Here is a 53,065-nt window from a genome sequence, read left to right as displayed (position 1 = left end):
AGATCCCATAGATCCCATGCCGCTGCCGCTCATAAAGCCCATACTGCCGCCGGGCATCGCGCCACCCATAGCACCCATGCTGCTGCCGCCACCGAAGCCGCCCATCATCGAACTGCCATCCTGGCCTCTACTTTGTGCCATTGCGCTGATGCCGTCAACAGGCAGCGTACTTCCCATAGCACCCATGCTGCTTCCGCCCATGCCACCCATGGAGCCCATAGATCCCATGCCGCTTCCGCCCATACCGCTCATGGAACCCATAGATCCCATGCTGCTGCCGCCCATAAAGCCCATGCTGCCGCCGGGCATCGCGCCACCCATAGCACCCATGCTGCTGCCGCTTCCGAAGCCGCCCATGCTGCCCATTCCCATACCGAGAGATGTACGGCTGCCATCGAATCCGCCCATTTGGCGGGAAGCATCCGGACCTCTGGTCATGCTTTGCGCCATCGCGCTTATACCATCAACAGGCAGCGAACCGCCCATAGTTCCCATGCTTCCGCCTCCGAAGCCGCCCATAGTTCCCATTCCGCCCATGCTGCCACCCATTGCGCCCATGCCGCGGGAGCCCATCGTTCCCATTCCGCCCATCGAACCCATAGAACCAGAACCCATAGAATCCATAGAACCCATAGAACCCATAGAACCCATAGAACCTGAAGCTCCCATACTGCGTGATCCGTCCATACCCATGAAACCCATGCTGCCTGTCGGTTGATTGTACATAGATTGTCCCACCGTTCCTGATGTATTAGTTTGTTGAAGCTGACTGCATAAACTATCGATCTGATTGAGTCGCTGCAATGCGACATCGTGTGCCTGCAAAACGCCTTGGATTGCTTGGGCGGTTTGCTGCTCCCTTTGAGAAAGCTGTTGCAGCTGCATGGCATTTTGCTGTTCGATTTGCTGCAGTTGCACATACAGCTGAGTCGATTGATTCGTTTGAGCGATCAACTGCTGCGCAAGCCGGCTGCACTGCTCAGCCAGGCCTGCAGCATTCTGTTGAAACATGCCATTTCTCCCTTCAGTTCGACATAAGTTTTCCTACCGCATGTTAGTATGATTTTGGTAAATGAAACTTATACATATGCCGTCACAAAAAAACGCCCCTTCCGGCAGGAAGAGACGCGAATGATATTACACGAAATTTCGTTTGAGCGATCAACTGCTGCGCAAGCCGGCTGCACTGCTCAGCCAGGCCTGCAGCATTCTGTTGAAACATGCCATTTCTCCCTTCAGTTCGACATAAGTTTTCCTACCGCATGTTAGTATGATTTTGGTAAATGAAACTTATACATATGCCGTCACAAAAAAACGCCCCTTCCGGCAGGAAGAGACGCGAATGATATTACACGAAATGCGTTTGCTGGGTTAAGACGACGAATGAATGAGCAAAAACAAGCCTAACTTCGCGGCTTTTTCATATAACTCTCTGCATCACGCACAAAACCGAATTTTTCATATAGCGTATGGGCGTCTTGGTTGCAAGAATACCCGTCAGGCCCGGATAATCCCCGATAATGTGCGAAACCAGCGTCTTCCCGATTCCCTGTCCCCGGTAATCCTCATCTATGAAGACATCCGCCAAGTAGAACATTGTAGCGCCGTCAGTGATAACGCGTGCAAACCCGATCTGCCGGTTGTTATGGTCGAACGCTCCGTAGCTGTGCGAGTTCTTCAGTGCTTTGACCGTGACCTCAAGCGGTCTGGTGTCTGCCCAGTAGCTTCTTTGCATAAACCCGTGGATCGTTTCCACATCCAGCAAAGAGTCGTCGTCGCTAATATAAAACCTTTCAAAATCTACTCTCATTTCGATCCCCCATCCCGCTTTTTGCCCTCCTATTTTACCAGAAATCTAGCAATTGTTAATATTTATAAAATGAATCCCCGGCCAAAAGCTGATAGACTTGTAACCATTCAGGCCGAAGTCCAATCGGACGCGGAGGACCCAATTTGTGGGGTGAAGTCGCAGCTTTTGCGGCAGGGACACTCTTTGAACCTAACCCGGCAGCTAACTTCGCAGGCTAACAAAGGGGAGATATAAGTTCATGCAAAAGCAAAGCAACAAAAGTTTCAAGAAACTTCTGATCGCGGGAACGTTGGTATTGGCGCTTTCCGTTCCAGCAGGAGCAGCGTCGGCAGCCGAAACAACGGTAAAGGCGCAACAGACGCAGCAGCTCACTCAAGCTTTGGGTATTGATTTGAATGCCCTTATCCAAAAATATCTGCAAGGCAATCATAATGTTGTTGTGAAACCGATCAACGGTTCATTCGACTTCGGGTGGTATGGCTACGGCTATGAGCAGGCTCCTGTACAGCCAAACAAACCGGCACCGGTTCAGCCCGTAAAACGTGCGCCGGCATACAAGCCTGCGCCGGTACAACCCGCGCCTGTCAAGCACGCACCTGTGAAACAGGCACCAGCACAGCCCGTGAAGCCTGCGCCGTCGTACAAGCCGGCTCAACCGGCAGCTCCCGCCGCAGTTCCCATGTCGCAATTTGCATCGCAAGTTGTGTCCTTGGTCAATAAAGAGCGTGCGAAAGCAGGACTTGCAGCTTTGAACACATCCAACGCCACACTCACAAGAATGGCGCTGGACAAAGCGAAAGACATCTATAACAAAAACTATTTCGATCATAACTCTCCGACGTATGGTTCTCCATTCGATATGATGAAGAAATACGGCATTAAATTCAGCTATGCAGGCGAGAACATCGCCAAAGGACAGCGCACCCCGCAGGAAGTTATGACGGCGTGGATGAACAGCCCCGGGCATCGCGACAATATCCTTAAATCCAATTACACCACCATCGGAGTAGCTTACTACAACGGCGTGTGGGTACAAGAGTTTATCGCACAGTAAGCAGTTATAAAAAAAGGCTTTGCGCGACCCGTGATCGGGTCCGCAAAGCCTTTTTTTCTGCGTATTTCGGCGACGCCCGATGTCCCGCGGAAGATTGCCTGTGAAGTAAGGCGGTTTTTCCGCCTTACATCTCAGCAGCGGCGCGAATTCCACCGTGTAAGACGGTTTTTCCGCCTTACAGCTCAGCAGCGGCGCGAATTACGCTTTCAACACGTCATGATCCACATAACGCTCGCCGTTGATTTCACTGATCACATTAATGGCGACCTTGGCCCCGTCGCCTGCGGTAATAATGGTATGAACACTGACGCCCGCCGCAGTACCGGCAGCCCAGATTCGATCTATATTCGTCTTGCCGTCCGCAGCGGCGTCGATGACCGTTTTGATTCTCGGTTCCGTTCCCGGCTTCATACGGATGCCGCTCGCTTCAGCCAGATCCGCAAAAACGCCGGTTGCCACAATAACATGTGAAGCCTGATAGCTCGCTCCGTCCTCTGTCTCGATCGTGATCCCGTCATCGCCGGCAGTCAACTTGGCTGCTTTTGCGGTCACGAACTCCGCTCCGAATTTCGCCGCCTGTTTTTTGCCTGTCTCTACCAGATCCGGTCCGGAGATCTCGGCAACGCCGTAGTGATTTTCAAGCCAAGCTCGTTTGGTCATGCTTTGATCGCTGTCGATGACCAGCGTCTTCTTACCTGCTTTGGCGGCGAAAATAGCTGCGCTGGCGCCCGCCGGGCCTGCACCGATAATGGCAATATCATTCATGATGAACACTCCTTTGTCTGATATGTATGTCCATTCACTATTGTATCACCTCACAAACTTACTTTCAAAAAGTAAGAAGACGCAGGAATGCCGGCTCTGCGTCTTCGTAAAGTTAATGTACTTCCTTTAAACGATCCACCGGTACGGTTTCCGTATCGGTCGGGTTGTCGCCGACCTTCACTGTGGCAACTCCCTTGCCGGCATCCACTCTTTCGATCCATACCGACTGGCCGTTATCCAATCGAACCGGAATGATATCCGGTGAATTGTAGATTTCCTGCGCTCTCTGCGCATCCATGATGTGTCCGCCTCCGTATCGATTGATCGTTAACCTTTTCCAATATTCCCAACAGGGTTGATTTCCATGCGGTTAGGGCATGCTTGGAATATAAACGTGTAAAGGAGTCATTCATATGCATACGGTCTGGAAAGGCGCGATCAGCTTCGGGTTGGTGCACGTACCCGTAAAGATGTTCACTGCAACCGAGGACAAAGACGTGCACCTGCGGATGATCCATAAAAATTGCGGCACCCCCATCTCGTACACCCGCTCCTGCCCGCACTGCACTACAGAGGTAGAGTGGGAGGATATATCGCGTGGTTACGAATATGAAAAAGGGCGTTTCGTGCTGTTCGACGACGAGGAGCTCGACGCCATCAAACCGGAAAATACCCGCACCATACAAATCCTTGATTTCGTAGACCTCACGGAGATCGATCCCGTTTATTTTGCCAAGCCGTACTACTTATCTCCGGACCAGGCCGGATCAGGCGCATATAATCTGTTGTTGGAAGCGATGAGGCAGTCCGGTAAAATCGGAATCGCGCAGATTGCCATCCGCAGCAAGAGTAGCCTTGCCGCGATCCGCGCCCTGAACAACTGTATTTGTATGGAGACGATGCACTTTCCTGACGAGATCCGGTCTCTTGCGCAGGTACCCAACCTGCCCCAGCAAGCGAATATTAATGAGCGCGAGCTGACGATGGCCCGGATGCTGATCGACCAATTGTCGGCGCCTTTCGAGCCGGAGAAATACACCGACGAATATCGCGCGGCGCTGCAGGATGCAATCCAGCGGAAGATCGCCGGTCAAGGTATAGATGTCGTAACGGCGCCGGCCGCCGAAAGAACGAACGTGATCGACTTGATGGCTGCTTTGCAAGCAAGCCTGGAGGCTGTCCAGACAACGCCGACCGACACGGGAGCTGCAGCAGGCCGCGGACGCGGCGCCGGCCGGGCGAACGCCGCAGCCGCGGGCGCGATGCCTGCTCCCGCTCCGGCAGCACGTGCTCCGCGCACACCGAGAGCGGCAGGCGGAGACGGCGCAGCGCCCAAACCTCGCGCCAGCCGGGCTCGAAAATAAGCAGCCGCACCCGTGGGTGCGGCTTTTGCCTTTTATTTGCGGAAAAGCGCAGAACAGCGGGAAACAGGGGTAAATAAAGAGCGAGGAGGATGTATATGGCAGAACGTACGATATTGCGTTTGGGGGAACAGGAATTATCGCTGTCCCACCCCGATAAGCTGATATGGCCTGATATGGGGATTACTAAGTTGGAATACGTGCAGACGCTGGCGCAAATGGCACCGTTCCTGCTGCCCTACACAACCGGCCGGTATTTAACGACCATCCGTTTTCCGGAGGGGATCCACGGCGTTTCCTTTTATCAGAAAAACTGTCCCCAGCCGAAACCGGACTATGTTCGAACCGCGGATGAAGGCGGAGTGCGTTACGTGGTGTTGGACTCCCTGCCGACTCTTCTCTGGATGGGCAGCTTGTACAGTCTGGAATTTCACGTATCGTCCGATGAGATCGACAATCCGATCCCGAATACCTGGATGCTCGATATCGACCCCACATTGGAGGAAGAGCCCCGGCTGATGGAGGCTGTTGCTCTGGTCGGCGGGCTGCTGCATTCTCTCGGACTGACAGCGGTCCCTAAAACCTCGGGGGCTACAGGGGTTCAAATCGTCATGCCTATCGAGCGCGGTCCCACCTTCGACGATCTCCGGCGTTTCGGCAAGTTTATCTCGGACTATCTCGTGGCTCAGAATCCCAGGCTGTTTACTGTGGAACGGATGAAAAAGGATCGCGGAGATTTGATTTATCTCGATTATCTTCAGCATTACGCCGGCAAAACGCTGCCCTCACCCTACTCCCCGCGTGCCCGCGAGGGCGCTCCGGTGTCCACCCCGATCAGTTGGGAGGAAGTGCAGCGCAACGTAAAGCCCGCAGAATTTAATTTGCGTAATATTGTCGACCGGCTTCGTACTCATGGCGATCTGATCGCTGCCGCTCCGCGCCAGAATTTGACCCCAATCCTGAGAAGCCTGCCGAAGAAGTGATGGGCCTACAATAGCGGTGACAGCAGGCGTGCCATCGCTTCCTTCACCTTCTGCTGCCGCGGACGTCTGGAAAAGTTTTTCCAGTCAATCTGCTCGCTGTCTTTCAAATCCTGCAGAAAATCTTTCTCTAACCGCCGGATGGCTTCGGGTCGTACAGATGAGCATTCACCTCGAAGTTGCTGAAAAAGCTCCGCAGATCCATGTTTGCCGAGCCGACAACGCCGATCACAGAGTCTATGATTAATGTTTTCGCATGAATGAAGCCCTTCTTATACTGCCACACCTTCACCCCGGACCTGAGCATCTCTTCCACGTAAGACAGCGTGGCATAATGGACAATCCACGTATCCGGCACATAGGGAACAATGATTCTTACATCCAATCCGCTCATCGCGGCGTCATGCAGCGCCATGGCGACACTGGCGCTGGGAATGAAATATGGCGATGTCAGCCAGATTCGTTCATTGGCGGAAGACATCATGGCGTATACGGCGTCATGAATCGCATCGCCTAGGCGATTCGGGCCGGCCGGAACGATTTGCACAGGCTCCCCACCGGCACATTCATGCGGAGGAAAGTACCCCGGGCTGTCCAACTTTTCGCCTGTCGCAAGCTCCCAATCTTTCAGAAAAACCTCTTGCAGCCGATAGACCGCGTCACCCTGAATCATCATATGAGTGTCACGCCAATAGCCAAGCCTTTGGTTTTTGCCGATATACTCATCTCCGACATTAATGCCTCCGATAAACCCCTTTAACCCATCCACGACAAGAATTTTCCGGTGATTCCGGTAATTCATCCGCTTTTTCAAAAAGGCAGGCCTCAGCGGGAAGAAACAGGCGTGGCACACACCGCCTTCCTGCAAAACCCGGAGAAAATTGTTATTCAATTTAATACTGCCGATTCCATCATACAGAAGCCTGACCTGCACGCCTTCCTTCACCTTCTCGATTAAAGCCTCCTGGAAAATCCGTCCTGTCGCATCATCCCGAAGGATATAAGTCGCCATATGCACATGATGTCTCGCTTCCCGAATCACCTTGAGCATGGAAGAGTAAGTTTCTTCGCCGTTGTTGTAGATCTCTGTGTGGTTCCTGCCGGAAATGGGCAGATGCCCGCCTTTGATCAGCGACCGGAACAGCCGCTCTTGAAGCCGAAATTCCGGAACGGGCATATGTTCGGGACTGTCGATAATACTGCTTTTGGCCAGCAGCTCCTTGTGACGCTTCTGGTCTGCGCTTCCGCGGCGGCGTGTGGTGCGTCTGCGGCGCCATTCTTGCGCCAGAAAATAATAGAGGATGAAGCCTACAACCGGAAACAGAAACAGGATGAAAAGCCACGCCGTCGCATGAGCCGGCCTGCGAAACTCCAGCAGTAAAATAGTTGCGGCTTGAAAGATAAAAGTAAAGAGTAAGATGCTTGTCCATAGCAGGATCATTGATGTACCTCCGACGTTTACCGATGCTTATCCGATAACGAAACCACGCAGTGCCGCGTGACGTGTTGATTATATCATCATTACCCAACGCGATGGTCTAGAATCAGGGTTCCCATTCCATGACAAAAGCGATGCACGCGGGCTTATCCCGCAGCTGCATCGCTTCCGTGAATCATATCTGAGAAAGGTTAAGCCGTTACATCCCGTTTGCGGAAAACCGTCCATGAGATAAGGTTAAACAGGATAAAGTAGCCCGCCAGCACCGCCAGAGAGAAACCCAGCGTTGTCGGATAGCTCGGGATCATGCCCTGTCCTCCATGCATGTAAGAATTGAGATCCAGGTGCATGAAGATGACGTATTTCACCCACGCCTTATCCACCATCGAGAAGACGTTTGTAATAATAGTGCCCGACAATAGAAGGAAGATAGACAAGCCGATAGCCAGACCGTTGCTGCGAAAAACGGAGGACAGCATGAAGCCGAAGGTGACGATGACAATCAAGCTGATAAACTTGAGTAAATAGTACGTTCCCATATCCGCTACAGGCGAAGTTTCGGCGGCCGGAGTCCCGGCAGATCCGAATATGGCCAGGTTCACCAGCAAAGTAACGATAAAAGCGGTCACCGTAAAGAACAAAGCAAATAGCAGCGTGGATAAATATTTGGACAACAAGATCGCCGAGCGGCTCCAAGGCCGGATTAACAGCAGTTTAATGGTACCCCAAGTGAATTCACCGGCAACGGCCTCGGCGGCTATGACAACCGTAAATATAGTGATAAGGATGAATAGCACGACGGATTCCGTCTGCATGGCTTCCCAGGCGGTTATTTCGATTCCCGGGCCGGCGAAATTGATTAACAATGAGATCAGCGGGGGCAGGAAGACGATAAATCCAAACATTACCCACGAACGCAAGCGGCGGTAGATCTTCATATTCTCGTTCTGTATCAGTCTCCAAAAGTCAGCCATTGGTCTCACTCCCCGTCACTTCGAGGAATTGGTCTTCCAGCGATTTGACTTTGACCCGAATTCCATAAACTTGAATTCCCGCCTCGACCAGACGGCGGTTTATAGATGCGATGGCGTGGCGATCTGCGGCGACCGCCAACAAGCCGTCGACGATCTTCGCCGAACCTGCACCCTGCAGGATTGCAATGGCTGCCTCCGGCCGATCGACGTCGAACAACACTTCCTCTGCTGCGGCAATGCCGCCGCTCTGTCCGTGCAAGGAACGAACGTCGATGATTTGGCCGTTTTGCAGAATCGCCACACGATCACACATCAATTCCATCTCGGACAACAAGTGAGAAGACACGAGCACCGCCGTTCCTTCATCCTGCGCCAAACGCCGCAAATAATCCCGCAGCTCGCGAATGCCCGCGGGATCGAGTCCGTTGGTCGGCTCGTCCAGCACAAGCAGCTTAGGACGGTGCATGACCGCTTGAGCGACTCCAAGACGCTGTCTCATGCCGAGAGAGTACTTCTTCACCTTGTCATGAATGCGGCCTTTCAAACCTACAAGTTCCACAACCTCTTCGATACGCTGTTTGCTGATCGTCGGATTCATGCGGGCATAATGAAGCAGATTCTGATAGCCGGTCAGAAACTTGTACATTTCCGGATTTTCCACAATCGCGCCTACATTCAGAATCGCTTTAGGAAATGCAGTACGAACACTGTGACCCGCGATGTGAATATCTCCTGCGGTCATTCCCATCAGACCGACAATCATACGAATGGTTGTTGTTTTCCCGGATCCGTTCGGACCGAGAAAACCATATACTTCGCCCGGGTGCACCTCAAAGGACACACGGTCGATAATCGTTCGCTTGCCGATCACTTTCGTAACGTTCTGCAGGCGAACGACGGGAGCCTCTGACATAAGCTTCCCTCCGTCTATAGATTGAACAACAACCCTATTATACTTAATCGCCTGCCGGAAATCCGAATATTTAGTTAAATTTTATTTAGATAGGTTCGCACAATGCCCGCAGAATCCGAGTGGATAGTTAACCCGGTAGAAGCCCGTGCGAAATAATATTCCTGCGTGTTCAACCGGCTTTAACTGGCTGCATTTAACACAGTAAAACCGGTGCGCGTGCCTTTTGTCCATGATGCCCTCCTATGAGCTGACGTCAAATTGCCGGAAGCCTCCGAAAACATATCGTTCGGATATTCGCCTGTAAAAAGCCAGAATGTCAGGACTGGAGATAAGCATCGTCTGCAAATACTCGTTTAACCTGACCTGATAGGAATACCGTTCTGCGGCGGTCATTTTCCAGCTGGCTTCATATCTGAATAGCCCGTCTTCCTGTATCCCGCTTACAATAATAGCCTTAAGCGCAGTGGTGTAATGTCCCAATTTCGCCTTCAAAACCCACTGCACATCCGTTCGCGCGGGAATCTCAAGATGAGTCCGAAATTGACAGCCGCTGAAGTTAACGTGGGTCATAAGCACACGCTGAGAACCGCTGTCCACCTGTCTATCCTTAACCCGGTACATGGACAGATCGGCAAACAGGGAGATATGAATGTTAAAATCGCTCTGTTCCGCTTGGTTTCCTAGTGAGTCTCTTTTCATAGTCACCGGCTCCAAAGATACACAGGGTATCAGTTTTTTCGTAGGATTAAGAAAATTTGGGCGTTTGGTCTATGTTGGAACGTTGGATAGCATAATATAGAATGTGGATTAGCGACATTTCGTATCAAAGAATGCAATTCTTCTATATCCATATTATGATGAAGACAACAGAAACCTTCGGAGGTAGCCTATGAATATCGGCAGCCGTATTGCATTCCTTCGGGGTCAACGGCATTTGACACAAGAAGAACTCGCCTCTGCTCTTGGAATCTCGCGGGCAGCTTTGTCCCATTATGAAAAGAATCGCAGGGAACCGGATACGGAGACGCTATCCAAAGTGGCTGACCTGTTTCATGTTTCATTAGACTATCTGGTTGGAAGAACCAACGAGACGAGCGTCACTTTAGACTCGGATGTGCGTCAGTTCACGGACGAATTGGAATTGTCGGATACCGAATTGTTGGAACGCTTCTCACTCACGATCGACGGCCGGAAATTAACCGCGGATGAAGCCCGCAGATTTATCGCATTCGTGCGGGCGGAACGCAATATGAACCCGTAATCCTCGAAGAAACAAAAAACCTCGCTGGATGGCGCTCAGCGCCGCAACCTCGGAGGTTTTTTATATATTCTCTGCGCGCTTCATGATAAACATTGAGGCGGTTTCTTGAACTCATCCGGCCACTTCTCCATTTGTATGCCCAGCTGCTCCAATATTTTTCGAATGTCAATTTCCAACGGTTGTTTGATTTCCTTGGTTCCGATCCCTGTATCCCTCTCCATGAGCGCGGTCAGACACTCCTTCTTTTCTTGAATGTTTCATTAAGCTGATTATAGGGTAATGGGCTCGCAGACGTTGTCGAGCAATGGAGCCATGTCTGCATTATTTATTCAGAACATTTGTCGAAATACCCAAATATTTCAAAAAACACCTTTAAAATGGTATTGAACGTGAAGAAACGTAAAAAAATCCCGTGAACACTAGGTTCACGGGATTTTGTGCAACTATGACCGATTAATTGCCGCTAACGCGGGACAAGTCCCGCATATTCGCCTCGAACGCGGCCAGCAGCGCTTGGTCGCCGCTTAAACCTTTGGCTTCCACCTTCGCGATTTGCTCCATCATCCGTTTGTAATCTTTCGCGATGACTTTCACGAATTTCGCCCGGATGCGGTCCCAGTCCTGCAGGACGGAACGTCCGAGATCGCTGTTCGTGTATTGGACGTGTCTCTCGATCATCGCCCGTACGTCCGCGGCTTCAACATCGTCTTCAAGCCGTTCTAATGCGACCATCTCGAAATTGCACCGGTCGACGAACTTGCCGTCCCAATCAATGACATAGGCGACTCCGCCCGACATGCCCGCTGCGAAATTGCGGCCGGTCCGGCCCAAGACGACAACACGTCCGCCTGTCATATATTCGCAGCCATGATCGCCGACGCCCTCGACGACGACTTTCACGCCGCTGTTCCGCACTGCGAATCTTTCCCCTGCAACGCCGGAAATATAAGCTTCGCCGGAAGTCCCGCCGTAGAAGGCAGTGTTCCCGATAATAATATTCTCGTCTGCTTTGAAGGTCGCCTTCGGTGAAGGGTAGATGGCGATTTTACCGCCGGACAGCCCTTTGCCCACGTAGTCGTTGGCTTCACCTTCAAGCTTCAGGGTGATCCCCTTCGGTACGAATGCACCGAAGCTTTGACCGGCCGTTCCTACGAATTGGAAATCGATCGTATCCTCCGGCAAGCCGTCCTTACCGTACCGGCTCGTCACTTCATGACCGAGAATCGTACCGACAACACGATTCGTATTCTTGACCGGGAAGCTTGCTTTGACCTGCTGCCGGCTATCCAAGGCCGGAGCCGCGGCTTGCAGCAGAGACTGCATATCAAGCGAATCTTCCAGACCATGGTTCTGTCCTTTCGCATTGTAGCGGAAAGAACCTTCCGGCAGCTCCGGCATATGAAGCAGAGGAGTCAAATCGATTCCTTGCATTTTGTAATGCTTGATCGCCTTTTTGGTTTCCAGACGGTCTACGCGTCCCACCATCTCTTGTACGGTGCGGAAGCCCATTTGCGCCATAATTTCACGCAGCTCTTGCGCGACGAAATACATAAAGTTTACGACATGAGCCGGGTCGCCCATATATTTCTTGCGGAGCTCGGGGTTTTGCGTCGCAACGCCGACCGGACAAGTGTCCAGATGACATACCCGCATCATGATACAGCCTACGGTAACGAGCGGAGCGGTAGAAAAACCGAACTCTTCGGCGCCGAGCAGGGCGGCGACCGCCAGATCGCGTCCTGTCATCATCTTGCCGTCAGTCTCCACGACAACCCGGTCGCGCAGATTGTTGAGGATCAAGGTCTGATGGGTCTCGGCAAGTCCAAGCTCCCACGGCAATCCGGCATGCCGGATCGAACCGATCGGCGAGGCTCCCGTCCCGCCGTCATATCCGCTTACCAGAATGACATCGGCGCGGCCTTTGGCCACACCGGCAGCGATTGTGCCGACGCCCACTTCCGAAACCAGCTTGACGTTGATCCGCGCGCGCGGATTCGCGTTCTTGAGATCATGGATCAGCTCCGCCAGATCCTCAATGGAATAAATATCGTGGTGCGGAGGCGGCGAAATCAGGCCGACACCCGGAGTCGAACCGCGAACTTCGGCTACCCAAGGGTACACTTTGCGTCCCGGCAGCTGACCGCCTTCCCCTGGTTTCGCGCCTTGCGCCATCTTGATCTGGATCTCATCGGCATTGCTCAGATAGTAGCTCGTCACTCCGAACCGGCCGGATGCGACCTGTTTGATTGCGCTGCGGCGCCAATCGCCGTTCGCATCGGGAATGAAGCGGCGGAAATCTTCCCCGCCTTCGCCCGAGTTCGACTTGCCTCCGATGCGGTTCATCGCGATGGCAAGCGCTTCATGCGCTTCTTTACTGATCGAACCGAAGGACATGGCTCCGGTTTTGAACCTTTTCACGATGGACTCTACGGATTCCACTTCTTCAATCGGAACAGGCGGCTGATCCAACTTGAACTCCAACAGAGAACGAAGATTCCGTACACTCTCGTATTCACCTTGCACAAGAGCGGAGTACTTTTTAAAAGTGTCGTAGTTATTCGTACGTGTAGCCATCTGCAGCGTATGAATGGTCTTCGGATTGAACAGATGGTCTTCCCCGTCTTTACGCCATTGATAGTCGCCGCCGGAATCCAGTTCGAGATCGGCTCCTTCCTGCTTGGAGAAGGCGCGGCGGTGAGCCGCAAGCGATTCGGAGGCGATGACGTCAAGGCCTACGCCGCCGATCCGGGATGGCGTCCAGGTAAAGTATTGATCGATCACGTCGGAATTCAGTCCGATCGCCTCGAATATTTGTGCTCCCCGGTAAGACTGGATTGTGGAAATCCCCATTTTGGACAGAATTTTCACAACGCCTTTGGTGGAGGCTTTAATAAAGTTTTTGACCGCTTTCTCATGTGTGATGTTGCGCAGCATGCCTTCACGAATCAGGTCATCCAATGTTTCGAATGCCAGGTAAGGGTTCACTGCGCTGACACCGTAACCGATAAGCAGAGCGAAATGATGCACCTCACGCGGCTCTCCCGATTCCAGCAGGATGCTGACCTTCGTCCGGCTGCCTTGACGGATCAGATGGTGGTGCAAAGTGGACACCGCAAGCAGCGACGGTATCGCCGCATTATCTTCGTCCGCTCCCCGGTCCGACAGGATCAGAATGTTATGGCCTTTGGAAATGACGCGGTCCGCCGCTTCGCAAAGCTGTGTCAGCGCGTCGCGCAGGCCCCATTCTCCGTTGTCCGCCGGGAAGAAGATCGGCAGCGTGATGGATTTGAAGCCCGGACGGTGAACATGGCGAAGCTTGGCGAAATCCTCATTCGATAGAACCGGAGAGTACAGACGGATCTGGCGGCAGCTCTCCGGTTCCGGATTAAGCAAATTGCGCTCAGGTCCGACAGTCGTATAGGTTGAAGTAACGATCTCTTCCCGGATCGCATCGATCGGCGGGTTCGTTACTTGCGCAAACATTTGCTTGAAATAGTTGAAAAGCCGCTGAGGCTTCTCGGAAAGCACTGCGAGCGGAGAGTCATAGCCCATGGACGCGAGCGGTTCAACGCCGGTCAACGCCATCGGCTCCATCACTTTGCGGATATCCTCGAAAGTGTATCCGAAGGCTTGCTGCCGCTGCTGAACGGTAGCATGGTTCGGCTCAGGCAGCTCCACAGCATCCGGCAGCTCTTCAAGATCCACCAGATGATCGTTCAGCCACTCCCGATAAGGGTGCTCGGTTACAATCGACTTCTTCACTTCTTCGTCGGAAATGATCCGGCCCTCTTTCGTATCGACAAGCAGAATCCGGCCCGGACGAAGCCGCTCCTTGAGAACGATGTCCTCTTGAGGGATTTCGATAACGCCGGCTTCGGAAGCCATCACGATCAAATCGTCTTTCGTGACGCAGTACCGAGCCGGACGCAGTCCGTTGCGGTCAAGTACGGCGCCGATCTGAACACCGTCGGTGAAGCCCATGGCGGCCGGGCCGTCCCACGGCTCCATAAGGCATGCGTGATACTCGTAGAAAGCTCTTTTGTCCTCGTCCATATGCTCGTCGTTCTGCCAGGGTTCCGGCACCATCATCATGGCTGCATGCGCCATCGAGCGGCCGGATAAAACCATAAATTCAAACGTGTTATCGAACATGGCCGTATCGGACCCGTCCGGAGCGATGACCGGCTTGATTTTCTCCAGATCGTCGCCGAACAGCTCGGAGGCGAACAGCGTCTGGCGGGCGTGCATCCAGTTCACGTTGCCGCGCAGAGTGTTGATCTCGCCGTTATGAATCATATAATGAAACGGATGTGCCCGCTCCCAGCTCGGGAATGTGTTGGTGCTGAAGCGGGAATGTACAAGCGCCATCGCCGTATCCAATTCGGGATTGTGCAGCTCGGTATAGAAATGTCCCACCTGCTCGGTGGTCAACATTCCTTTATATACGATCTTCCTGCTGGAAAGGCTGGACAAATAAAAGCTGTCCGCTCCCTCGATGCCGGCGTAACGAATCGCTTGTTCGGCGCGTTTGCGAATGACATACAGCTTACGTTCGTACGCCATATCATCAGCAAGTGCAGCGGAGCGTGAAATAAACACCTGACGAACGAAAGGCTTGACCTTCTTGGAGGTTTCGCCGAGCTTCTCATCGTTGGTCGGAACGGTGCGCCAGCCTAGAACGGATTGACCTTCTTCCGCCACGATCGCTTCAAATATCTCTTCGTGCTTGCGGCGAACGGATTCGTTCTGAGGCAGGAATGTCATCCCAACTGCATATTGACCTTCCGCAGGCAGCGCAAATCCGATCCGGACCGCTTCGCTGCTGAAGAATTTATGTGGAATTTGCAGCATGATCCCCGCGCCGTCACCGGTGTTGGGCTCACTGCCCTGCCCGCCGCGGTGTTCCATGTTAATGAGCAGAGACAGCGCCTGTTCGACGATTTCGTGAGATTTCAGGCCTTTGATATGAGCGACAAACCCCATGCCGCAGGCGTCATGCTCAAATTGCGGGTCATACAGCCCCTGCTTCGGGGGCAAACCTGGAAGCTTCTCTTTCATACAAAAGCACCTTTCTATATGCAGAGTTATTGAACGGAGTTGAAATTGACGCTTCAAATCTCAGCCAAAATCGCCTAGAATAAAGACACGGCTTAAACATCCAGAAAATGGAGGAAAAATACATGATTATGCACTGAAATACAGTGAATATTCATATTTATTCATTTTAGTTATTATATTATTTTAACACCACCGCAAGAGTAATGGCAATTTAATATTTTTATGATTCCGATAAGAGTTCTTTGGTACGACGGGCACTCACGGGCACAAAATGGGGAGGAAATAAGTGGATGCGGCAAAAAGTGAAATTGTTAATTGCAACGGTTACGGCAGCTATCATCGGTCTTTCATGTATGAATGTTTTGGGGACGGTGGAGAAGGCGGCAGCAGCCGACAAGGACGTGTATCGGATCGTGGCGCTTGGAGATTCCTTAACTGTCGGTTATGAGCCGAAAATGACGGAAGCTTCCGTTCCTTACGGCTATGCCGATCGGATGTACGAGCAAGCTTTGTTCCACGGACGCGCCGAGCTTGAAAATTATGGCGTACTGGGATTAACAACTCCCGGCTTGAATAACTTGCTGCAGGGCGCAGCCGGAGGACGGCCGCTTAAAGCGGCGGACTTGCAGGATTTCACCTCATTTGACACACGGGTCATCAAGCAAGCCGACGCGGTAGCTGCTCGCACTCCGGAGATCTCAGCCGAACTTCGCGAAGCGGATCTGGTAGTTGTTACGATCGGCGGGAACGACTTTGCAGATGTTATCAAATCCATGTCAAACCAATCCATTGAGGATGCGCGTAAGACACTTGCGGACAGCTTCGAAACCCGATTGAATAAATATACAGCCGATTTGGATATCATGATCCGCCTGCTGAATCAATTGGCGCCTGACGCACAGATCGTAATGGCGGATCAATATCTTCCATTATGGGACACACACGCGTTATATCCGGAGTTGAAGTCCGCTGTCGACAAGCTTTCCGCTCAACTTGATCGGATGGCTGCGGATTATATCAAAGAGAACATCCGGTTGAAAGTGGCGCATGTGTCCGAGAAATTCGTAAACAAAGAAACCGAGTATACCTATATCACCTTGTTCGACGGCAACGATATTCACCCGAAGCAGGCGGGATACGAAGCGATGGCGGAAGCTTTCGCAGCAGCTGTGTGGCCGGAGTATCGCAAGCCTTCGGCAAAAGCAGCCGGCGTGCCGCTCTCGGTTATTGTGAATGGCAATGAGCTGGCGAGCAAGCCGACTGTCGTGAAAAATACCACGTTCCTCGCACTTCGGGATTTGGCTAATGCGGTGAACGCGGACCTGAAGTGGACCCAGAAAACGAAGACGGCCGTGTTCTCAAAGAACGGAATGCTTGTCACCGTCACGATTGCCGCCAAGACAATGACGGTGAACGGCATCACACTGCCTGTCGAGACACCGGCTTATGCCGGCAAAGACGGTAAAACCTACGTTCCTCTGTCCCTGATTACCAAAGGCTTGGACTATCAAGTGGTCTATCGCGCGAAGCTCCAAACCGCTTTCATCAATCCTTGATGCCTGCACAATTTGGTGGAAAACCTCCTGCTAATTGCTTGGACAATCGCGTTTCCTGTCATTTAGAGGGAAATCATCGAGCTAATTGGACCGGTTTTCAAACGAACACCATATAATCTCAATATTAAGTTGATGATTTCCAGCTAAACTATTTTTTAGAGTGCCGCACGTTAAAACTAACGTGAGGTTTTCCCTTAAATCAAAATGGAGTGCCAAACTGCTGCCAGTTTGACACTCCATTTGCATTTGTCAGACAACCGCAGCTTCGCGGTTCAATCCAGCATAGAGGTGACGCTGCCGGCGATATTTCACGACAAACAGCACCACCGTGAGTATGATAAATATCGCGCGTAAACCGCAAGAACGAGCAGCTCGCTGCCGATCTCCCCCGCCGCCCCGCCTGCAACGACAAGCCTTAACGCTGAGATCGCATGTGTCATCGGCATCCAAGGACCGATAGCCTGCAGCCATGCCGGCAGCAGCTCGGCCGGGTAAGTGCCTGCGCTGGCCGCCAACTGCAGCGTAAGAAGCACTACGCCGATGAAGCGTCCGATCTGATCGGCTAACGTAATGAAAAACTGAAGTATCTTCATAAACGTCAAAGCTATCGCAATGGAAACGCCGTAGAATAGAGGCACATTGGATACTTGCAGCCCAAATCCGTATAGCAGCACCGAATCGACCAGCACGGTCTGCAGCAAGACAACAGGAGCAAACAGCAGCACCTTGGACAAGTACCATTCCATCCGCTCTCGACCCGATCCGCTGCGTCCCTGAGCGGCAATATGACGGTAGACATCAAGATGCCGACGTACAGGCTGAGCGACAGGAAATAGGGAGTCATACCGGTTCCATAGTTGGGAATATCGGCAAGCTTGTGCTCGGAGACACTGACCGGTTCGGCAAACTGATCCGTCTGCTTTTTGCCGGTCGGCATATCTTTGGCATCCTGCGAGGCTTCGCCCAGCTTACCCGAAAGCTCCTTTGAACCGTCGGTCAACTTGTTAATGCCGCTTGCCAAATCCAAAGATCCGTCCGCCAATCTGATCGTTCCGTCATTTACTTTCAGCATTCCTTGCCCGGCGCTCGCGATTCCCTTATGCAGCTCTCCGCCCCGGAAGCTAATGTCTGTGCGCCGTCTGAGAGCTTCACCGAACCGCTTTCGATTTCCCTGAGTTTACCCGCGAAGAAATCCAGCTTTTCATGCAGCTGAACCGTACCCGTCTGCAGCTCAGCTAAGCCTTGCGCGAGCTCCCCCTCGGCCGCAGCCATCCCGCTTGCGCCTTCCGACAAGCCGTGTGCGCCGACCTGTACTTTACCGGCGCCCGCCGCCAGCTGCTGCGCGGACTTCAGCAGCTCTTGAAATGCCGCATCCCCCGAAGCGTCGGCGTGCTCCTCCGCATATTTCTTCAGCCCTTGTGAAAGCTGATCCGCAGCCGAAGCCACACCTTTGCTGCCTGAATCGACTTCGGAGGCACCCGCTGCCAAAGCCGTTCCGCTCTGCTGCAGCTTGGACACTCCAGCCGCCAAGCGAGCGGCTCCTTCATCGGTCCGCGCAGCTCCTGCCGCCATCTGTGTTCCTGCTTCGGAAGCCTGCTTCAAGCTGTCCGCCAACTTCACGCTGCCTGCCGATAGAGTGCCCGAGCCCTCTGCCAACCGGGCTGATCCGGTCTTCATTTTGTTCAGACCCTGCTTCAACTCAAGAGATCCGTCCGCAAGCTTCGCCAAATTGTCATGCAGCGTTTGCGCTCCCGTGTGAGCCTCTTGTGCTCCATCCGCAAGCCTGGCTGCGCCGTCGCTCGCCTCCTTGAGTCCGTCCGCCGCCTTGCCGACCGAGCCTAACACCGCGTCTGCGTAAGCCTTTGTTACCTCATTAGACACTTTCACTTTAAGCTGCTCCGACGCTTCAGCGCCGATACGGGAATTCAAATAGTTCCAGCCGTCATCGACGAAATATTGAATTTCCGCAAGCTGCGGCGTCTCATTCTTCAGCGTCGTCGTCTGCTGTGAAAAATTGCCCGGAATGATGAACGCCATCGCGTAGCGATGCTCTTTTAACCCCTGCATCGCCTCTTGCCCGCTCGTAAAAGCCCATTTGAAGTCCTTTTGCTTATTTAACTCCTCCGTCAGTTCCCTCCCCACTTGCACGGATTTGCCATCCATAACGGCTCCTTTGTCCTCATTGACGACAGCGACCGGCAGCTCGCTTAACTTCGCATACGGATCCCAGAATGCGCCGATCAACATTCCGCTGTACAAAAGCGGGATCACCAGCAGCCCCACGACAGACAGCATCGCCATCCGGCTGCGGGACAAGCGGCGAAACTCCGACGCCAGCATACGGCTCCGTTTCTCAGAATTTTTCACGCCTCATACTCTCCTTCACTCAGCGAACCGCCAACCCTTCCATCCAATAGAAACGAAAATGCTTCAGTACTTCCTCTTTGCCGAGCGGTTGGCGTAAATAAGGGCCATCAACCGTTAGGGCCAAGTATGTCTTCAGCATAAGATAGGCTGTCAAATCAGGATCGCAAGGCTTCACTTCGCCCCGGTCCACATACACCTTCACATGACGCGCAATGAAAGCGACGATGGCGCCTTCCAGTTGATCCAGCCCTTCCTTGGCCACAGCCGTTCCGATATCGCGAACTTCCTGCGACAGCTTGACCGCGAGCTGGTGCCGGTCCCGGTAGTCCAGCAGCCTGCTGAGCACACCCGTTAAAGTCTCCGCAAAAGGAAGCGAAGAATTCAAAGTCTCCTCGGCAATCTCTCGCATATCATGAATCATTCCGGACATGATCTCGTCGAAAAGCTGTTCTTTATTCGAGAAAAAAGTATATATGGTGCCTTTGCCGACTCCGGCGAGCTTGGCCACCTGTTCCATCGTCGTCGCTTTATAGCCGAATGAAGCAAACGAGCGTTTCGCTGCCTCAATCACTTGCTTGCGGCGATCGACCGGTTTTCGTTCAGCGGACAAGATATGTCCCTCCCTGAAACTGACCATAATAACAATTCGGTCAGTTCGTTCTGAACACTACAATAACATAATTGCTCTGCGTTAACAATGCCCATTTACACGCCGTAATCCTTTTGCAGGCCATGCAAATTTTCCAGACAGCGCTCCGCCCAGCGTTTCATCCGGTCGATCCGTTCCATTTCAATGCCTAATGCGGTTTTCAGGCTGTCCGTGTAAGATGGAATCGCGCCTGCGTATGGTTGGGCTGTCTGGACGGGCACCCATACTTTTTCGGTATAGGCGAGCGCTCTGCGCTCATGAAAGATCGGCGGCTCAGGATCGTACGAACTGTGCAGATCACCTTGCGTCGGATGCTGCAGTACAGCGAGCACCTTTACCAATACTCTGCGTTCGTCGCGATCGATCGTTTCTCCCACATAATCTCCTGTTTTGTATGTTATTTTCACCATTTCAGCGGGTCCTTGCTTGTTATCCATCATTCGCAGCCTCCTTCACTCATCTGATTTGATTTTACTCACTTCTGCGGGAAAAGGAAAACATTGGCCGTCTGCACTCTTTTCTAACATAAAAGGGCTGGCGGGCTTGTCCCAAGTCAACGTTCAGCGTAATATGGAAGTAGGAAAAGTGGGGGATCGTTTCTAATGCGCAAAAAAAGAGTTCTGCTGCTTTCCGAAGGCTTCGGCACCGGACATACACAAGCTGCTTATGCGCTCGCAGTAGGTTTGCGCCAGCTTTCTCCGCGCATCCAGACGCGAGTGATCGAGTTGGGTACTTTCCTCAATCCGATCATCGGCCCTCTCATTTTGTCCGCTTACAGGAAGACGGTCAGCAAACAGCCCAAGCTGGTAGGTAAAATATATCGAAGTCACTATCATAAATCCCTGAACCGGATGACGCAATTTGCGCTGCACCGGCTGTTCTATAATCATGTTTCGGATGTCGTCAGACAGCTCAAGCCGGACTCCATCGTCTGTACCCACCCGTTTCCCAACTCGGTTGTCAGCCGTTTGAAACGATTGGGACTGGACGTTCCTTTGTATACGCTGATTACGGATTACGATGCTCACGGTACCTGGACCAATCCGGAGGTTAACAACTATCTGGTAAGCACGCCTGCAGTACGGGATAAGCTTATTGCCCGCGGCGTATCGCCCGCCAGTATCATGGTCACGGGAATTCCGGTGCATCCCAACTTCTGGCATCCCCACGACCGGGCGGAAATTCTGTCCCAGTTCAATCTGCGCGATATGCCGACCGTATTGATCATGGGCGGAGGCTGGGGACTATTGTATGAAGAGCATCTCGTAGAATATATGACGAATTATTCGGATAAGGTTCAGCTCATCATTGTGCTGGGCAACAACGAGAAGGCTCGGGAGAAGCTGCTCTCCGATGAGCGGTTTCAGCATCCGAACATTCATATTCTCGGCTTCTCCAAAGAGGTGAGCAAGCTGATGGACGTATCCGACCTACTCGTGACGAAGCCCGGCGGCATGACCTGCACGGAAGGCATGTCCAAAGGCATACCGATGCTCTTCTACGAACCGATCCCCGGCCAGGAAGAAGAGAATGCCGAGTACTTCGTTACGCACGGCTTCGGCGAATTGATGACGACCAACGATACGATAGACCGGTGGTTCCGGCTCATTCAGGAACCTTATGCCGCCTATCAGCACAGAGATGCGCTGCTCGCGCTGCGCAATGCAGAGTATCACCCCGCCAAATGCTCGGAAGCCGTGCTTGCTTTAATGCAATAAAAGAGAGTTCGTACCCTGCCTGAGCATGGGATACGAACTCTTTTTTTTGCTGTGATTACAAAGCGCTGCCTCCGAATAGGAAGCGATACTCCCAAGCCTTGCCGGCAAAGCTGTCGATTCGAACGCCGCCGGACGTTTTGGAATACGTATGCAGGATCTTTCCGTTCCCCAGATAGATACCGACATGGGTGATTCTTTCGGAGAAAGACTGTTTGTTCGCATAGTCGGACGCTTTCGATCCTTTGTAGCTCATGAAGAACATCAAGTCGCCGCGCTTCAGTTGATGCCAATCGGTCGTCACGGAATTATGGGATCTAACATAAGCGCCTTGTTGACGTGAGTCTGCAGGCAGTGTGATCTGAAGGGCGTCTTTGAAAGCCTGGCGAACAAAATCCGAGCAGTCAAAGGTTGTTGTCGTGCTGCGGCTGGAGCCGAATTCGTAAGGTGTTCCCAGGTATTGGGTTCCCGCTTGAATGACCTTTTCCACACTCGCTGACGGTTGTGCCGGTGCTGGAGTTGGAGTTGTCGGAGCAGGTGCCGGCTGAGTGGGCTGAGTTGGTTGAGCCGGTTCACTCGGCTGCGTCGGCGCAGGCTCCGATTCATTTGCGAGTTTCACATATTTGCTGCTTGAAGATATGTATCCCACAGCACCTCTGCCGTCTTTAACCTTCAACCAGTAACGATTCAGTTTTTCAAGAACGATGACCGACTGTCCGGCTCTCAGAGATGTCATTACTTCAGCCGATGTGCTGGGTCCGTTACGGAAATTGACAGTGGACACGATTTCCCCGGTCAAAGACGCCGCTGCGGCCGAGGAAACCGGAACAGAAACCAACAGTAGAAGAGAAGCCAATAATAGCAAGATTCCTTTTCTCAAATGTCTAGTCCTCCCATGTTTGTCGTTTGTGGACTGCCGTCCCGCCTTGTCCATTATAGGTGTCCACGATAAACGGAGACCATGGAAAACGGTTCCAGACTCTAGTCCGCATGAGAGCAAGAATATAGGTATAAAGAACTAATGTCGTTGTCTCGCAACGCCCCGCCTGATGCCCGGAAGGATCTATTTACCAACAAAAAAAACCGCTTATCGCGGTTTAAAATGAGTAGATGAGCTGCTTTGCGGGCTATGCGGTGACATCGGGTTCTACATGAACATGTACATTGCGAATGCCGTGCTTGCGTATCATTCTCTGTTCAATGATATCGCATATTTCATGGCTCTCCATTAAGGACATGGAAGAATCGACTGCGATGATGACATCCACGAGAACGGTGCTGCCGTGGATTCTGGCGCGTATGTCTTTGATCGCCTTCACTCCGTCTGTCCGTTCTACCGTTGCGCGCAGATTGACCAGCTGTTGAACGTCGAAACCGTCCGTGAGCGTACGAGTCGCATCCGTGAAAATTTCCCAGGCGGTCTTGAGGATGATCAAACCGACGATGATTGCCGCCACCGCATCCAGCCAAGGAACACCGAGATATGAGCCGAAAATGCCGGTTGCGGCGCCGATGCTGACGTAAGCATCAGACCGGTTGTCCTTGGCAGCCGCCATCAATGCCTGGTTCTGAATGCGCCTCGCCAGCCTTACGTTATAGGCGTAGATCCCCAGCATAACCGCGGCCGCGGCCAGCGCCACCCAAGCGGCCTCAAGCCCCGGGGAAACGAATTCGCCCTGCCACAGGTTGCGGACAGCAGCGATCAGCACCTGCAGCCCTACCGATGCCATTATGAAGGAAGCGATCAGCGCTGCGATCGTTTCCGCTCTCAGATGGCCGTACGGATGTTCTTGATCCGGCGGCTTCCGCGAAATGCGAAGGCCGATCAGCACCGCGAGCGAAGCCACGATGTCGGTGACATTGTTAAAGCCGTCTGCGGTCAGCGCTTCGGAAGCGAACATCCAGCCCGCCCCTAGCTTCATAGCCGACAGCAACAAATAGGCGCCGATGCTGATCCAAGCGCCTTTTTCACCTTTTTTAATATCTTCATATACGTCAGTCACCTAATGCCACCTACCCTGCACAACAGGCTGTGTTACCGGAAAATACACATTCGGCTATTTTGTCCAAGTTCCCGTCATCAAGTCCCTGCAGGTCAAACGCAAAAAAGGGCAATAGCGGAATGACGGTTCCACCATTGCCCTTATGATCTATTAAGCCGACAAATAACGAGAGCGAAGCTGCTGCACTTCCGGATGCTCGAGATATTCGTCGAAGGTCATCATCCGGTCGATAATGCCGTTCGGAGTAATCTCGATGATCCGGTTTGCGATCGTTTGAACGAACTGATGGTCATGAGAGGTGAAAATGATCGGTCCGTCAAAATCAATCAAACCGTTATTCAGCGCAGTAATCGATTCTAAGTCCAGATGGTTGGTCGGTTCGTCGAGCAGCAGTACGTTTCCGTTGGTGAGCATCATCCGGGACAGCATACAGCGCACTTTCTCGCCTCCGGACAATACGGAGCCTTTTTTCAGCGCCTCGTCTCCTGAGAAAAGCATCCGGCCAAGGAAACCGCGAATGAACGATTCATCCGGATCCTTGCTGTACTGGCGGAGCCACTCGGCCAGGTTCAAATCCACCCCATCGAAGTAGGATGTATTGTCTTTAGGGAAATAAGCCGCCGTGGCCGTCACACCCCATTGAACGGAGCCGGAATCAGGCTCTCGCTCGCCCATAAGAATCTGGAACAGCGTGGTTTTGGCATTGCCCAGCGGACCCACAAGAGCAATCTTATCGCCTTTGTTGACGACAAAGCTTACCGAATCCAATACCTTCTCGCCGTCAAGAGTCGCGGACACATTGTCAACAGTAACAACCTGCTTACCCACTTCACGTTCCGGCTTAAAGTTAATGAACGGATATTTGCGGTTAGAAGGCCGGATGTCATCGAGCGAAATTTTATCCAACAGCTTCTTACGGCTTGTCGCTTGCTTGGCCTTGGATTTGTTCGCGGAGAACCGTTGGACGAATTCCTGCAGTTCTTTGATCTTGTCTTCCTTCTTCTTGTTCTGATCCCGCATGAGCCTCATAGCCAATTGACTGGACTCATACCAGAAATCGTAGTTACCGACATACATCTGAATCTTGCCGAAATCGATGTCTGCGATGTGCGTACATACTTGATTCAAGAAATGGCGGTCGTGAGACACGACGATAACGGTACCCTCATAACCGGCCAAGAAGTGCTCCAACCAGTTGATAGACTCAAGATCCAAGTGGTTGGTAGGCTCATCGAGCAATAGGATTTGCGGATTACCGAACAAAGCTTGCGCAAGCAGCACACGAACTTTCTCGTTGCCGCCGAGCTCTGCCATCTTCTTGTCATGCAGTTCAGTCGTGATCCCGAGGCCGTTCAGCATAGATGCCGCTTCGCTCTCGGCTTCCCAGCCGTTCATCTCTGCGAATTCCGCTTCCAGCTCGCCGGCACGCATACCGTCTTCATCGGTAAAATCGGCTTTCGCATAGATTGCATCCTTCTCTTTCATTACTTTGTACAACCGCTCGTAACCCATGATGACGGTTTCGAGCACATTGTACTCGTCATATTCGAAATGGTTCTGCTTGAGCACAGCCAGCCGCTCGCCGGGGGTAATGTGGACTTCACCCGAGGAGGCCTCCACTTCTCCGGACAAAATTTTCAGGAACGTCGATTTGCCGGCGCCGTTGGCGCCGATCAAGCCGTAGCAGTTGCCCGGTGTAAATTTAATATTAACGTCTTCGAACAGGGGGCGTTTGCCGAAACGCAGACCAACGCCATTAACAGTAATCATGTGTGTAATCCATCCTTTGCTTCAGTATCGGGAGTATTGGACTGAAAACGCATGGTCTCGCCATGCTTCAGCAAAAATATTTTCTCAGCAGGGATGCCGAGCTGCTGTCTCGCAGCTTCAAGCCTCTGCAGGGCGTCGATCGGCGTATCGTCAGACAGCTTGAACGCGCCATAATGCATCGGTACGAAATATTTCGCCCCGACGTCGATGAAAGCTTGCAGCGCTTCTTCCGGGCTGACGTGCTGTGACGCCATGAACCATTCGGGGTCATAGGCGCCGATGGGCAGGAGGGCGACATCGATCTTGAACTTGCGCCCGATTTCTTGGAAGCCGCGGAAATAGCCGCTGTCACCGGCAAAATATATCGTGGGGCCATGATCGATTTGCAGCACCCAGCCGCCCCAATGGGAAGTATTCATATCCCATGGGTTGCGGCGGGTCCAATGCTGGGCGGGCACAAAGGTGAATTTCACACCCTGAAGCGACGTATCCTCCCACCAGTGCATTTCATCACACTGCAGGAATCCGCGCAGCAGGAGCTTCTTCCGGAGCCCGGCCGGGACAATCATTCTTTTGGGGCCTCTGAGCCTGCGGAGCGAGGATACGTGCAAATGATCATAGTGCGAATGCGAAATCAGAACAACATCTACGGACGGCATGTCCGATAATTCGATGCCGGGCGGCGCAAGCCTTCTCTGGAATGCCATACGCCTTGCCCACACCGGATCGGTGACGATGTTCAGACCCGCCATCTGTATCAAAAATGTAGAGTGGCCGATCCAGGTGATGGACGGCTCACTGCGGTTATTTTGCAAAAAAGGAAGATCCGGGGCCACATTGGGAACACAATTGATGCTGTAGGCTTTGTTGCGTAATTTACGGAAACGGTCCTCGCGCCAGCGGTCGAATTGAGCTTTGGAAGCTTTGCCCGCACGGATCGAGTCCAGGTTGCCGAAGCGTCTTCTAGGCATGAAATCCCTCCGATGAAGTGCTCATGTATACTATAGCAGGAAATTCGCCAATGTACCAAGTCATTAAGGAAATAGGCGGCGGCCCCGTGAGCAATAATGGCGGCGCTGTGACGGTTCGAGCCGGCGCTGCCGAAGGGTTCCTTGTATTAATCATAATACCCAATGAATTCCCCGTTAAATAATGATGAAGCTCAGCGCTTCTTTTTTGGCAAAAATCCAGTGTTGCGGTATTGTATAAGTAATATAGGTAAGTGAAGAAAGCGAGGGGCATTTCATGAAATTGTTATCCATCGAACCGACCCCGAGTCCAAATACGATGAAGCTGAATGTGGATGTTCGCTTGGACCCCGGAATTCGCCTGACGTATGGCAAAGATACGGAGGTTAAGGCACCTCCGCTCATAGCAAAATTATTAGAAATTCCCGGTGTGAAAGGCGTCTTCCATACCTCGGACTTTCTGGCGGTCGATCGCAAAGGCAACGCCGATTGGGCAGCCATTCTCGAGGGTGTCCGCGAGGCTTTCGGCAGTGCTGCAGAAGGCGGTCCCGCTTCCGCCGCTCCGTCAGCCGAGGGCTTCGGCGAAGCTCATGTGCGTGTGCAAATGTTCCGCGGCATTCCGATGCAAATCCGCGTCCGCAGCGGCGGACAAGAGTTCAGGGCGGCGATGCCCGACCGGTTCGCGCAGGCCGTTTCCGAGGCGGCGGGGTCTACCATGATCCGGGAACGCAAGCTGGAGGAGCTGGGAGTACGATACGGCGAACCTCAAGAGGTACTCGACGAGGTTCAGCGGGAATTGGATGCCGCCTATTCGGCTGATCGCCTGCATGACCTGGTGGAACAAGCCAAAGCGGCCGGACCGGAAGCGGCGCCGCCGGCGCCTCCCGCCCCGCTCACGGGGGAACAAGTTAAGCAGGCATTAGGTGCTGAGGACTGGCGGGACCGCTATGCTGCGCTGGAACGGCTGAAGCCGGAGCCGGAGGATTTGCCTGTACTGGCGCTGGCCCTGAAGGACAGCCAAGTTTCGATACGTCGCCTTGCGGTTGTGTATCTCGGAGATTTGCGTACGCCGGAGACAATGCCTTATTTGTTTACCGCGCTTAAGGATTCCTCTGCGGCTGTGCGCCGTACTGCCGGCGATACGTTGTCCGACCTTGGGGATCCGCTGGCGATCGGCCCGATGATGGAAGCGTTGAACGACAAAAACAAGCTTGTCCGCTGGCGGGCAGCTCGTTTTCTCTATGAGGCCGGAGACGAGTCCGCGCTGGAAGCCCTTCGTCCGGTCGCGGCGAGCGAGCCGGAATTTGAAGTGCGGCTGCAGGCCGAAATGGCCGTCGCCCGCATCGAACGCGGCGAAGAGGCTGCGGGCTCCGTATGGCAGCAAATGACCCGCATGCGGGAGCAGGACCGCGAGTAACACCCGGTTACGCCCAATTTGTCCGCATCCACGTGAGTTGGGCTCACGAGTATCGCTGTTGCGGACATTTTGGGCGTATGGGTCGTGCTCGCGTGTGCTCAGCGCACAAAAAACCGGCTGATACGCCCAATTTGTCCGTATCCGCGTGAGTTAGGCTCGCGAGAATCGCTGTTGCGGACATTTGGGGCGTATGGGTTCGTCCTGTATCTGGCAGCGCTTTCTTGTTTGTAACCTAATCGTAATATTGTGTTCATATTTCTAACATGTAAGGGGGTTACTATATAAGCATGACCCCCCTTTTTATTTATATATTTTCCTTCAGGCTTGCGACCCGACGTCGCAGGCCTACTTTTTTATATGAGTTCGAAAAAAGGATAGCACCGCCGGCCAGAAGGCCGGATCCTGCTCGGAGGCGCTGTGCCCTTCGACATCGACGAATAGATGAGGCAAATCCGGTATGCGTGACAGCACATGATTAAGCTCAGACGGCGGGATGAAGCCGTCGCGCACAGAGTGAACAAGCAACACCGGCACCTTGCCGCTTTTCTTATTGTTCTGAAGTATGGCTGCAGGATTCGCCCGCTTCATGAAAGAGCGCGGGATGCCGCTGCGCCACAACATCACCTGCGGAATAATTTGTGCGAGAGGAAATTTGGGCAGCTTGTGCCGCTTCAGCTCCGCTTCGATCATCGTTTCGAAGCGGACCGGCATGGAGTCGGTAACGAGAGCGGCAATCGGCGCTTGGGCATCCAGCGCCAACACCGCGCCGAAACCCCCGAGCGAGTGGCCCAGCACTCCGATCCGCGCCGGGTCCGTTTCCGGACGGGCGTGGAGCCAGCCCAGCGCTGCAAGCAAATCATCGCGGAACTGCAAGCCCGACGGAGTTTTGAAAACATCGCTTTCTCCGTGACTGCGGGCGTCGTACATCAGTATGGAGTACCCTTCTTCATATAAAGGCAGCGCATATCTTAGCACCCGGGAACGGTTAGACCCCCAGCCATGCGCAACGATAATAACCGGTCCCGGCATTGGAGACGCAGCAGAGGCAGAACGAGACATGAACCAGCCTTTCACTTTTTTCCCCTCGCTTGTCCACTCCACCCTTTCAAACGGCACCGACGGCTCGATTTCATTGGGCACCAGACGCGGTCGCTGCGCCTTAACCGTCAATCCATACAATGCCGCAGTGCCTGCCCCCGCCGCTAATCCGAATACAGTACCCAACACCGGTAGTAAGCTCATTGCCCTGCCCCCCAACGACTTTATGCTATGTATGGTTAATAAATCCGTCTATCTCCGTGCAATCTGCCGTGATATTAAGAAAGCACCCCTGGTTGAGCGGGCGCATAGCCTGCATTAACGACATTCGCCTTTTGATCGTCACAAAGGAGGAACTAAGAATGGGGAAATCACGGTTGAAAGGAACCCGGCCGCTGCTTCGCAAATCGTCGGGCACGCTGAAAGCCAGACTATCAGCCCGGCAGTCGCAAGTTAAAGCGGCCTCCGGTAAGGATAAGAAACAGCCGGATCACAGACGCATCGTTCGAATCCACCACAACAAAGGCTAAGCTTACTCCTCGACTTCCTGTTCCAGCTTCCGTCGAAACAGGAATGGAACGGACAAAGCAGCCAGGAATACAAGGCCCGCAATCACAAAGTGCTTCCAGCTTCCCGCTGTCAGACTTGAGCCGAGAAAATTGTAAGCAAAAGTACCCGGCAGGGTACCGATTATCGTTGCGGGCACAAAAGCCCGCAGCGGTACCCGGGCCGCACCGGCCGCATAACTGACCAGATCGAAAGGCACGAACGGAGCGATACGAAGCATCAACACCATAAAGAAGCCCCGTCTGCTCATGGCCCGCTCCAACTTCGCCAGCCTCGGATCATTTTTGCCCCGAAAGAAACCCGCTCCTATCCCCCGTGCCAGAAGAAACGATAGTATCGCACCCGTAACGGCGCCGATCAGGGTATAAAGCATTCCCAGCCATGTACCGAAAGCCAATCCCCCGGCCAGTGATAATATGGATGCCGGAAACAATATAAAAGGACGAGCTATATACATAGCTATATAAATCGCTGGTGATATCCAGCCGAAGGATAACACCCAAGTGCGAATGGATTCCGGAGTGACTTTGAGGTACTTCCAATCGAACCAGAGCAGCGCTCCCACTACGACAATCGCCGCCGCGATCTTCCACCATGTTGAATGCCGCACTCGGACACGCCCCTTCCCGGTTGCATCATATATTCTTTTGTATCATACAGGAACACACAATTATTCACAAAACAGCACTCTGGGAATGCAAGTCGGCTGAACCGCCTTACAATAGGAAATTCGCTTGCTCCTTACTGCTCTAAGGCGGCTGAGCCGCCTTACACTAGGAAATTCGCTCGCTTCTTACCGCTCTAAGGCGGCTCACCCGCCTTACACTACTATGCTCGGCTGCATTGCCCAATAGTTTACATTCATACCACTTCATCCTCTGGGTCACTATAAACAGGAAAAATCGCAAATGGAGGCCGGACGATGACAAGAATGCTGATTATCACCATATCTTTGTTATTCATAATGGCAGGCTGCAATAAACAGGGTGAAGTGAAAACACAATCTTTGCAGGACGCTACAGACAAAATGGCACAGAACGAATCCGTTCAAAAGGCCTTTTCGGACGGACGGATCAATGTGATGAAAGATGATGAGGATACCAAGCACTCCATACTCGATAACACGCTGACCGAACAACAAATGATCATGAACGATCCTGAGCTGGCTGACGGATTGCTTAGGTTAAACATTAGAATGAGCGAGGTCATGTCTTCGGATCCGGATAAGCTGCAAAGGTTAATGAAGGTGCAAACGAAGTCGAGGGATAACGCATTGCAGAACGCCGATCTTAGAAGCATGCTTTTACAGCAAAATGTACAGGAACAGGCTCTCGCGCAACAACATCCCGCAACTTCACAAGCAATCCGGAGACTTTCGTTAAATACGACATCGTCCATCCTGGGCGACGCTGAATTAAAAACCGAATTCCTGAAACAAAATATCGCGGCGTTCCGCAGCATCACATCATCGCCTGCTTTGCGCAGTGAAATGGCTGACGCCATGATCCCCCTTCTGAAGGATCCGAAAATTGCGAAAGAACTGGAGAAAATGATTAAGCTGGCTGTCGCTAAAGAAATGAAGAAGATGCAGGCCGCCATGCTGCAAATGCAGAAGAAGCAGATGCAGATGATGCAGAAACAAAAACTCCGGCAGCAGCAAATGAGCAATACTCCGAGGCGGCCCGTAAATGAAGGAGCCGAACCATCTCCGGATGGGAATGAAGACGGCACTTCAAATTTCAGCGACTAATCAACAGCAGCTGCATTCCGAGCACCAAGTACAGCGCAGTTTGAAACCATCCGGTCCTCCGGCGGGCCTTTTCTCCCTGCAGAAATTGCTGCCCGATGCGGTGCGCAAGGAAGGCAACAACGTTAAAGATGACAAGCGCCTGCAGCAGAAACAGCCCGCCTAACAGAATCATTTGCAACGCCACGCTTCCCTTGTCCTCCGATACGAACTGAGGCAAAAATGCCAGGAAAAACAGCGATACCTTGGGGTTCAGAACATTCATCAGAATCCCTCGTCTATACAGCCTGAACAAAGTGCTTTCGCCGACTCCCGACTCCTGCGACGGACCGGAAACCCGGGAATGAATCGACCTCCATGATTGCCATGCCAAATAGAATAGATATAATGCGCCTAAAATTTTCACCGTTTCAAAAGCAAAGGGAGCCCCGTATACGATTGCGGAAACACCCAATGCGGCTGCCGAGATATGGACAAGCAATCCCGTACATAATCCGAACGCGACGGCCGCGCCCTTTTTACTCGAACCGATAATACTTTGACTGATTACAAAAAGAATGTCCGGACCCGGCATCAGCGTCAACGCGACTGAAGCTGCCAGAAATCCCGCCCCTGTTCCCCAATCCATCTGCGGCTGCTCCTCTCGGTGTCTGTATTAATTGTCTTGTTTCAAACGGGCAAATAATTGTTCAAATGGTTGATCGGCCAGGCTTGCAACAACCAGTTCCGCTTCGCTGAAATTCATATGAGCGGTGACCCTGTTGGGCACCACCAAGCCATACAGCCCCGCCGCTTTCGCCGCGCGCAGTCCATTCACGGAATCCTCAACGGCAACCGTCTCGGATCCTCGCGCATCCAAAGATTTCAGAGCAAGCCGGTACAAAGCCGGATCCGGCTTCACCCGCTCCACATCATCAGAGGTATGAACCGCCTCGAAATAATCCCGTATCCCCTGCTGCCGCAAATGCCGCTCGACCCATTCCCGCTCCGAGCTCGAAGCGAGCCCGATCGACAAGCCGAGACACCGCGCTTCCTCCAATCTTTCTTTGACGCCGGGGCGAAGCGTTACATTTGTCAAATGTTCATGGTGCGCTTCCTCAAATCGCGCCTTTACAGCAGCCAGGTCCAGCTTTTCACCAACGAGCTTCTCCAGCTCCGCATAAGGGTCGTATTGCCCGCCGACCGTTCCGATCCCCACAGCCCACTGCTCCAGAAGCAGCTGCTGTCCGTATTCTTCATATACTCCGCAAAACGCGTCATACGCGCATGACTCCGTATCCATCAATGTCCCGTCAAAGTCAAACACAACAGCTTTTATGGCCATAATCCAACACTCCCGTATGAGTTATCTCTCTCAAGCATTCCTCTATTTTACATGAAAAAGAGCCTGCATACGCAAGCTCCTTTCGGTAGTGCTATCTTACACGCTGTACATCATTTGTCTGGGAGAATCGGGTTTGGATAAAACGGAGCATTCACGAAACGCGAAATGCTTGCAGCCCGCACACTTAGGTTTCTCCACTCTGGCAAGCGCTGCGTTAATAGCCTCCCCTGTATGCTCAAAAAAGTGATCATGTCCGATTTCCGCTGTCAAACCTGTCCGCTCCAGCAATTGCCGAGGCTGCGGCTGAATGCCCGAGATGAGCACACAGCCGCCCCGCTTCTTGTAATCGTGGACGACAGCAGCGAGATTAGCTTCCCCTGTCATATCCAAGAATGGCACCTTACCCATTCGGAGCAGCAAAATGCGGTGCCCATTGTCGGCTGCATTCAGGATCAACTGCTCGAATTGCGCTGCCGCTCCGAAGAATAAAGGCCCTTCAACGGTGAAAATACGGACTTGCGGACAGTCGCGCCCCTCATTCACGATGTGCGCAGCTACCTTCTCATGCTTTGAAGCCGGGTCCGGAAGCACTTTTGCTACAGTTACAATATCGCTCATCCGTTTCACGAACAATACGGCGGCCATTACCAAGCCTACTTCCACCGCAGTCGTAAGATTGGTCAATACGGTTAGCAGAAACGTAATCGTGAGCAGGATAGAGTCCGTCGTCCTTGTTTGGAGCCCGCGCACAAATTCTTTCCTTTCGCTCATGTTCCATGCGACAACCATCAGAACCGGCGCCATGCCGGCTAGCGGAATATGCGAAGCCAGAGGCGCGAACAGAAGCAGTACAATAAGAACGACTATACTGTGAACGATTCCGGAAAGAGGGCTTGCCGCGCCGCTTTTGATATTGGTAGCGGTACGCGCAATCGCCCCGGTTGCCGGTATCCCGCCGAACAAAGGCGTTATGATATTCGCGATCCCTTGCCCGATCAGCTCCTGATTGCTGTCATGGCGTTTGCCGGTCATCCCGTCGGCGACAACCGCAGACAAAAGCGATTCGATCCCGCCGAGCATCGCAATGATAAAAGCGGGATACAGCAGCTGTTGCATCCGTTCCAGTGAAAAATCGGGTATCGCGAACGCCGGGAGCGTGCTGGATATTTCACCGTAAGTAGAGCCAATGGTGGCAACTTGCCCGGGGAAAAAGAACACGGCAGCGATTGTCGCAGCCGTCAAACCGGCCAAAGAGGCGGGTATTTTGGGTGCATATCGCGAGCAAATGGTGATAGCAGCAAGGCATACAAACGCCGTAACTAAGCTGTAAATGTCTGCGGTACCCAGGTGTTCGAATATTTCTTTCATGTTGGACAGAAAGTCCTCATGTTTCGTAAGACCGCTGAGTCCGAGAAAGTTTCCGATCTGCCCTGTGAATATGATTACGGCGATTCCGGCGGTAAAGCCGAGCGTCACGGGCCGCGGAATGTATTTAATCAGCGTCCCCAGCTTGAATAATCCCATCAGCACGAGCATAATCCCTGCCATGAAGCCCGCGATAAGCAGGTTTTCGAAACCGTACTGCATTACGATGAGCAGCAGAACAGGAACAAAAGCGCCTGTCGGTCCCCCGATCTGGAACCTGGATCCGCCGAACAGGGAAATTAGAAATCCTGCAATAATCGTTGTGTATATTCCGTATTGCGGATTCACACCCGAAGCAATAGCAAAAGCCATTCCCAAAGGAATGGCGATAATTCCAACAATCAGACCCGATAGAAGATCCCGTCGAAGAGTGCGGGCGTTGCAGCCCTTGAACCTCTCCATCCACTTGCCCCTCATTGTACCCCTTCTATCTTCATATATTTGATTATTTGAATATATAGAAAATATAATCCCCTTCCTTGCTTGATGTCAACGGGCATATATAACCACAAAAACAAACCTCCGGCAGCTGTTCGCTGACGGAGCCTTGTTTTTTGCATCGTTCTATTCTTTTCTTATATTTTCAAGCATTGAAATGGCGTCCACCAAGTGGTTATCGAAAATTTGCTTCGCTACCTTAAGCAGATCTTTAATGAGAGGATCCCGCAAAGAGTATACGACCGAAGTTCCGTCCTTGGTGCCGCTCACGACATTCTTATTTCTCAGGACGGCCAATTGCTGCGATACCGCGGAGCCTTCCGAGCCGATTATCGCTTGAATCTCATTGACGTTTCGGTCCCCTTCACTGAGCACTTCAAGTATGCGGATCCTCAGAGGATGAGCCAATGCCTTGAAAAACTCGGACTTAAACTCCTGTATATCACGATTCATTGCGATTCCCCTTAATTCGTTCATATGTACTAGTCGAACCATCCCTTGCGTTTAAACCAGAAGTACATCCCAAAGCCTACTGCCAGCATAACGCCCATCACTCCGTAATAACCCCAATGCGTGTGGAGCTCCGGCATATATTCGAAGTTCATGCCATAGATCCCCGCGATAAAAGTTAAAGGCATGAAGATCGTTGTAATCACGGTCAGCGTCTTCATAATCGCGTTCATCCGGTTGGACCGCAGCGAGTCGTAGCTGTCACGCAAATCCGCTGTCATCTCGCGATTGGACTCGATCATCTCCGTCAGCTTCAGGAGGTGGTCGTGAATGTCCGCAAAATAAGCATGCTGCTCCTTCACACCCGGTATTTTGTCTGAACTGAGAATCCGGTACAGCAAATCCCGCGTCGGAATAACGGTGCGCCGCAGACGCAGCAGCTCTGCACGAATATCGTACACCTGCTCGGTCATCGATTGAATGTCGACATTCACTTCGCCTTCGCTTTCCAACTCGTTAAGCTCGTCTTCGATGCGGTACAAAATCGGAAAGTAAGTGTCAACAAGCTTATCCAGAAGCGAGTAAGCCACATAGTTGTGATCCTTCTCCTGATAAATCGCAGCCTCTTGAAATTGCTTCCACACCTCTTCGATCTCCAGCGACGGCGCCAAATGAAATGTAACGATTCCTCGCGGACCTAGAAAAAAGTCGATTTCCTCCGCTTTCAGCGTTTCCGGGTGAAGGGAATGGATCACAAAAAAATGCGTTTCATCATAGTGATCGATTTTGGGCCGCTGCAGCAGATGCATACAGTCTTCAATGGCGAGCGGATGAAAATGAAAATAGCTGTCGAGAAGCTCGACCTCGTCCGGCGACGGACAATCGAAGTCCACCCAAAACCACTTGATATCGGGCCCGGTCAAATTTTGGAGCGAAATATTCTCAAGCAATTTGCCATTTTGCGTTACCGCTAAAGTCCGAAGCAAGCTTATCACCTCTATCGTACATTATGCTGATAATTACAATAGAAGGCAATCGACATGGTTTCGACATTGCCCCTCGGCCTCTTTTAATTTAGAATAAGTCTAAAAAAGGAGAGTGAGCTCATGCAGGGATACGAGCAGACCCAGCTGTTGGAACCTCTTGTCTCGGAAAACCCGGACTATTGTGAAATTACGAATCGCATATTGATCATCAGCCCGCGCCCCGCTTCGCTGCGCTCCTTGGTGGCTGAACTCGCCGCTAAATGTTATGACGTTCTGCTGCTCCATCACGCTGATGATCCTTTGTTGAAAATGGTACAGGGGAGCATTGTTGTTATAGATCGCACGGCTGAGCCTCATTTTTCTTCCGCGGTTTCTGCGGTGCACAGTTCTGCTCCGGTGTTGGCTCTTGTGAAGAATGAATCGTCTGTGCCTTTCCCGAATGAAGACTGGGTCATCTGGCCCTGTTCAACCGGGGAATTGACCGCCAAAATTCAAGAGCTCTCCACGAAGTATCCGACCCCTTCGGAAGAGCCCCACATATTAAGATTCAAAGATATTCAGCTGGATGCGGACCGCATGACCGTGAGTCGCGGAAATTCACGAATCGATCTGACCAAAACGGAATTCGACCTTCTGCGCGCCTTAATGATCGCCGGAGGAAAAGTGCTTTCCCGCGATAACCTCATCAATCAAGTGTGGGGCGAGCAAAATTTCGGAGGCAGCAACGCGGTGGATGTGCATATCCGAAGCTTGCGGCAAAAGCTGGGCGACGACCCGAAAGAGCCTCTTTATATCGCGACCGTACGGGGTTTGGGGTATCGATTGGCCGATCTATAGTTATTGCATTTGAGTCTTCCTGAGTGATTTGCGATAATCGTGCGGCGTCACCCCGTGTACCTTACGGAACAGCCGGGCAAAATAGGAAAAGTTGCAGTACCCCAGGCCATCGGCGATCTCGCTTATACTTTGATCAGTGGAGGCGAGTAAGTCGGCGGCTTTGCTCATTTTTTCGTGGAGAATATAATTGGTCAGTACCATTCCCGTTTCCTTGCGGAACAAACGGGATAAATAAGCCGGATTCAAAAAAACATAAGCCGCCAGCTCTTCCCTGCTCAGCTCTTGATCCAGGTGCTCCGAAATATAATTTTTCAATTTCTGAACGATCGGACTCAAGCTGTTTTGGGTAAACAATAACGAAATGACGGATGAGACCGCATTTGCCGCCCACCGCCTGAAATGTTCCACTGACTTGGTAACCGCCGCCGCATCGGGCCAATCCCGGCCCTGATACAAATGTGAAGCAGTTAGGCCTTTCCGGTGCAGCACGTAATAGATACATTGTAGAAACGCATGGTAGAGAGCGGTTAAGGTTTCTACGGTCAGCTGATCGGCGGAGATCGATCGGAGTCGGGAATCGAGTTCCGCGAGCAGTTCCTCTTGATTTCCGTGTTCGATCCAATCCGACCATTCATGAAGCGAATCCAGCACGATTGAGGTGAGGGATGGGGCCGACGACCGGACATTTCGGCACATAATGACTTCTCCGGTGCGGCTGACATTGCGGTATTCCGCATCCAGCAACACCAAATAAGGATTCATGACATCCGTAATCGGCACGGTCTCTCCGACATAGCAAGATATCTTGCAGTAAAAATAGCGGCGGCAGGCTTCGATGTATTCCGTGCAAACCTGCCGGACCCTCTCCTCCTCCGCCGCTCTTTCGCCGCAATACAATAGAACAATCGAATTCCCGCGGTGATCTTGAATTATATTCCCGGTAAACTCCGCTAAGATGATTTCTTCCGCCGCTTTCCTTATTGCGAATTCCATGATGTCCTCATCCCGTTCGCTAAGCAACTTTTCCCAGTTTTCAACGCTTATGAGCACCAGACGGACTTTTTCCACAGGACCTATCATTATTTCATACGCATTCAACGACGCCTCTATCGAGCTTCGGTCGCAGCGATCCGCCGATCAAGCAAATCCTGCCAAAACCTCTCAATCAGCACGGACCGCTGCCGATTCCACAAACCAACATATTTTTGATATTGTTTGTCCGTTAAGTTTGCTTTCCGCTTTTCTTCTACTTTACGAATCGCTCGAAGGAGAACCTCCTCCAATTCCGTATATACGACCGGCTTGAGCAAATAATCACACCCACCTAGCTGCAACGCTTTCTGGGCATAAGCAAACTCGGAATGGCAAGTGAGTACCACGGTTTCGAGATTCAACCCGTTGTCGCGCACCCACACCATCAAGTCCAAACCGCTGCTTCCCGGCATTTCGATGTCGCAAATCATGATATCTATGGACTGCTCCTGAAGTACTTGCTGAGCCATGCTGGGATGGTAGGCCTCGAATACGGCGTCAACCCCGATCATATCCCAGCGAATACCGGAAAGAAGCCCCTTTACGGCATATATTTCATCATCCACGATAAGAACCCGCATCATATCCCCCACCTTCTGATAGCTTTCTGTCTTGGCAGTCGAATTTGAACCGTTGCGCCTTTAGGCTCCGTATCCGCGAATTGCATCTTCACACCGGTTTTGTAATAGAGACGGCATCGGTTCGCCACGTTCCAGAGCCCGATATGACCGCCTTCTCCAGGCTCTTCGGCATGCACTTGCTCAGTCAATTCGGCGAGTTTCCCTTCCGCGAAACCTCTTCCGTTATCGATCGCTTCAATAAAAAGATCCGAATCCGGTCCGTCCTCTGCCGCAAATACCCGAACCTTGATTTGGAACGGCAGCCCTTGGGACATCGTGAAGCCATGGACCATGGCGTTCTCAACCAGCGGCTGAACAATCAAAGGCGGAATCTCGCACGCTTCTAGCTCTGGATCCACCTCGAATTCGTATTCCAGATTATTCGGGAAGCGATATTTTTGAATGGAAAGATAATGATAGATGTGCTCCATTTCTTCTTTAATGGTGATTGTCGACACTTGAGTTCGGGTCGTATAACGGAAATATCGCACCAGATGGAGCGCAAGCTTCTGAATGATGTCATAGTTTCGGATCTGAGCGAGATGATACACGATGTTAAGCGAATTCATGAAAAAATGCGGATGAATTTGCGCCTGAAGATGCTTCAGTTCCGCCTTTTGCGTCCGAATATGCTCCTCGTAAATGTCGATTTTTAAATGTTCAATTTGCTCAGCCATTCCGTTGAAAGTTTCTTTGATCGAGTTAAACTCCAGGAGACGGTTGTCGTCCATTCGTACGGTCAGATCCCCGGATCGGATTTTCCTCATCCCTTTGATGAGAGCATGAATGGGTGTGACAATAGACCTTTGCAAAAAGATCAAGTAAAGAATAAGCATGATAAAAGCAATCACAGGGACCCAATACGTAAGCATTTGAAAATAGGGGAGCCGTTCCAGCAAAGACCTCTCCGGAACGAGCAGAATCAAATCCATATCCGCAAACCGCGATGGGTTAGCCACGAGCAGAAAAGGCTCCGTTAGTTCGACGATATTGTACGAAGCCATTCCTTCAGCCAAGTAAGATTCAAGGCCTATTTTGTTAAGCTCATTCATTATGGGGGCTTCGAGCTTCGTGAGCGGCGCTCCTTCCTTGGAAACGAGAAAAGCTTTGCCCTTGCCGTCTTCATTCAGAACTTGCAAGGGTTGCATCAACCGGCCCAAATCAATCCAAGCCCCGATGAAGGAACGATAATCGGTACCCACGATCCGGACCAGAGCGAACTCTCCATTCTGCTCAACAATATTCCAACGGGTACTGTATGCAGACTGCCCGGGATCCGCCGTTAGAATCTCACGCAGCTTGTCCTGTATCGACTGCTTCTCTTCGTAAGATACCGACTGCTGCTGAGCGATGAACAAATCATCATGGCGAGCGCTATAGGCAAAAAGCACATCAGCCGCAGTGTAATAAGTGGTATTCAGGAAGAGATCGTTGACAGTCTGCGTCTTGGACAGGTAATATTCCCAACTATCCTTGTTATACTGACCGAGTGAGATGAGGCTCTGATCCTGCTCTGCCGTCTTGTACAAGTAATTCTCGATCTCCTCAAGCACCTGATCTATATCGTTCATATACACGGTGAGCAAGTTCTGGTTAGACTGGGCGACCTGTGAATGGACGACCTTCGTCGCGTACAGATTGTTCCACAGTACCAAGATCACCAGTGGGATGGTGACGATTCCGAAACCAAGGATCAGTCTCGACCGCAGCGTAGCTTGTTTCATCTTCTGTCACCTGCAGCGTGCTCGCGGCTTACGAGCCACTCCTCCAGCTGCCGCTGCTTTTCTTGAATGATTTGGTCGGCGCCTGCAGCCTTTAATCTATCTATATACATAGGCAGGATGACGCTCGGGTCCTGCTCCCCGGTATTAAGGGCAGGAGCAAATTCCTTGCTGACCAACATACAGGCTGCAATCTCCGCCTTCACTGTGTCCGGATTAAATACAAAGCCGAGCGCTTTCGACTTGTCTGCGTTTTCATTAAACTGTCGGTATTCGTCCCACAGGTGCGGATCTTCGTTTGCCCATAAGTAAGAGTTCAGTTGATTGCCGAACATCCAGGATTGATTTAGGTTATAGCCGACGCTTCTCGCGTCGACGCCCGGAGGATAATTGATGACGGTATCGGATTTTTTGACATAATGCGTCCCTTCAATTCCCCAATTCAACAAGTTAAGCAAATATTTGTCCTTGAAAAGCAAATTCAAAAACATCATCGCCTTCTCAGGATGCTTGGCGTTCTTGGTAATGGCGAACATGGCGCTCGTCGTATCAGCTGTCGTCGTATAAGGACGGGTCAGTTCCACCGTCACCATAGGCATACCCGTACCGCGGGAAGCTTGCATGTCAAATCCAGGTTTTAACGATTCCGCATACGCGAACGCCTTGCCGGCTTTCACCACTTCGGATTCGGTATCCTTAGTCGTGGAGGCGTCTGGGTTCAGGTAACCGGCCCTATTCCACTCGTACATCAGTTGAGCATATTGATGGAACGCCTTGGTTTCCTCCATATTAACAACTTTCATCCCATCTCCATCCCGTTCCAATACACCCGGACCGTCGCCAAGCAAATCAAACAACCCGTATTGCATCATGAAAGTCAAAGGACTTCGATCTGCCCGCGCCTGCAGCGGGATAACATCCGGCTCATTTTCCTTAATCTTTTGGAAAACGGGTCCAAAGTCTTCGAGCGTACGGATCGAGGACAAATCGATTCCGTATTTGTCCGCCAAGTCTTTGCGTACGACAATTCCTTTACTGGATGCAAACTCTTTGTTCGTTTCGATTCCGTATACTTTTCCGTTGATCTTCCCGGCTTCCAAGATAGAGGGGTCAAGCGTTTGTACGATATCCTTCCCGTAACGATTGAGCCAATCATCTAGCGGAAGGAATCGGCCCTTGGCGACCTCTTCCGCGAATCTCATCCAACCAGCCGCAAAGAGGAGATCAATCTGTTCGCCCGAAGCGAACATCAATCCGGTCTTCTCTGCCCAAACCCCCCGCTCCACTAGCTTGATTTCAATGCGGGCTCCGATCTTGGTCGATAAATAGCGATTTATCTCCTTTTGTACAAGAGGGAGATCTCTGGGAACGGATCCGGACGGAAACATCATGACAAGCTTGTCGTCGGCCGGATGGCTTGTCTCCTTGCGATCCGACGCGGGAGAAGAAGGATATGGATCGTACCGTCCATCCGAGTAGATCAACCACCCTATGGCGAGTACAAGCAACATTGTCGTGCTGACAAGAACTGCTGTTTTTTGTGGATACCCGCTTCACCTTATGTCCCCTCCCTGCCTCAACCCTCTTCAAACTTCATGATAAACTATTTCAATGAAAATAGACTGCTAATATCGTTACATTTAGTGTAATTTAAGTGACTTTTCAAGCGGAAAAAACCGACATAAAGTCATTGAGACTTCATGCCGGCCCAGCTACCGCTGCCTATTATTTCTTTCAATTACTCCGCTTCTTCCCTAGGACCGATCACCCTGTGTGACGGGGCCTCCATTGTCACCCATGTTCCCGGGATCTGCTCCGCCACTTTCTTCTCGAAGTTCGAAGGCGGGTCCAACAGCGTTAAACAGCTTGCCTACTTTTGTATTGCGCACGATAACTCGATCGAGGTAAACGGCTCCCGTCACGCTGCTGTTGACATGTATGCCCCACGTGCCGGTTCCGTCGATCACGAGATTTTGGATGGTCACGCGATGATCGGAATCTCGATTAATTCCGAACGGACCGTTAATGTAGAGCCCTTGATACGTGCTGTCCGTAACGACATTGTTCTTGATGATGATATTTGCATTAATCGGCTTGTCTCCAGTAAAGAGCCAAATGGCGCCAAAATCCTGGTTCCAACTGGGCTCGCGGCCCCCGGTCCGGATGAGTGTGTTGCGCTCGACGATTGTGGTGCCTGCAAACGGTGCAGGGTTAAACCGCGTTGATATCGCGATGCCCGCTCCGAATCCGACCGTATCGCTTAATACGTTATCTTGGATTTTGTTGTCCTTGCCTCCGAACACGGCGACGTTGTCGGCCAGCCAAGGAAGCTGTACCGTATTGTAACGCACGGTGTTGCCGTCGGTGCGGGCTCCTCATCGGAAACTCTGTCCGGAACCGCTGACCACACAGCAATGCTGTCATCCCCGGAATTGCGGATATGGGTTTGCTCGACCATAGAATTTTTAGTACCTGTCGAGAAGTTGATGCCGTCCGCATAGGTGTCCCGAATTCGTAAACCCCCGACATACAAGCCGTCCGTGACCACGCCTTCGTCGCTCCGGACGCTCCATATCCCTGCTTTGGCATGTTCTACCCAAACCTGCTGGAAGGTGGAACCTGTACCGAACGTCCCGTCAAACGCCGCTTCGCGCAATTCGTCGCGTCGGGCGGTTACGTTGACGTCAATTGCCAGATCGTACACGCCAATCCGATTTCCGATCCCCATGAATCCGGCGCCTTTCAGCGTCGTATGCCACATACCGGCCCCGCGCACGGTGACCTCTTTCACGTCGAGAGGTCCTTGGTTCAAGTCGAACGTTCCGGCCGGAATCCAAAGTTCGAACGCCCCTTTTTGGGCCGCTGCGATGGCTTCCCTGAACGCGTCCGAATCGTCCTTGCCGTCATCGGCAACAGCCCCGTATTTCGTCACCGAGACATAGTCTTCAGGTTTTGGGAACGCGTCGGGAGCTTGCTCCAGCTCCACCAAGTCGACGACATAGAAGGCAGCTTTATCATCTTCATCCTTCTGAAGGCGAATCGTCGCTCCAGCAGGAATTTCTCCGATGAATCTGCGGATCTCGTCATAGAATCGATGGGCGTCACCGTCTGACGGAGAATTGGACCACGGATATTTACCGTATACCCAGCTATGTCGTGAGCTTAGCTCCAGATTGCCTCGATCCACTCCGTTGACATATAAGCTTAGGGTAGCCTCCAGGCCGTTGCCATCCGCACTGTCCGGAATGATATAACGAAGATCAAGGAAATTGGATGCTTCCGCTGTGCGGAATTCGATGAAATCACCGGTTTGGTTGAGCCGAACCGCTTGACGGCCCGACGACTCCGCCGCGAACGTATAGTAACTCCGGTCGGGTCCGATTACCGTGCCGTTTGTCTTCCCGTACTCCGCTTCGTAAGTTGTGAAAGGAAGCGTCACCCCGCGGGGAGCTCTTTTGACCGATGAATGTACGACTAGCTTATCAACAGCTGCTTGCAAGGAAATTCCTCGTTCGGCCTCCAAAGCACGGTGTTCATTCCCGCCCGCAGCGGCAATTGAACCGAGCGTTGTTTCCAGCCGCCGTCTTTTTTCTCCGGCAGCGGGATCGCCTTCTGCTTTAAGCCGTTTACGTACAGAGCAAGCCGCCCGTTGGATGCTCCTTCATTGGCGTAATAGAGAGTTGCCGAGTAGGATCCGGCTGTCTGCGCATTAACCGAGAAGATGAGCCGTGCGTCCGCTTCGTCGAAATGATCGGCATAGCCGTCGCCGGAGAACCCCGGGCGCTCTGCAGCCGTGCGGACCCCGCCGGAAGAGAAGGCGTATTCGGCTTCATACACCGCATCTCCCGGCACTTCCTCAACAAGCCAATGGGAGGCAGCAAAGGTTTCAGAGGCAGGCATGACCCGAACCGCCGATCCGTCCGAAACCAACCTGTGATCGGAAACATGCGCATTCGTAAACGTTCGGTATCCGGAATTTTCTCCGACTTTCCACTGTGCGCCGTCTTCTTGGCCTGCCGTTGTCAGCAAGACACTGCCGTCAGCTGAGGCCGTTAGGTAAAGCTCACTTTGCCTATTCTTCAGCCGTTTGCGGCCGTTCGTTTCTTCCAACAGCCAATGCGAAGATGTATCCTTTACAGATGTGGTTCTGAAGCCGACCTTACCTTCATTTACGACCAGCCACTGGTTCGTTTCCTTGTTCTTAAGGCGAATATAGTTCGTATCTGCAAAGACCGGCATCGATCCCCCTTCCGCTTTGTCTTCTTCCTCTGGAATAATAAAGGTTTCCGGAGCGGCTTCGAAAGCCCATTGAACCCCCGAGCTTTCAACGGATCGAAGGTCATACTGGGGATATCCTTGGCTGTCTTCCGCATGAACGTACTCGTCTTGATGTCCCTCGGCGGCACTTCTGAGAAGGAAGTGCTCTCCGGACGGAGCTTTTTCCACGAGCCAATGCGCTTTTCCGCCGGCAACCTCGGAGTCGGACGATGTTTCCAGGTAGCTTTTCAAATTCTCAATGGACATGTAATTTCCCGTAGCGCGGTTCTTGATCCTCTGAACGCCGCCTTCGGTTTCCAACAGCCAGTGAGAAGTGCCGTCTTCCGTCCCCGGCGTTCCGTAAAGCACGACGTTATTTCGGTTCTCGTACAGGTATTGTCCGTTCGCATTATTTTTGATGCGGATATTCCCCTGCGGCAGCTCCACAGGAAGATCAGGCGCCGGTTCAGCCAGCCATTGGGCGCTGTGCCAATCGGCGGGAATGCTGCTTGCTTGGGCATATCCGGTCTGATCCTCGTCGTGAAGGACAGCATCCGTCTTCCAGACGTTGCGAAACACCTTGTAATCGGTGCCTGATACCGGTTCCTCCCTCCATTGGACGCTGCCCCAAGTGCGGTCAAGATCCAAGCTCTCCACAGGATCCGTATGGGTGCCGACATGCTCGTTAGTGATCAAATGCCCGGTCGCCCTGTTGACGATCAGCTTCCCTTGTGCCCCCGTCTCGATGGCCCAATGGGACTTCGAATCGTTCTCCTCAGGCGAACCGTAGCTCACCTTACCGTCCTGTTCGTAGAGATACGTTCCGTGATAACGGTTTTTCAAGCGGACGAACGACACGTCTTCCGATTGGGAGACCGGAACGAACTCCCATTTGGGACTACCCCAATCTCGGGGCACGACGCCGTATTGTGCGACCTTAAGCTTGTTCTCCACATGAATGAACGGCCGGCTTGTCGGATCTGCTTGCTCATCAGCCGCACTGTAAATTTGTTTGAACCCTTGATATTCCACGATTACCCAATCCGCCAAGTCCGAGCCTTGGGCAACGTCCGAAGCACGGATGGCGTCGCGGGAACCTTGAACGCCTTCGAGCGTCATATAATGACCGGTTCCCCGGTTCTTAATCCGCTTCTTACCGCCCTCTTCTTCAATCAGCCAATGAGCGTTCAAGTTGTCCGCTTTGGCATTCCCATACTTAACCTTGCCATCCTCTTCATATAAGTACAGCTGAAGCCAGTTGTTCTTGATGCGGATGTATGGGGAGAGCGGATCTTCCGGTTCCTCGGACGGCGCAGCCGGATCTTCAAGCTTCCATTGCACGCTGCCCCATGCCGGTTGAGCCCAATTGTTACCGTGGGCATAACCGTCCTGGCTCTGTACATTCAAGAAACTCGCCGAATTCTCGGCGCTCTGGAACGTCACATAATCGACAACAGCATTACCCTCACCGTTAATAGCCGGCGCCATCTTCCAACGGGAGGCCGCAGCCGTAACGTCAGGAACCGCCGTGCTCTCCGCCGGACTGCCCCCGACATGATCCACTGTCGTTACATAATGGCCGGTTGACGTATTGCGCAGCCGAACTTCATTTCCCGAATCCTCGGCGATCCACTGGGAAGCCGGATCGGTGTACCTCGGTTCGCCGTACTTCACCTTACCGTCCTCTTCGAAGAGGTAAGCGCCCGTCCATTGGTTTTTCATACGCTTAGGCCCCGTGTCTCCAGCCGGAGCAAGTTTCCATACCGCGCTGCCCCAGCTCGCTGCGCCCAATTATTCACTTGAGCAAAGCCGTTCTGAAGCTGTACGTTCAGAAGCCGGTCGGGATAATCGACACTGACGATATTGACATGCCCGGGGTTGCCCGCGGCATCCTGGATGCGCCATTGGGCGCTCGTCCAGCTATCTTCCACGACAGAGCTTTCCGCCGGATCCGTCATACGCTCCGGAGCTATCACGTTCTGCATATGCAGATAGTGGCCGGTCGCTCGGTTCTTGATCCGTTTGTTGCCGTTCCATTCCTCAATATACCAATGAGAGGCGGGATCGTTCACAGCTGGGGAGCCATCTTTCACTGTCCCCGCTTCTTCGTAAAGGGCGGTTCCCTTCCATGAATTCACGAGGCGCACCGGCTCCTGTTCGGAAGCTGGCTCCAACAGCCACAACGCGCTTCCCCATCCCGGCTGCGCCCAGTTATTAACCTGAGCATAGCCGTTCTGAACCTGTACATTCAGCAGCCTACCGGGGTAATCGACACTTGTTACGTTGACGTAACTCGGCTGTCCGGCCGCGTCTTGAATGGTCCAGCGGTCGCTCGTCCAGCCCTCCTCCACGGCGGTACTTTCCGCCGGATCCGTAATATGCTCCGGCTCAATCTCGTTCTGCATGTGCAGGTAATGGCCGGTCGCCCGATTCTTGATTCGCTTGTAGCCGTTATGTTCTTCTATCTGCCATTGGGCGGACACGTCATTGATCGCAGGAAAGCCGTAACGGACTTTGCCTTCCGTTTCATAGAGATACGTTCCTTTCCACTGATTCTTAATACGGACGAATTCTCCAGTGGAATCGGAAGCTTGTCCGGCGCCGGCTTCCTCCGGACCCGCGAAGACGGAAATCGACGGCAGTGCAACGATAATCATTAAACAGAATAAGAGCAATCTTCGGATGCGAAGCATTCCCCAAACCTCCCTATCGTCGTCTAAACTTCAAACCAACTTCGGATCTGAGACCCCGGAACTGCAGACAGCTCCACCGGCTTCCCGTTCCATTTCACGTGTAATTCGCCTCCATAGTGAATGATGAATCGTTTCTTGTTCCAAACCGGGGCATATCCCTTACTCACAATCGTCGAATCGATGTCCAACTGTTTTCCTTCCGGATCCATAGCCATTCGGATTTCCTCTTCATATACTTCTCCTCGCTCAAAGCCGAACGTCGACCCATCGTCCTCATACAGTACTTGGACCGAAGAGTGTCCGGATGCCGGATAAAGATGGACGGACAGCTCGTCGCCGTTCTCGGCGCCGGCTGGAGCATGAGGCAGGATGGCGCCTTCTTTAAGGAACATCGGCAGGATATCGAGAGGAGCGTCAACTACATGGTGCTTCCCGCCCTTAACCCATTCGTCTGTCCAATAGTTGACCCAGTTCCCTTCTGGGAAATAAATGAGTCTCAGATCGGTGTCCGGACGCACGACCGGTGCCACTAAGACGTCGGAACCGAGCAGGAATTGATCGGACAACGAATAGGTCCGAGGATCGTCCGGATACTCCATGAACAACGGACGCATTACCGGCAAGCCCGTCCGGGCAGCCTCCGCGAACAAAGCATACAAATACGGGAGCCACCGATAGCGGAACCGAATGTATTCAGCAACGAGCGCTTCGGCTTCCGGTCCGAACGCCCAAGGCTCCTGACGGATAGACTTCATCTCACTGTGATTCCTGAAATAAGGCATCATCGATCCAAGCTGTGTCCACCGCACCAGCAGCTGACCGTTCGAATCGTGCGCAAATCCGCCGACATCGGCGCCGCAGAGCGGAACCCCGGATAGGCCCAGGTTAAGGCACATCGGTATGGACATCTCCAGGTGTTCCCAGAAGCTTCGGTTATCTCCAGTCCATACGGCCGCGTATCTTTGGATTCCCGCATAGCCAGCACGGGTCAGCACGAAAGGCCTTTTGCCATCAAGCTTCCCTTGCAGCCCTTCATAAGTCGCCTTAGACATCATAAAGCCGTACAAATTGTGAAGCTCCCGATGCGTCGCCGGACAGCCGTCACCCTTGTGCACGACTTCCAGATCCATCGTCTTGGATTCGTTAAATACGGAAGGCTCGTTCATATCGTTCCAGACGCCTTCGATGCCTTTGTCCGTATAGAACGAATGCTGTTGTCCCCACCAGCGGCGAACGCTATCGTCCGTAAAATCAGGGAACGCGCTCTTTTCCGGCCAGACCTGCCCGTAGAAAGGCGTTCCGTCGATATACTGACAGAACATCCCTTCCTTGACACCCTCCTGAAAAACCCGGTATTCAGGATCGGACTTGACTCCCGGATCGACGATCGGCACGACGTGGATACCCTGCTCTTTCAGCTCCCGAATCAGCTTCCGGGTCAGGAAACCGGTTTTTGTCAAAGGTAAACACCCGATAACCGTTCATGTAATGAATATCCAAGTAAATAGCGCTGAGCGGGATTTGCTTGTCCCGGAATTGATTGACAAGCTGCCGGACTTCTTCTTCCGACTCGTAGCTATAACGGGATTGGTGATAACCCAGAACCCATTTCGGCGGCAACGGCGCACGTCCTGTCAGCGCTGTGTATTGGGCCGTCACCTCTTTGGGCGTCGGGCCCGCAAACACGAAATAATCGAGTTGTCCGCCCTCGGCTCCGAAATAATAATCCTTCTCCCCTGTCAAGTTAAACACGGATTTAAAGGTGTTGAAGAAAAACAAACCGAATGCCTGACCGTCCCGAAGCGTCATATAAAACGGGATGGACACATAAAGAGGATCCGTCTCCGGATTATGGGGAGCATAGACGTCTGTGTTCCACATTGTCATACGCTCGCCCCGCTTCTCGAGAAAACCGGCTTTCTCTCCGAACCCATAGAATCGGTCTTGCTTCGCTAGTTCCTTAAAGCTCACGACCTGGCCCTTTGCGGTATACATCATGCCCCGCTCACCTTCGGCAAGAAGCTTCCGGCCCGTCAGCTCGTCGATGAACGACAGACGCAGCGGATTTTTGCGGACTGTGACAGTTAGCCGCGCCGAGCGGATTAGGATCGTATCGTCCTCCTCCAGGAGCTCGGTGCTTACAAGCTGTGGTTCCCGTACCAATACATGCCGATTAGAGGACAAGTCCGGGTCACCGAACGGATTCATGACCACCCGGACCGTTGTCTCATCATAGAACACTATCGACACTGCACCGCCTGCACATTGAAATTGATACTCGTTGCCGTTGCTCGCAAAAGAACGCATCGAACCGATATCAAAATACCGTTCGGTTGTCGAACCGGCAAATTTATCAGGATGAATTGCCAAACTGTTATCCAAGAGTAACTCACCTCCAGCTTTCGTAATATCGCTGCTATGGCACGATTAACCTTTCGTTGCCCCATCTGCCAATCCGGAAATGAGATGCCGCTGCAGGAACAGGAAGACCGTGGCAATCGGTATAGCGATCAGAATTGTGCCCGCCGCAAAGATCGTAAAGTTATTGCCGAACTTGTCGTTGATAAAGTTGTACAGTCCAAGCGCCAGCGTAAACTTCTCAGGGCTGCGGATTATGATTCTCGGCGTAAGAAAGTCCATGAATGGAGCCATGAACGTAAACAAGCCGACGACGGCCAGAATGGGCCGGGACAGCGGCAACAGAATACGAGAGAATATCGTAAAGTGGCCGGCTCCGTCCATTTTGGCGGATTCGTCCAAGTCTCTAGGAATCGTATCCATATAGCCCTTGACCAGAAAAACGTTCATCGGAAGCCCTCCGATAACGTAGATCAGGATTAACCCGGTGAACGTATCTAGCAGATTAACCATATTAAGCAGCAAATAGATGGCCACCATACCCATAAGCACCGGGAACATCTGCAACATCAGGAACGTATAGATTCCGTACTTGCGCCCGATGAATTTGTAACGCGAAAACACGAAAGCGACCATCGAAACCAAAGAGACCGCAGAGATCGATGTTATGGATGCGACAATCAGCGTATTTTTGTACCAAAGCCCATAATCGCTTCGAGGATTCGTGAACAGCCACTTGTAATGCTCCAGCGATAAATTGTCCGGAATCATTTTGGCGCTGAACATGCTGGTGCCGGGATTAAGCGAAATGCTAATCGCCCATAGAAGAGGATACAGAATGACGATGAACATGATCAGAACGATCAGGTAGATGCCTGACACTTCCAGCTTCGATTTTAATGATCGACCCATCTTAATACATGTCCTCCTCTCGGAAAGAGCGGGTTCTGCGGAATTGATAGAAAGCAAACAGCGCTACCACAATCCCCATTACAATTGAAATGGCGGCAGCCATCTTGTAGTTGTTCTCTTTGAACGTCAAGCTGTACACCCAGGAAATAAGAATGTCGGTTGCTCCGGAGTTCTGTCCCGGAACCGGCGGACCGCCTTTGTTGAACAAATAAATGATGTTGAAGTTGTTGAAGTTCTGCGCAAATTGCATGATTAGCAGCGGCGCCGTCGCGTACATAAGATGCGGCAGCGTGATATACCGGAACTTGTGCCAGCGGGTACCCCCGTCAACCTCCGCCGCCTCGTACCAATCCTTCGTAATGCTTTGCAGCACACCGGTGAACAGTGTGAAGACATAAGGGAAACCGAGCCACATTTGAATGGCGATGATGGCGACGCGTGTCCACGTAGGGTCCGAAAGCAAGGTATGGAAGTCCCGAAATGGGAGAAAATGTCCCGATTGATCGCTCCGAACGTATCGTTGAACATTGCTGCGAATACGAGAATTGTCATGAACGAAGGAATCGCCCACGGTAGGATGAACAAGGTCCGGATCAGTTTTGTAAACCGAACCCTTTTATCGTTAATCATTACCGCTAACAGCAGCGCCAGACCGATCTCAAGGGACGTTGCTATAAGCGTCCAGATGACGGTCCAGGAAAGAACGGACAGAAGACTCTTGCTCCACAAAGGTTCGGTAAACAATTCCTTAAAGTTGGCTACGCCCACCCAATCCAGCAAGTGGACCGGGGGAGAGTTGTACAGGTTGTAATTGGTGAAAGCTAGACTAATCATGAACACCAGCGGGAAAATGACGATCATAGCGAGCATGATAAAGCTCGGAACGACTACGAAATATGGGAACCCGTGCTCCCAGCTGTCTTGGAACGCCCGCCGGACGGACGGGGTCCTTATCCCTTTTTCTCGTTTTTTGGCGTCCTTGTAAGCGTCCGAGATATTCCACCCGTATAACAAAAGCAGGATTCCCAGGATAATGACGGACAATATCCCTTCGACCAACAGAGTACGAGAATCGTCCACCTCGGGAACATCGCCCAGAGTAACCAATCCAATTAATCCGTTAATAATAGGTGGAATCAGCGCGAATCCCTGACACCCCGCGAAAAACAAAAATAAAGCGCCTTTAATGTATCTTCGGTTGTAAAGCTGACCTAGACCGGGAACAAGAGACAGTACAGCCGCAACTGCGGTTTTGGATGTACCTGCCTGAGTACCGCTTGTGGTCTTCGTCTGCATGCGTTCTCACCTTCCAGCTCTTTATATTGAAAGAGGAAAAGGGACTGCAGGAGCCCCTTTTCTTTTCATTTGATTAATTATTTTGCTCCAGCCATTTTCATCTTGTCTTGAATCATGCGAACGGCGTCGTCAAGCGAAGTTTGAACGTCTTTACCTTCCATCACGAAGGTTAGTGCGTTGGCCATTGGATCCCACACATGGTCAAGCTCAGGAACCGTCGGGAACGGTTGTCCGTATTGGATTTGTGCGGAGAATCCGGCTACGAGCGGGTCGTTTGTCAAGTCCGGATTGTTCAGCACGTTTTTGACCGGCGGAACTTCTCCAGTGCCTTTGAAAAAGGCCATAGCGTTTTGTTCGTTAGTAATGAATGCCGCCAAATCGGCTGCCCATTCCGGATGTTTCGAGAACTTGGAGAGCATCCAGCCTTTGACTCCGATGAAGGAGGTTGGGTGAGCGCCATCTTCCAGCGTCGGCAGCGGAGCTATCCCCAGATCGTCTCCGAGCGTTTTCTTGTAGTCGTTGATCGCCCACGGACCATTGATAACAGCCCCAACTTTGCCTTCCCCGAACAATCCGCCGACGATGTCGCCGTTGATGCCTTTTGGAAGGTATCCTTTGTCGAACCAGCTTTGAATCAGTTTGGCGCCTTTAACGGTTCCTTCTTTGTTCAAGCCAATATCGTTAATGTCATATTTGCCTTGGTCATCTTGTTTGAAGATGTAACCGCCGTTGCCTCCAAGTAAAGACCAGGCGAAGTAGAAGTTCGTCGCTTCAAAGAGGAAGCCGTATTCTTGTTTCTTGGCGTTCGTTCTCTCTTGCGCGATTTTCTCGAGATCCGCAATCGTCTTCGGAGCTTCCGGTAGAAGCTTTTTGTTATAGAACATGGCATACGTTTCGGTTACAAGAGGCAGACCGTACAACTGTCCGTCTTGACTTAGAGCTTGAAGAGATTCTGGTGTATACGTGTCAAGAACCGCATCTGTCGTCTTCAGCGGTTGAACAAGACCTTTCACCACAAGGTTCCCGATACCCGGCTGATAGAACAGGTCGGGACCATTGCCTGCAGGACCGTCGAGGCTAAGCGCTTCCGGCTGGTCGTTCATGGCCAGCGGGGTAAGCGTAACTTTGATACCGGTTTTTTCTGTGTACTTCTTAGTGATTTCTTCAATAATGGCTACTTTGTCCTCGGAAGCGTCCGGCCAGATGACCAGCTCTTCCGGTTTTTCCGGCATGCCGGAAGCGTCGCTAGGTTCAGAAGAAGCGTCTACGCTCGGGGAAGCGGGAGCGGAAGATTCGGCATTGCCG

The 53,065-nt window shown here is 52.2% G+C and carries 49 protein-coding genes, 2 pseudogenes and 1 riboswitch (1 of these 52 running past the window's edge); of the genes and pseudogenes, 11 read left to right on the top strand and 40 right to left on the bottom strand.

What is annotated here, in order from left to right:
- From SD71_RS23525 to SD71_RS07820, 3 genes are all read right to left on the bottom strand, one after another.
- A partial coding sequence (locus tag SD71_RS23525) for a hypothetical protein (RefSeq protein ID WP_200889578.1) occupies nt 1-1,011 on the bottom strand: 1,011 nt, incomplete at its 3' end.
- Nucleotides 1,012-1,093: 82 nt separating this feature from the next.
- Complete coding sequence (locus tag SD71_RS25525) at nt 1,094-1,222, bottom strand: hypothetical protein (RefSeq protein ID WP_268747719.1); 129 nt, start codon at nt 1,220-1,222, stop codon at nt 1,094-1,096.
- A 198-nt stretch (nt 1,223-1,420) separates the two neighbouring features.
- Nucleotides 1,421-1,810, bottom strand: coding sequence for a GNAT family N-acetyltransferase (locus SD71_RS07820; RefSeq protein WP_326998721.1), 390 nt, complete (start codon nt 1,808-1,810; stop codon nt 1,421-1,423).
- A gap of 100 nt (nt 1,811-1,910) precedes the next feature.
- A riboswitch (cyclic di-AMP (ydaO/yuaA leader) is annotated at nt 1,911-2,042 on the top strand.
- A gap of 6 nt (nt 2,043-2,048) precedes the next feature.
- Here SD71_RS07820 and SD71_RS07815 point away from each other — a divergent pair.
- Entirely contained in the window at nt 2,049-2,864 is an 816-nt protein-coding gene (locus SD71_RS07815; RefSeq protein ID WP_041061831.1) for a CAP domain-containing protein, read from the top strand.
- 198 nt (nt 2,865-3,062) lie between these two features.
- Here SD71_RS07815 and SD71_RS07810 read toward each other — a convergent pair whose 3' ends face one another.
- The gene (locus SD71_RS07810) at nt 3,063-3,629 is read right to left on the bottom strand and encodes an FAD-dependent oxidoreductase (RefSeq protein WP_041061829.1); all 567 of its coding nucleotides are present in this window, start codon (nt 3,627-3,629) and stop codon (nt 3,063-3,065) included.
- A 112-nt stretch (nt 3,630-3,741) separates the two neighbouring features.
- Nucleotides 3,742-3,927 (bottom strand): H-type small acid-soluble spore protein, encoded by a 186-nt coding sequence (locus tag SD71_RS07805; protein WP_041061827.1) that lies wholly within the window; start codon nt 3,925-3,927, stop codon nt 3,742-3,744.
- 115 nt (nt 3,928-4,042) lie between these two features.
- Between SD71_RS07805 and ku the strand changes: the two genes are divergently transcribed.
- Both ku and ligD read left to right on the top strand, forming a co-directional pair.
- On the top strand, nt 4,043-4,993 hold the full coding sequence (gene ku, locus SD71_RS07800; protein WP_041061825.1) for a non-homologous end joining protein Ku: 951 nt from the start codon (nt 4,043-4,045) through the stop codon (nt 4,991-4,993).
- Nucleotides 4,994-5,088: 95 nt separating this feature from the next.
- Nucleotides 5,089-5,973: a non-homologous end-joining DNA ligase gene (gene ligD / locus SD71_RS07795; protein WP_082034118.1), complete on the top strand. Its 885-nt coding sequence runs from the start codon at nt 5,089-5,091 to the stop codon at nt 5,971-5,973.
- A gap of 127 nt (nt 5,974-6,100) precedes the next feature.
- Here the strand turns inward: ligD and cls are convergent, their stop codons facing one another.
- From cls to SD71_RS07775, 4 genes are all read right to left on the bottom strand, one after another.
- Nucleotides 6,101-7,411 carry a cardiolipin synthase gene (gene cls / locus SD71_RS07790; protein WP_326998720.1) on the bottom strand — a complete coding sequence of 437 codons (1,311 nt, stop codon included), beginning with the start codon at nt 7,409-7,411 and terminating at the stop codon, nt 6,101-6,103.
- A gap of 188 nt (nt 7,412-7,599) precedes the next feature.
- Entirely contained in the window at nt 7,600-8,382 is a 783-nt protein-coding gene (locus tag SD71_RS07785; protein WP_041061821.1) for an ABC transporter permease, read from the bottom strand.
- Nucleotides 8,375-9,295: an ABC transporter ATP-binding protein gene (locus SD71_RS07780; RefSeq protein ID WP_041061819.1), complete on the bottom strand. Its 921-nt coding sequence runs from the start codon at nt 9,293-9,295 to the stop codon at nt 8,375-8,377. Before SD71_RS07780 ends, SD71_RS07785 begins: the two co-directional genes overlap by 8 nt.
- 240 nt (nt 9,296-9,535) lie before the next feature.
- Nucleotides 9,536-9,994, bottom strand: coding sequence for a hypothetical protein (locus SD71_RS07775; protein ID WP_041061817.1), 459 nt, complete (start codon nt 9,992-9,994; stop codon nt 9,536-9,538).
- A gap of 190 nt (nt 9,995-10,184) precedes the next feature.
- Here SD71_RS07775 and SD71_RS07770 point away from each other — a divergent pair, with 190 nt between their 5' ends.
- Nucleotides 10,185-10,556 (top strand): helix-turn-helix domain-containing protein, encoded by a 372-nt coding sequence (locus tag SD71_RS07770; RefSeq protein WP_041061815.1) that lies wholly within the window; start codon nt 10,185-10,187, stop codon nt 10,554-10,556.
- 80 nt (nt 10,557-10,636) lie between these two features.
- Here SD71_RS07770 and SD71_RS23910 read toward each other — a convergent pair whose 3' ends face one another.
- Together SD71_RS23910 and gltB are read right to left on the bottom strand one after the other, a co-directional pair.
- Nucleotides 10,637-10,777 carry a hypothetical protein gene (locus SD71_RS23910; protein WP_161793358.1) on the bottom strand — a complete coding sequence of 47 codons (141 nt, stop codon included), beginning with the start codon at nt 10,775-10,777 and terminating at the stop codon, nt 10,637-10,639.
- Nucleotides 10,778-11,009: 232 nt separating this feature from the next.
- Nucleotides 11,010-15,614, bottom strand: coding sequence for a glutamate synthase large subunit (gltB, locus tag SD71_RS07765; protein ID WP_041061813.1), 4,605 nt, complete (start codon nt 15,612-15,614; stop codon nt 11,010-11,012).
- Between the two features lie 290 nt (nt 15,615-15,904).
- On the opposite strand from gltB, the gene SD71_RS07760 reads away from it, so the two are divergent.
- Nucleotides 15,905-17,170 carry a stalk domain-containing protein gene (locus SD71_RS07760; protein ID WP_041061810.1) on the top strand — a complete coding sequence of 422 codons (1,266 nt, stop codon included), beginning with the start codon at nt 15,905-15,907 and terminating at the stop codon, nt 17,168-17,170.
- A gap of 308 nt (nt 17,171-17,478) precedes the next feature.
- Here SD71_RS07760 and SD71_RS07755 read toward each other — a convergent pair whose 3' ends face one another.
- From SD71_RS07755 to kapB, 5 genes are all read right to left on the bottom strand, one after another.
- Nucleotides 17,479-17,871 carry a YhgE/Pip family protein gene (locus tag SD71_RS07755; protein ID WP_235427032.1) on the bottom strand — a complete coding sequence of 131 codons (393 nt, stop codon included), beginning with the start codon at nt 17,869-17,871 and terminating at the stop codon, nt 17,479-17,481.
- Nucleotides 17,775-18,242: a YhgE/Pip domain-containing protein gene (locus SD71_RS23520; RefSeq protein WP_152619381.1), complete on the bottom strand. Its 468-nt coding sequence runs from the start codon at nt 18,240-18,242 to the stop codon at nt 17,775-17,777. Before SD71_RS23520 ends, SD71_RS07755 begins: the two co-directional genes overlap by 97 nt.
- Nucleotides 18,236-19,537, bottom strand: coding sequence for a YhgE/Pip domain-containing protein (locus SD71_RS07750; RefSeq protein ID WP_041061804.1), 1,302 nt, complete (start codon nt 19,535-19,537; stop codon nt 18,236-18,238). Before SD71_RS07750 ends, SD71_RS23520 begins: the two co-directional genes overlap by 7 nt.
- A gap of 19 nt (nt 19,538-19,556) precedes the next feature.
- A complete protein-coding gene (locus SD71_RS07745) occupies nt 19,557-20,174 on the bottom strand; it encodes a TetR/AcrR family transcriptional regulator (protein ID WP_052476071.1) in 618 nt (205 codons plus the stop codon).
- Between the two features lie 68 nt (nt 20,175-20,242).
- A complete protein-coding gene (gene kapB, locus SD71_RS07740; RefSeq protein ID WP_041061798.1) occupies nt 20,243-20,626 on the bottom strand; it encodes a sporulation phosphorelay system protein KapB in 384 nt (127 codons plus the stop codon).
- 162 nt (nt 20,627-20,788) lie between these two features.
- Here kapB and SD71_RS07735 point away from each other — a divergent pair, with 162 nt between their 5' ends.
- Entirely contained in the window at nt 20,789-21,904 is a 1,116-nt protein-coding gene (locus SD71_RS07735) for an MGDG synthase family glycosyltransferase (protein ID WP_041061795.1), read from the top strand.
- A gap of 55 nt (nt 21,905-21,959) precedes the next feature.
- Here the strand turns inward: SD71_RS07735 and SD71_RS07730 are convergent, their stop codons facing one another.
- The 4 genes from SD71_RS07730 to SD71_RS07715 all read right to left on the bottom strand — a co-directional run bounded on the left by SD71_RS07730 (nt 21,960) and on the right by SD71_RS07715 (nt 26,645).
- Complete coding sequence (locus SD71_RS07730; RefSeq protein WP_041061792.1) at nt 21,960-22,781, bottom strand: C40 family peptidase; 822 nt, start codon at nt 22,779-22,781, stop codon at nt 21,960-21,962.
- 247 nt (nt 22,782-23,028) lie between these two features.
- Nucleotides 23,029-23,904: a cation diffusion facilitator family transporter gene (locus SD71_RS07725; RefSeq protein ID WP_041061791.1), complete on the bottom strand. Its 876-nt coding sequence runs from the start codon at nt 23,902-23,904 to the stop codon at nt 23,029-23,031.
- Nucleotides 23,905-24,054: 150 nt separating this feature from the next.
- Nucleotides 24,055-25,674, bottom strand: a complete 1,620-nt coding sequence (locus SD71_RS07720; RefSeq protein ID WP_041061790.1) for an ABC-F family ATP-binding cassette domain-containing protein — start codon at nt 25,672-25,674, stop codon at nt 24,055-24,057.
- Complete coding sequence (locus SD71_RS07715) at nt 25,671-26,645, bottom strand: MBL fold metallo-hydrolase (protein ID WP_052476069.1); 975 nt, start codon at nt 26,643-26,645, stop codon at nt 25,671-25,673. The genes SD71_RS07720 and SD71_RS07715 overlap by 4 nt, the downstream gene beginning before the upstream one ends.
- A 50-nt stretch (nt 26,646-26,695) precedes the next feature.
- Here SD71_RS07715 and SD71_RS25520 point away from each other — a divergent pair, with 50 nt between their 5' ends.
- Both SD71_RS25520 and SD71_RS07710 read left to right on the top strand, forming a co-directional pair.
- Nucleotides 26,696-26,827 carry a hypothetical protein gene (locus SD71_RS25520; RefSeq protein ID WP_268747718.1) on the top strand — a complete coding sequence of 44 codons (132 nt, stop codon included), beginning with the start codon at nt 26,696-26,698 and terminating at the stop codon, nt 26,825-26,827.
- 92 nt (nt 26,828-26,919) lie between these two features.
- On the top strand, nt 26,920-28,059 hold the full coding sequence (locus tag SD71_RS07710) for a virulence factor (RefSeq protein WP_041061789.1): 1,140 nt from the start codon (nt 26,920-26,922) through the stop codon (nt 28,057-28,059).
- Between the two features lie 345 nt (nt 28,060-28,404).
- Here SD71_RS07710 and SD71_RS07705 read toward each other — a convergent pair whose 3' ends face one another.
- Nucleotides 28,405-29,301: an alpha/beta hydrolase gene (locus SD71_RS07705; protein WP_052476068.1), complete on the bottom strand. Its 897-nt coding sequence runs from the start codon at nt 29,299-29,301 to the stop codon at nt 28,405-28,407.
- Between the two features lie 158 nt (nt 29,302-29,459).
- Here SD71_RS07705 and SD71_RS23905 point away from each other — a divergent pair, with 158 nt between their 5' ends.
- Nucleotides 29,460-29,627 (top strand): hypothetical protein, encoded by a 168-nt coding sequence (locus SD71_RS23905; protein ID WP_161793357.1) that lies wholly within the window; start codon nt 29,460-29,462, stop codon nt 29,625-29,627.
- Nucleotides 29,628-29,629: 2 nt separating this feature from the next.
- Here the strand turns inward: SD71_RS23905 and SD71_RS07700 are convergent, their stop codons facing one another.
- The gene (locus SD71_RS07700; RefSeq protein WP_041061788.1) at nt 29,630-30,274 is read right to left on the bottom strand and encodes a TVP38/TMEM64 family protein; all 645 of its coding nucleotides are present in this window, start codon (nt 30,272-30,274) and stop codon (nt 29,630-29,632) included.
- A 312-nt stretch (nt 30,275-30,586) separates the two neighbouring features.
- On the opposite strand from SD71_RS07700, the gene SD71_RS07695 reads away from it, so the two are divergent.
- Nucleotides 30,587-31,414 (top strand): hypothetical protein, encoded by an 828-nt coding sequence (locus tag SD71_RS07695; protein WP_041061786.1) that lies wholly within the window; start codon nt 30,587-30,589, stop codon nt 31,412-31,414.
- Here SD71_RS07695 and SD71_RS07690 read toward each other — a convergent pair.
- The 5 genes from SD71_RS07690 to corA form a co-directional block, all read right to left on the bottom strand.
- Entirely contained in the window at nt 31,404-32,039 is a 636-nt protein-coding gene (locus SD71_RS07690; RefSeq protein WP_041061784.1) for a LysE family translocator, read from the bottom strand. The two genes, SD71_RS07695 and SD71_RS07690, sit on opposite strands and share 11 nt — an antisense overlap.
- A 27-nt stretch (nt 32,040-32,066) precedes the next feature.
- Nucleotides 32,067-32,735 (bottom strand): HAD family hydrolase, encoded by a 669-nt coding sequence (locus SD71_RS07685; RefSeq protein ID WP_041061782.1) that lies wholly within the window; start codon nt 32,733-32,735, stop codon nt 32,067-32,069.
- Nucleotides 32,736-32,831: 96 nt separating this feature from the next.
- Nucleotides 32,832-34,562, bottom strand: coding sequence for a SulP family inorganic anion transporter (locus SD71_RS07680; RefSeq protein ID WP_200889577.1), 1,731 nt, complete (start codon nt 34,560-34,562; stop codon nt 32,832-32,834).
- Between the two features lie 162 nt (nt 34,563-34,724).
- On the bottom strand, nt 34,725-35,051 hold the full coding sequence (locus SD71_RS07675) for an ArsR/SmtB family transcription factor (protein WP_041061778.1): 327 nt from the start codon (nt 35,049-35,051) through the stop codon (nt 34,725-34,727).
- 29 nt (nt 35,052-35,080) lie between these two features.
- On the bottom strand, nt 35,081-36,034 hold the full coding sequence (gene corA / locus SD71_RS07670; RefSeq protein ID WP_041061775.1) for a magnesium/cobalt transporter CorA: 954 nt from the start codon (nt 36,032-36,034) through the stop codon (nt 35,081-35,083).
- A 120-nt stretch (nt 36,035-36,154) separates the two neighbouring features.
- Between corA and SD71_RS07665 the strand changes: the two genes are divergently transcribed.
- Nucleotides 36,155-36,871, top strand: coding sequence for a winged helix-turn-helix domain-containing protein (locus tag SD71_RS07665; protein ID WP_041061772.1), 717 nt, complete (start codon nt 36,155-36,157; stop codon nt 36,869-36,871).
- Here the strand turns inward: SD71_RS07665 and SD71_RS07660 are convergent, their stop codons facing one another.
- From SD71_RS07660 to SD71_RS07620, 13 genes and pseudogenes are all read right to left on the bottom strand, one after another.
- Nucleotides 36,872-37,864, bottom strand: coding sequence for a helix-turn-helix domain-containing protein (locus SD71_RS07660; RefSeq protein ID WP_161793356.1), 993 nt, complete (start codon nt 37,862-37,864; stop codon nt 36,872-36,874).
- A 113-nt stretch (nt 37,865-37,977) separates the two neighbouring features.
- Complete coding sequence (locus SD71_RS22090; RefSeq protein WP_052476066.1) at nt 37,978-38,487, bottom strand: response regulator; 510 nt, start codon at nt 38,485-38,487, stop codon at nt 37,978-37,980.
- Nucleotides 38,484-40,247: a sensor histidine kinase gene (locus tag SD71_RS07655; RefSeq protein WP_041061770.1), complete on the bottom strand. Its 1,764-nt coding sequence runs from the start codon at nt 40,245-40,247 to the stop codon at nt 38,484-38,486. Before SD71_RS07655 ends, SD71_RS22090 begins: the two co-directional genes overlap by 4 nt.
- Nucleotides 40,244-41,728, bottom strand: a complete 1,485-nt coding sequence (locus tag SD71_RS07650) for an ABC transporter substrate-binding protein (protein WP_161793355.1) — start codon at nt 41,726-41,728, stop codon at nt 40,244-40,246. Before SD71_RS07650 ends, SD71_RS07655 begins: the two co-directional genes overlap by 4 nt.
- Nucleotides 41,729-41,998: 270 nt before the next feature.
- Nucleotides 41,999-42,595, bottom strand: coding sequence for a hypothetical protein (locus SD71_RS23515; protein WP_152619380.1), 597 nt, complete (start codon nt 42,593-42,595; stop codon nt 41,999-42,001).
- A complete protein-coding gene (locus SD71_RS07645; RefSeq protein ID WP_052476064.1) occupies nt 42,505-43,743 on the bottom strand; it encodes a glycosyl hydrolase family 28-related protein in 1,239 nt (412 codons plus the stop codon). Before SD71_RS07645 ends, SD71_RS23515 begins: the two co-directional genes overlap by 91 nt.
- The gene (locus SD71_RS23510; protein WP_052476063.1) at nt 43,719-46,223 is read right to left on the bottom strand and encodes a carbohydrate-binding protein; all 2,505 of its coding nucleotides are present in this window, start codon (nt 46,221-46,223) and stop codon (nt 43,719-43,721) included. The genes SD71_RS07645 and SD71_RS23510 overlap by 25 nt, the downstream gene beginning before the upstream one ends.
- On the bottom strand, nt 46,220-47,194 hold the full coding sequence (locus tag SD71_RS07640; protein ID WP_041061763.1) for an RICIN domain-containing protein: 975 nt from the start codon (nt 47,192-47,194) through the stop codon (nt 46,220-46,222). The genes SD71_RS23510 and SD71_RS07640 overlap by 4 nt, the downstream gene beginning before the upstream one ends.
- 23 nt (nt 47,195-47,217) lie before the next feature.
- Nucleotides 47,218-47,586, bottom strand: a complete 369-nt coding sequence (locus SD71_RS24795; protein ID WP_235427035.1) for a DUF5110 domain-containing protein — start codon at nt 47,584-47,586, stop codon at nt 47,218-47,220.
- Between the two features lie 33 nt (nt 47,587-47,619).
- Nucleotides 47,620-49,402, bottom strand: a pseudogene (locus SD71_RS07635) (TIM-barrel domain-containing protein); the annotation flags it as partial.
- A 219-nt stretch (nt 49,403-49,621) separates the two neighbouring features.
- On the bottom strand, nt 49,622-50,464 hold the full coding sequence (locus SD71_RS07630; protein WP_041061760.1) for a sugar ABC transporter permease: 843 nt from the start codon (nt 50,462-50,464) through the stop codon (nt 49,622-49,624).
- Nucleotide 50,465: 1 nt separating this feature from the next.
- Nucleotides 50,466-51,760, bottom strand: a pseudogene (locus tag SD71_RS07625) (ABC transporter permease subunit).
- Between the two features lie 77 nt (nt 51,761-51,837).
- Nucleotides 51,838-53,065: the 3' portion of an extracellular solute-binding protein gene (locus tag SD71_RS07620; protein ID WP_041061757.1), read on the bottom strand. 86 nt of this gene lie beyond the right edge of the window; the window shows 1,228 of its 1,314 coding nt (coding positions 87-1,314); its start codon lies off the right edge, out of view — the gene reads right to left on this strand; its stop codon occupies nt 51,838-51,840.

Source organism: Cohnella kolymensis, from assembly GCF_000829465.1.
GTDB classification, from domain to species: Bacteria; Bacillota; Bacilli; order Paenibacillales; family Paenibacillaceae; genus Cohnella; species Cohnella kolymensis.
This window is presented reverse-complemented; position numbering and strand designations above follow the sequence as displayed.

Excerpts from the sequence above, each read along its gene's own strand:
- cls (WP_326998720.1), bottom strand. The coding sequence starts at position 7,411 with ATGATCCTGCTATGGACAAGCATCTTACTCTTTACTTTTATCTTTCAA.
- SD71_RS07815 (WP_041061831.1), top strand. The coding sequence starts at position 2,049 with ATGCAAAAGCAAAGCAACAAAAGTTTCAAGAAACTTCTGATCGCGGGA.
- SD71_RS07720 (WP_041061790.1), bottom strand. The coding sequence starts at position 25,674 with ATGATTACTGTTAATGGCGTTGGTCTGCGTTTCGGCAAACGCCCCCTG.
- ku (WP_041061825.1), top strand. The coding sequence starts at position 4,043 with ATGCATACGGTCTGGAAAGGCGCGATCAGCTTCGGGTTGGTGCACGTA.
- SD71_RS07810 (WP_041061829.1), bottom strand. The coding sequence starts at position 3,629 with ATGAATGATATTGCCATTATCGGTGCAGGCCCGGCGGGCGCCAGCGCA.
- SD71_RS23910 (WP_161793358.1), bottom strand. The coding sequence starts at position 10,777 with ATGGAGAGGGATACAGGGATCGGAACCAAGGAAATCAAACAACCGTTG.
- kapB (WP_041061798.1), bottom strand. The coding sequence starts at position 20,626 with ATGATGGATAACAAGCAAGGACCCGCTGAAATGGTGAAAATAACATAC.
- SD71_RS07655 (WP_041061770.1), bottom strand. The coding sequence starts at position 40,247 with ATGAAACAAGCTACGCTGCGGTCGAGACTGATCCTTGGTTTCGGAATC.
- SD71_RS07665 (WP_041061772.1), top strand. The coding sequence starts at position 36,155 with ATGCAGGGATACGAGCAGACCCAGCTGTTGGAACCTCTTGTCTCGGAA.
- SD71_RS07770 (WP_041061815.1), top strand. The coding sequence starts at position 10,185 with ATGAATATCGGCAGCCGTATTGCATTCCTTCGGGGTCAACGGCATTTG.
- SD71_RS24795 (WP_235427035.1), bottom strand. The coding sequence starts at position 47,586 with ATGTTCCTTAAAGAAGGCGCCATCCTGCCTCATGCTCCAGCCGGCGCC.
- SD71_RS07745 (WP_052476071.1), bottom strand. The coding sequence starts at position 20,174 with ATGGTCAGTTTCAGGGAGGGACATATCTTGTCCGCTGAACGAAAACCG.
- SD71_RS22090 (WP_052476066.1), bottom strand. The coding sequence starts at position 38,487 with ATGATGCGGGTTCTTATCGTGGATGATGAAATATATGCCGTAAAGGGG.
- SD71_RS23510 (WP_052476063.1), bottom strand. The coding sequence starts at position 46,223 with ATGAAAAACCAATGGACGGGCGCTTACCTCTTCGAAGAGGACGGTAAG.
- SD71_RS07715 (WP_052476069.1), bottom strand. The coding sequence starts at position 26,645 with ATGCCTAGAAGACGCTTCGGCAACCTGGACTCGATCCGTGCGGGCAAA.
- SD71_RS07690 (WP_041061784.1), bottom strand. The coding sequence starts at position 32,039 with ATGGATTGGGGAACAGGGGCGGGATTTCTGGCAGCTTCAGTCGCGTTG.
- SD71_RS07705 (WP_052476068.1), bottom strand. The coding sequence starts at position 29,301 with ATGAGCTTACTACCGGTGTTGGGTACTGTATTCGGATTAGCGGCGGGG.
- SD71_RS07775 (WP_041061817.1), bottom strand. The coding sequence starts at position 9,994 with ATGAAAAGAGACTCACTAGGAAACCAAGCGGAACAGAGCGATTTTAAC.
- SD71_RS07710 (WP_041061789.1), top strand. The coding sequence starts at position 26,920 with ATGAAATTGTTATCCATCGAACCGACCCCGAGTCCAAATACGATGAAG.
- gltB (WP_041061813.1), bottom strand. The coding sequence starts at position 15,614 with ATGAAAGAGAAGCTTCCAGGTTTGCCCCCGAAGCAGGGGCTGTATGAC.
- SD71_RS07680 (WP_200889577.1), bottom strand. The coding sequence starts at position 34,562 with ATGGAGAGGTTCAAGGGCTGCAACGCCCGCACTCTTCGACGGGATCTT.
- SD71_RS07780 (WP_041061819.1), bottom strand. The coding sequence starts at position 9,295 with ATGTCAGAGGCTCCCGTCGTTCGCCTGCAGAACGTTACGAAAGTGATC.
- SD71_RS23905 (WP_161793357.1), top strand. The coding sequence starts at position 29,460 with ATGGGGAAATCACGGTTGAAAGGAACCCGGCCGCTGCTTCGCAAATCG.
- SD71_RS07660 (WP_161793356.1), bottom strand. The coding sequence starts at position 37,864 with ATGGAATTCGCAATAAGGAAAGCGGCGGAAGAAATCATCTTAGCGGAG.
- SD71_RS07785 (WP_041061821.1), bottom strand. The coding sequence starts at position 8,382 with ATGGCTGACTTTTGGAGACTGATACAGAACGAGAATATGAAGATCTAC.
- SD71_RS07805 (WP_041061827.1), bottom strand. The coding sequence starts at position 3,927 with ATGGATGCGCAGAGAGCGCAGGAAATCTACAATTCACCGGATATCATT.
- SD71_RS07820 (WP_326998721.1), bottom strand. The coding sequence starts at position 1,810 with ATGAGAGTAGATTTTGAAAGGTTTTATATTAGCGACGACGACTCTTTG.
- SD71_RS07630 (WP_041061760.1), bottom strand. The coding sequence starts at position 50,464 with ATGGGTCGATCATTAAAATCGAAGCTGGAAGTGTCAGGCATCTACCTG.
- SD71_RS07675 (WP_041061778.1), bottom strand. The coding sequence starts at position 35,051 with ATGAATCGTGATATACAGGAGTTTAAGTCCGAGTTTTTCAAGGCATTG.
- SD71_RS25520 (WP_268747718.1), top strand. The coding sequence starts at position 26,696 with ATGTACCAAGTCATTAAGGAAATAGGCGGCGGCCCCGTGAGCAATAAT.
- SD71_RS07760 (WP_041061810.1), top strand. The coding sequence starts at position 15,905 with ATGCGGCAAAAAGTGAAATTGTTAATTGCAACGGTTACGGCAGCTATC.
- SD71_RS07640 (WP_041061763.1), bottom strand. The coding sequence starts at position 47,194 with ATGCTTCGCATCCGAAGATTGCTCTTATTCTGTTTAATGATTATCGTT.
- SD71_RS25525 (WP_268747719.1), bottom strand. The coding sequence starts at position 1,222 with ATGTTTCAACAGAATGCTGCAGGCCTGGCTGAGCAGTGCAGCCGGCTT.
- SD71_RS07695 (WP_041061786.1), top strand. The coding sequence starts at position 30,587 with ATGACAAGAATGCTGATTATCACCATATCTTTGTTATTCATAATGGCA.
- SD71_RS07735 (WP_041061795.1), top strand. The coding sequence starts at position 20,789 with ATGCGCAAAAAAAGAGTTCTGCTGCTTTCCGAAGGCTTCGGCACCGGA.
- SD71_RS23520 (WP_152619381.1), bottom strand. The coding sequence starts at position 18,242 with ATGCTGAAAGTAAATGACGGAACGATCAGATTGGCGGACGGATCTTTG.
- SD71_RS07685 (WP_041061782.1), bottom strand. The coding sequence starts at position 32,735 with ATGGCCATAAAAGCTGTTGTGTTTGACTTTGACGGGACATTGATGGAT.
- ligD (WP_082034118.1), top strand. The coding sequence starts at position 5,089 with ATGGCAGAACGTACGATATTGCGTTTGGGGGAACAGGAATTATCGCTG.